Origin of the sequence: Pseudomonas sp. NPDC079367, assembly GCF_044542195.1 — a bacterium.
GTDB lineage: Bacteria > Pseudomonadota > Gammaproteobacteria > Pseudomonadales > Pseudomonadaceae > Aquipseudomonas.
Genome location: NZ_JBITTW010000027.1, coordinates 1 through 57,671 on the forward strand (window position 1 = coordinate 1; position 57,671 = coordinate 57,671).

General features: G+C 60.1%; 52 protein-coding genes and 1 pseudogene (1 of these 53 running past the window's edge). 50 read left to right on the forward strand and 3 right to left on the reverse strand.

Annotated features, from left to right (window positions below; all coding sequences use genetic code 11):
• The 36 genes and pseudogenes from flgG to flhB all read left to right on the forward strand — a co-directional run.
• Positions 1-576, forward strand: a 576-nt coding sequence (gene flgG / locus ACIGDJ_RS19220; protein ID WP_397504594.1) for a flagellar basal-body rod protein FlgG, incomplete at its 5' end; no start/stop codon positions are given.
• Between the two features lie 51 nt (positions 577-627).
• The gene (flgH, locus tag ACIGDJ_RS19225; protein WP_042558188.1) at positions 628-1,323 is read left to right on the forward strand and encodes a flagellar basal body L-ring protein FlgH; all 696 of its coding nucleotides are present in this window, start codon (positions 628-630) and stop codon (positions 1,321-1,323) included.
• 27 nt (positions 1,324-1,350) lie between these two features.
• Positions 1,351-2,439 (forward strand): flagellar basal body P-ring protein FlgI, encoded by a 1,089-nt coding sequence (locus ACIGDJ_RS19230; protein ID WP_256589804.1) that lies wholly within the window; start codon positions 1,351-1,353, stop codon positions 2,437-2,439.
• Positions 2,440-2,450: 11 nt separating this feature from the next.
• Positions 2,451-3,767, forward strand: coding sequence for a flagellar assembly peptidoglycan hydrolase FlgJ (gene flgJ, locus ACIGDJ_RS19235; protein WP_312996726.1), 1,317 nt, complete (start codon positions 2,451-2,453; stop codon positions 3,765-3,767).
• Positions 3,768-3,791: 24 nt separating this feature from the next.
• On the forward strand, positions 3,792-5,852 hold the full coding sequence (flgK, locus tag ACIGDJ_RS19240; protein WP_101158623.1) for a flagellar hook-associated protein FlgK: 2,061 nt from the start codon (positions 3,792-3,794) through the stop codon (positions 5,850-5,852).
• 13 nt (positions 5,853-5,865) lie between these two features.
• Positions 5,866-7,413, forward strand: coding sequence for a flagellar hook-associated protein 3 (locus ACIGDJ_RS19245; RefSeq protein WP_101158624.1), 1,548 nt, complete (start codon positions 5,866-5,868; stop codon positions 7,411-7,413).
• 69 nt (positions 7,414-7,482) lie between these two features.
• The gene (locus ACIGDJ_RS19250; RefSeq protein ID WP_397480033.1) at positions 7,483-11,043 is read left to right on the forward strand and encodes a glycosyltransferase; all 3,561 of its coding nucleotides are present in this window, start codon (positions 7,483-7,485) and stop codon (positions 11,041-11,043) included.
• A 55-nt stretch (positions 11,044-11,098) separates the two neighbouring features.
• Entirely contained in the window at positions 11,099-13,828 is a 2,730-nt protein-coding gene (locus ACIGDJ_RS19255) for a glycosyltransferase (protein ID WP_397480032.1), read from the forward strand.
• Between the two features lie 142 nt (positions 13,829-13,970).
• Positions 13,971-15,353, forward strand: a complete 1,383-nt coding sequence (locus ACIGDJ_RS19260) for a bifunctional 2-polyprenyl-6-hydroxyphenol methylase/3-demethylubiquinol 3-O-methyltransferase UbiG (protein WP_157830881.1) — start codon at positions 13,971-13,973, stop codon at positions 15,351-15,353.
• Between the two features lie 47 nt (positions 15,354-15,400).
• Positions 15,401-16,162: a class I SAM-dependent methyltransferase gene (locus ACIGDJ_RS19265; RefSeq protein ID WP_101158627.1), complete on the forward strand. Its 762-nt coding sequence runs from the start codon at positions 15,401-15,403 to the stop codon at positions 16,160-16,162.
• A gap of 352 nt (positions 16,163-16,514) precedes the next feature.
• Complete coding sequence (locus ACIGDJ_RS19270) at positions 16,515-17,447, forward strand: ketoacyl-ACP synthase III (protein WP_101158629.1); 933 nt, start codon at positions 16,515-16,517, stop codon at positions 17,445-17,447.
• 349 nt (positions 17,448-17,796) lie between these two features.
• On the forward strand, positions 17,797-18,648 hold the full coding sequence (locus ACIGDJ_RS19275) for a flagellin domain-containing protein (protein WP_101158630.1): 852 nt from the start codon (positions 17,797-17,799) through the stop codon (positions 18,646-18,648).
• 72 nt (positions 18,649-18,720) lie between these two features.
• Positions 18,721-19,086: a flagellar protein FlaG gene (locus ACIGDJ_RS19280; protein ID WP_101158631.1), complete on the forward strand. Its 366-nt coding sequence runs from the start codon at positions 18,721-18,723 to the stop codon at positions 19,084-19,086.
• Positions 19,087-19,159: 73 nt separating this feature from the next.
• Positions 19,160-20,566 (forward strand): flagellar filament capping protein FliD, encoded by a 1,407-nt coding sequence (fliD, locus tag ACIGDJ_RS19285; protein ID WP_101158632.1) that lies wholly within the window; start codon positions 19,160-19,162, stop codon positions 20,564-20,566.
• 128 nt (positions 20,567-20,694) lie between these two features.
• Entirely contained in the window at positions 20,695-21,090 is a 396-nt protein-coding gene (fliS, locus tag ACIGDJ_RS19290; RefSeq protein ID WP_101158633.1) for a flagellar export chaperone FliS, read from the forward strand.
• 9 nt (positions 21,091-21,099) lie between these two features.
• The gene (locus ACIGDJ_RS19295) at positions 21,100-21,396 is read left to right on the forward strand and encodes a flagellar protein FliT (RefSeq protein WP_101158634.1); all 297 of its coding nucleotides are present in this window, start codon (positions 21,100-21,102) and stop codon (positions 21,394-21,396) included.
• A 170-nt stretch (positions 21,397-21,566) separates the two neighbouring features.
• Complete coding sequence (locus ACIGDJ_RS19300) at positions 21,567-23,042, forward strand: sigma-54 dependent transcriptional regulator (RefSeq protein ID WP_041479014.1); 1,476 nt, start codon at positions 21,567-21,569, stop codon at positions 23,040-23,042.
• 110 nt (positions 23,043-23,152) lie between these two features.
• On the forward strand, positions 23,153-24,364 hold the full coding sequence (locus ACIGDJ_RS19305) for a sensor histidine kinase (protein WP_397480031.1): 1,212 nt from the start codon (positions 23,153-23,155) through the stop codon (positions 24,362-24,364).
• A 5-nt stretch (positions 24,365-24,369) separates the two neighbouring features.
• A complete protein-coding gene (locus ACIGDJ_RS19310; protein WP_312996757.1) occupies positions 24,370-25,752 on the forward strand; it encodes a sigma-54 dependent transcriptional regulator in 1,383 nt (460 codons plus the stop codon).
• A gap of 128 nt (positions 25,753-25,880) precedes the next feature.
• Complete coding sequence (fliE, locus tag ACIGDJ_RS19315; RefSeq protein ID WP_016771081.1) at positions 25,881-26,210, forward strand: flagellar hook-basal body complex protein FliE; 330 nt, start codon at positions 25,881-25,883, stop codon at positions 26,208-26,210.
• A gap of 14 nt (positions 26,211-26,224) precedes the next feature.
• Positions 26,225-28,012, forward strand: coding sequence for a flagellar basal-body MS-ring/collar protein FliF (fliF, locus tag ACIGDJ_RS19320; protein ID WP_101158637.1), 1,788 nt, complete (start codon positions 26,225-26,227; stop codon positions 28,010-28,012).
• Positions 28,005-29,024 carry a flagellar motor switch protein FliG gene (gene fliG, locus ACIGDJ_RS19325; RefSeq protein ID WP_016771079.1) on the forward strand — a complete coding sequence of 340 codons (1,020 nt, stop codon included), beginning with the start codon at positions 28,005-28,007 and terminating at the stop codon, positions 29,022-29,024. The genes fliF and fliG overlap by 8 nt, the downstream gene beginning before the upstream one ends.
• A gap of 4 nt (positions 29,025-29,028) precedes the next feature.
• Positions 29,029-29,835: a flagellar assembly protein FliH gene (fliH, locus tag ACIGDJ_RS19330; RefSeq protein ID WP_397480030.1), complete on the forward strand. Its 807-nt coding sequence runs from the start codon at positions 29,029-29,031 to the stop codon at positions 29,833-29,835.
• Positions 29,825-31,183 carry a flagellar protein export ATPase FliI gene (fliI, locus tag ACIGDJ_RS19335; RefSeq protein ID WP_016771077.1) on the forward strand — a complete coding sequence of 453 codons (1,359 nt, stop codon included), beginning with the start codon at positions 29,825-29,827 and terminating at the stop codon, positions 31,181-31,183. The genes fliH and fliI overlap by 11 nt, the downstream gene beginning before the upstream one ends.
• Positions 31,184-31,189: 6 nt before the next feature.
• Positions 31,190-31,639: a flagellar export protein FliJ gene (gene fliJ / locus ACIGDJ_RS19340; protein WP_101158639.1), complete on the forward strand. Its 450-nt coding sequence runs from the start codon at positions 31,190-31,192 to the stop codon at positions 31,637-31,639.
• Between the two features lie 189 nt (positions 31,640-31,828).
• Positions 31,829-32,134, forward strand: a complete 306-nt coding sequence (locus ACIGDJ_RS19345) for an STAS domain-containing protein (protein WP_101158640.1) — start codon at positions 31,829-31,831, stop codon at positions 32,132-32,134.
• A 5-nt stretch (positions 32,135-32,139) separates the two neighbouring features.
• A complete protein-coding gene (locus ACIGDJ_RS19350) occupies positions 32,140-33,843 on the forward strand; it encodes a SpoIIE family protein phosphatase (RefSeq protein ID WP_397480029.1) in 1,704 nt (567 codons plus the stop codon).
• Positions 33,844-33,873: 30 nt separating this feature from the next.
• Positions 33,874-34,221 (forward strand): Hpt domain-containing protein, encoded by a 348-nt coding sequence (locus ACIGDJ_RS19355; protein WP_101158642.1) that lies wholly within the window; start codon positions 33,874-33,876, stop codon positions 34,219-34,221.
• 105 nt (positions 34,222-34,326) lie between these two features.
• Positions 34,327-35,691, forward strand: coding sequence for a flagellar hook-length control protein FliK (locus tag ACIGDJ_RS19360; protein ID WP_101158643.1), 1,365 nt, complete (start codon positions 34,327-34,329; stop codon positions 35,689-35,691).
• A 315-nt stretch (positions 35,692-36,006) separates the two neighbouring features.
• Positions 36,007-36,738, forward strand: a pseudogene (gene fliM, locus ACIGDJ_RS19365) (flagellar motor switch protein FliM); the annotation flags it as partial.
• A 55-nt stretch (positions 36,739-36,793) separates the two neighbouring features.
• Positions 36,794-37,252 (forward strand): flagellar motor switch protein FliN, encoded by a 459-nt coding sequence (fliN, locus tag ACIGDJ_RS19370; RefSeq protein ID WP_016771070.1) that lies wholly within the window; start codon positions 36,794-36,796, stop codon positions 37,250-37,252.
• Positions 37,253-37,705, forward strand: a complete 453-nt coding sequence (gene fliO, locus ACIGDJ_RS19375) for a flagellar biosynthetic protein FliO (RefSeq protein ID WP_397479996.1) — start codon at positions 37,253-37,255, stop codon at positions 37,703-37,705.
• Positions 37,705-38,463 carry a flagellar type III secretion system pore protein FliP gene (fliP, locus tag ACIGDJ_RS19380; RefSeq protein WP_101158646.1) on the forward strand — a complete coding sequence of 253 codons (759 nt, stop codon included), beginning with the start codon at positions 37,705-37,707 and terminating at the stop codon, positions 38,461-38,463. Before fliO ends, fliP begins: the two co-directional genes overlap by 1 nt.
• Positions 38,460-38,729 carry a flagellar biosynthesis protein FliQ gene (gene fliQ / locus ACIGDJ_RS19385; protein WP_101158647.1) on the forward strand — a complete coding sequence of 90 codons (270 nt, stop codon included), beginning with the start codon at positions 38,460-38,462 and terminating at the stop codon, positions 38,727-38,729. Before fliP ends, fliQ begins: the two co-directional genes overlap by 4 nt.
• 3 nt (positions 38,730-38,732) lie before the next feature.
• Positions 38,733-39,518, forward strand: a complete 786-nt coding sequence (gene fliR / locus ACIGDJ_RS19390; RefSeq protein ID WP_101158648.1) for a flagellar biosynthetic protein FliR — start codon at positions 38,733-38,735, stop codon at positions 39,516-39,518.
• Positions 39,519-39,521: 3 nt separating this feature from the next.
• Positions 39,522-40,661, forward strand: coding sequence for a flagellar biosynthesis protein FlhB (gene flhB / locus ACIGDJ_RS19395; RefSeq protein ID WP_101158649.1), 1,140 nt, complete (start codon positions 39,522-39,524; stop codon positions 40,659-40,661).
• Positions 40,662-40,764: 103 nt separating this feature from the next.
• Here the strand turns inward: flhB and ACIGDJ_RS19400 are convergent, their stop codons facing one another.
• On the reverse strand, positions 40,765-41,124 hold the full coding sequence (locus ACIGDJ_RS19400; protein ID WP_101158650.1) for a DUF6124 family protein: 360 nt from the start codon (positions 41,122-41,124) through the stop codon (positions 40,765-40,767).
• Between the two features lie 542 nt (positions 41,125-41,666).
• On the opposite strand from ACIGDJ_RS19400, the gene flhA reads away from it, so the two are divergent.
• The 14 genes from flhA (at position 41,667) to ACIGDJ_RS19470 (ending at position 56,195) form a co-directional block, all read left to right on the forward strand.
• On the forward strand, positions 41,667-43,796 hold the full coding sequence (gene flhA / locus ACIGDJ_RS19405) for a flagellar biosynthesis protein FlhA (RefSeq protein WP_397504596.1): 2,130 nt from the start codon (positions 41,667-41,669) through the stop codon (positions 43,794-43,796).
• Positions 43,797-43,807: 11 nt separating this feature from the next.
• Complete coding sequence (gene flhF / locus ACIGDJ_RS19410; RefSeq protein WP_101158652.1) at positions 43,808-45,148, forward strand: flagellar biosynthesis protein FlhF; 1,341 nt, start codon at positions 43,808-43,810, stop codon at positions 45,146-45,148.
• Between the two features lie 116 nt (positions 45,149-45,264).
• Positions 45,265-46,095, forward strand: coding sequence for a flagellar synthesis regulator FleN (fleN, locus tag ACIGDJ_RS19415; RefSeq protein ID WP_016771060.1), 831 nt, complete (start codon positions 45,265-45,267; stop codon positions 46,093-46,095).
• The gene (gene fliA, locus ACIGDJ_RS19420) at positions 46,092-46,832 is read left to right on the forward strand and encodes an RNA polymerase sigma factor FliA (protein WP_016771059.1); all 741 of its coding nucleotides are present in this window, start codon (positions 46,092-46,094) and stop codon (positions 46,830-46,832) included. Before fleN ends, fliA begins: the two co-directional genes overlap by 4 nt.
• Before the next feature lie 167 nt (positions 46,833-46,999).
• Complete coding sequence (locus tag ACIGDJ_RS19425) at positions 47,000-47,371, forward strand: chemotaxis response regulator CheY (protein WP_024012118.1); 372 nt, start codon at positions 47,000-47,002, stop codon at positions 47,369-47,371.
• An 18-nt stretch (positions 47,372-47,389) separates the two neighbouring features.
• Complete coding sequence (locus tag ACIGDJ_RS19430; RefSeq protein WP_016771058.1) at positions 47,390-48,178, forward strand: protein phosphatase CheZ; 789 nt, start codon at positions 47,390-47,392, stop codon at positions 48,176-48,178.
• Between the two features lie 37 nt (positions 48,179-48,215).
• On the forward strand, positions 48,216-50,486 hold the full coding sequence (locus ACIGDJ_RS19435) for a chemotaxis protein CheA (RefSeq protein ID WP_312996814.1): 2,271 nt from the start codon (positions 48,216-48,218) through the stop codon (positions 50,484-50,486).
• A 49-nt stretch (positions 50,487-50,535) separates the two neighbouring features.
• On the forward strand, positions 50,536-51,672 hold the full coding sequence (locus ACIGDJ_RS19440; protein WP_397479992.1) for a chemotaxis response regulator protein-glutamate methylesterase: 1,137 nt from the start codon (positions 50,536-50,538) through the stop codon (positions 51,670-51,672).
• The gene (locus ACIGDJ_RS19445) at positions 51,672-52,412 is read left to right on the forward strand and encodes a flagellar motor protein (protein ID WP_397479991.1); all 741 of its coding nucleotides are present in this window, start codon (positions 51,672-51,674) and stop codon (positions 52,410-52,412) included. Before ACIGDJ_RS19440 ends, ACIGDJ_RS19445 begins: the two co-directional genes overlap by 1 nt.
• A gap of 15 nt (positions 52,413-52,427) precedes the next feature.
• Complete coding sequence (gene motD, locus ACIGDJ_RS19450) at positions 52,428-53,318, forward strand: flagellar motor protein MotD (protein WP_101158655.1); 891 nt, start codon at positions 52,428-52,430, stop codon at positions 53,316-53,318.
• A gap of 43 nt (positions 53,319-53,361) precedes the next feature.
• On the forward strand, positions 53,362-54,150 hold the full coding sequence (locus ACIGDJ_RS19455) for a ParA family protein (protein WP_312996822.1): 789 nt from the start codon (positions 53,362-53,364) through the stop codon (positions 54,148-54,150).
• 118 nt (positions 54,151-54,268) lie between these two features.
• Positions 54,269-55,222 (forward strand): CheW domain-containing protein, encoded by a 954-nt coding sequence (locus ACIGDJ_RS19460; protein ID WP_397479990.1) that lies wholly within the window; start codon positions 54,269-54,271, stop codon positions 55,220-55,222.
• Positions 55,223-55,312: 90 nt separating this feature from the next.
• A complete protein-coding gene (locus ACIGDJ_RS19465) occupies positions 55,313-55,798 on the forward strand; it encodes a chemotaxis protein CheW (RefSeq protein WP_016771050.1) in 486 nt (161 codons plus the stop codon).
• A gap of 1 nt (position 55,799) precedes the next feature.
• Positions 55,800-56,195, forward strand: coding sequence for a DUF2802 domain-containing protein (locus ACIGDJ_RS19470; protein WP_397479989.1), 396 nt, complete (start codon positions 55,800-55,802; stop codon positions 56,193-56,195).
• Positions 56,196-56,301: 106 nt separating this feature from the next.
• Here the strand turns inward: ACIGDJ_RS19470 and ACIGDJ_RS19475 are convergent, their stop codons facing one another.
• Both ACIGDJ_RS19475 and ACIGDJ_RS19480 read right to left on the reverse strand, forming a co-directional pair.
• Positions 56,302-56,631, reverse strand: a complete 330-nt coding sequence (locus ACIGDJ_RS19475; protein WP_101158659.1) for an EscU/YscU/HrcU family type III secretion system export apparatus switch protein — start codon at positions 56,629-56,631, stop codon at positions 56,302-56,304.
• Positions 56,628-57,671 carry the 3' portion of a flagellar hook-length control protein FliK gene (locus ACIGDJ_RS19480; RefSeq protein WP_397479988.1) on the reverse strand. It continues 531 nt past the right edge of the window, so the window shows 1,044 of its 1,575 coding nt (coding positions 532-1,575); its start codon lies off the right edge, out of view; the stop codon is at positions 56,628-56,630. The genes ACIGDJ_RS19475 and ACIGDJ_RS19480 overlap by 4 nt, the downstream gene beginning before the upstream one ends.

Here is a 57,671-nt window from a genome sequence, read left to right on the forward strand (position 1 = left end):
GGTGTGCGCATTGTCGGCACGCAGAAAAACGTCACCGCCGGCAGCCTGCAAACCACCGAGCAGCCGCTGGACATGGCAATCGACGGTCGCGGTTTCTTCCAGATCCTGCAGCCGGACGGCACCACGTCCTACACTCGTGACGGTACTTTCCACCTCGACTCCAATGGCCAGATCGTCAACGCCAGCGGTTTCGCGCTGGAACCGGCGATCATCATTCCGAACGATGCGCAGACCTTCACCGTTGGCCGTGACGGCACCGTGTCGATCACCATCGCCGGCAACCCGGCCTCGCAAGTGATCGGCAACCTGCAGACCGCCGACTTCATCAACCCGGCCGGCCTGCAAGCCGTGGGCAACAACCTGTTCCTGGAAACCGCGGCTTCCGGCGCGCCACAGATCGGCACTCCGGGCCTGAACGGTTTTGGTACCACGCTGCAGAACACCCTGGAAACGTCCAACGTCAGCACCGTTGAAGAGATGGTCAACATGATCACCACTCAGCGCGCCTACGAGATGAACTCCAAGGTGATCTCCACCGCCGACCAGATGCTCTCGTTCGTAACGCAGAATCTGTAATCCAGTCTTTGGGGCGGCCTGAGGTCGCCAGCAACACCGTGAGGTAGGGTCATGAATCGCTTTGTATCTGTTCTGGCATTGAGTGGGGTCGTCTCGCTCGCGGGCTGCGTCGCTCCGACGCCCAAGCCCAATGACCCGTATTACGCCCCGGTGTTGCCGCGCACACCGTTGCCGGCTGCCGCCAACAACGGCTCGATCTATCAGGCCGGTTTCGAGCAGAACCTGTACAGCGACCGCAAGGCGTTCCGGGTCGGTGACATCATCACCATCACCCTCAACGAGCGCACCCAGGCGAGCAAGAATGCCAACTCCCAGATGGACAAGAACAGCGACAACAGCATCGGTCTGACCTCGTTGTTCGGCTCCAGCCTGACCACCAACAACCCGATCGGTGGCGGCGACCTGAGCCTGAACGCCGGCTACAGCGCCGACCGTTCGACCAAGGGTGACGCCAAGTCCGGGCAGAGCAACAGCCTGACCGGTTCGATCACCGTGACCGTGGCCGACGTGCTGCCCAACGGCATTATTGCGGTGCGTGGCGAGAAGTGGCTGACGCTCAACACCGGTGACGAACTGGTGCGCATCGCCGGCATGGTCCGCGCCGATGACATCGCGACCGACAACACCGTGTCGTCGACCCGTGTCGCCGATGCGCGCATCACCTACTCGGGTACCGGCGCGTTTGCCGATACGAGTCAGCCAGGCTGGTTCGACCGTTTCTTCCTCAGCCCGCTGTTCCCTTTCTAGGTGGCTACGTTGAATCTGAAAAGCCTTATGGTGGCCGCGTTGTTGATGTCTGCGGCGTTCACCGCACACGCCGAGCGGCTGAAAGACATCGCCAGCATTTCCGGTGTGCGTTCCAACCAGTTGATCGGTTACGGCCTGGTGGTCGGGCTTAACGGCACCGGTGACCAGACGACGCAGACGCCGTTCACCTTGCAGACCTTCAACAACATGCTCTCGCAGTTCGGCATCAAGGTGCCGCCGGGATCGGGCAACGTGCAATTGAAAAACGTCGCGGCGGTGTCGGTGAGTGCCGATCTGCCGGCGTTTGCCAAACCGGGTCAGCAGGTCGACATCACTGTGTCCTCGATCGGTAACTCCAAGAGCCTGCGCGGCGGCACCTTGCTGTTGACGCCGCTCAAAGGTATCGACGGCAACGTCTATGCAATCGCTCAGGGCAACCTGGTGGTCGGCGGTTTCGATGCCGAAGGCCGTGACGGTTCGAAGATCACCGTCAACGTTCCGTCGGCCGGTCGCATCCCTGGCGGTGCATCGGTGGAGCGTTCGGTGCCGAGCGGTTTCAACCAGGGCAACAGCCTGACGCTGAACCTCAACCGCTCCGACTTCACCACCGCCAAGCGCATCGTCGACAAGATCAACGACATGCTCGGCCCTGGCGTTGCGCAAGCCATCGACGGCGGCTCGATCCGTGTCACTGCGCCGCTGGATCCGAGCCAGCGCGTTGATTACCTGTCGATCCTGGAAAACCTCGAAGTCGATCCGGGTCAGGCGGTGGCGAAAGTCATCATCAACTCGCGCACCGGCACCATCGTCATCGGCCAGAACGTGAAAGTGTCGCCGGCCGCCGTGACCCACGGCAGCCTGACCGTGACCATCACCGAAGACCCGATCGTCAGCCAGCCGGGTCCGCTGTCCAACGGCCAGACCGCCGTCGTGCCGCGCTCGCGGGTGAATGCCGAGCAGGAAGCCAAACCGATGTTCAAGTTCGGCCCGGGCACCACCCTCGACGAGATCGTCCGTGCGGTGAACCAGGTCGGCGCAGCGCCGGGTGACCTGATGGCGATTCTCGAAGCTCTGAAGCAGGCCGGCGCGTTGCAAGCCGACCTGATCGTGATCTGAGGCCGGCCACCATGGATATGCGCAAAAGTGGTCTGGTCAGCAGCAGCGATTCGGGTTCGTACTCCGACCTCAATCGTCTGAACCAGCTCAAGGTCGGCGACAAGAACAGCGACGAAAACATGCGCAAGGTTGCGCAGGAATTCGAATCGCTGTTCCTTGGCGAGATGCTCAAGTCGATGCGTTCGGCCACCGAAGCGCTCGGCCAGGACAACCCGCTGAACACGCCGGCGGCCAAGCAGTATCAGGAAATGTACGACCAGCAGTTGGCGGTTTCCATGTCCCGGGAGGGCGGTGGTATCGGCCTGGCCGACGTGCTGATCCGGCAGATGTCGAAGAACAAACCGATGGCCCCGGGCGAGGCTGCCGCCGCGTCCGCCGCCAAGCAGCAGGAAGCGCTGGCCAAGGCCGCCGCCGTGCCGACGCCGATTGCCGCCGGCACCGTTGCCACCCACGGTCCGCTGTCTCGCGTGAACGGCGAGCGGCCGTTGTGGGCGTCGCGTTCGGTGAATGCGCCGAACACCGATATTTCTCACCGCAACGACATGCAATTGATCAATCAGCGTCGCCTGGCTCTGCCGCCAAAACTGGCTGATCGCTTGCTCGCCGGTCTGGTGCCGTCGGCACCGAGTGCTGCCACTGCCAACACGTCGGCAGCTGCGACCAGCGCCTTGCCGCAACGGGCTGCGACTACCGCCGTCACAGGCTCCGGCGCTTTGTACAACGGCGACTGGCTGGCCCGTGCCGAAGAGCAGAAAGCCGCTGGCGGGCAGATGCAGGTTTACGGCCGCGCCATGGCGCAGATTCCGCTGGCGCCGGCGAAGAAGGCCTTCAGTTCCGCTGACGAATTCGTCAACACCATGCTGCCGATGGCCAAGGAAGCCGCCGACCGCATCGGCGTCGACCCGCGTTATCTGGTGGCGCAAGCGGCACTGGAAACCGGCTGGGGCAAATCGGTCATGCGCGCCCAGGATGGCAGCAGCAGCCACAACCTGTTCGGCATCAAGGCGAGCAGCAACTGGAAGGGCGATTCGGCCCGGGCGATCACCAGCGAGTTCCGCAATGGCGCGATGGTCAAGGAGACGGCCGAGTTCCGTTCCTACGCCTCGTACAAGGACAGCTTCCACGATCTGGTGACGTTGCTGCAGAGCAACAATCGCTATCAAGAAGTGCTGAAGTCAGCCGATAACCCAGAACAGTTTGTACGCGAGTTGCAGAAGGCCGGTTACGCCACCGACCCGAACTACGCGACGAAGATTTCGCAAATTGCCAAGCAGATGAACAGTTTTGAAAACTACGCTGCGGCGGGTGTCTCCACCACGCCTTTATAAGGCACAGGTAATAAGGTCTGAACCATGAGTTTGCTCAATATCGGGATGTCGGGTTTATCCGCTAGCCAATCTTCTTTGGTGGTAACCGGTAACAACATTGCCAACGTCGATACCGCCGGCTATTCCCGTCAGCAAACCGTGCAAAACACCAAGGGCTCAAACCAGTACGGCAACGTCTGGATCGGTAGCGGCACCACCCTGGCGGATGTGCGTCGGGTCTACAACAGCTATATCGATGCGCAGTTGCAGACCAGCACTTCGCTCAACAGCGACGCGGCCGCCTACCAGGCCCAGGTCACACCGCTCGACAAGCTGCTGTCCGACAGCGGTACCGGCCTCAATGGCGCGCTGACCAAGTTTTTCGCCTCGGTGCAGAACGTCAATGCCAAGCCGGGCGATGATGCTTCCCGGCAATTGCTGCTCAGCGATGCGCAAGCCCTGAGTGCTCGTTTCAACTCGGTTTCCAGCCAGTTGAACGCACAGAACTCTGACATTAACGGCAACCTGACGAGCATGGCCGATCAGGTCAACAAGCTGGCGGCTACCGTCGCTCAGTTGAACCAGAAGATTTCCCAGATTTCCAGCAGCGGCGGCCAGCCGAACGAGCTGCTCGATGCGCGTAACGAGACCATCCGCCAGCTGTCCACTTTCACGGGCGCGCAGGTGGTCGAGCGTGACGGCAACATGGATCTTTACCTGGGCAACGGTCAGCCGCTGGTAATAGGTGGAACCTCCAGCAAACTGGAAATGACCCCTAGCAAAACCGATCCTTCCCGCTTGGGCGTTGTCTTGAACTACGGCTCCAGTGTCATTGACATGACGGCGAACATCACCGGCGGCGAGATCGGCGGCCTGCTGCGCTATCGCAGCACCGTGCTCGATCCGGCGATGAACGAGCTGGGTCGCGTAGCGCTTGTCGTTGCCGATCAGATGAACACGATCCAGGCGCAGGGCATCGACAAGAACGGTGACTTTGGCGGAAGCCTGTTCAACAGCATCAACAGCGCCGCCAACATCGCCCAGCGCAGCATTGCCACCGATGGCAACAGCGTGGGTTCGGGCAATTTCGAAGTCACGATCAAAGACAGCGGCAAGCTGACCATCAACGATTACAGAGTGACTTTCACCAGCGCCACGGATTACACCGTACAGCGTCTGCCGGAAGGCACCGCCATTGGCGCATTCAGCACCACCACCAACCCGCCACCGGTGATCGACGGTTTTTCGTTGAAACTCACCAACGGCACGGCAGCGGCGGGTGACACGTTCAAAATCACCCCGACGCGCAATGCAGCGACCAATATCAAGACCGAAATGACTGACTCCAAACGTCTGGCCATTGCGGCGCCGCTGGGTGCAGCCATTGCTTCGGGTGCCAGCGGCACGTTGACCATCCCGGCCAGCGGTCAGCCGACCCTGACGACCAAATTCGACATCTACGACGCAACGACGGCCACTGCAATGCAGAACGGCTTGAAGTATTCGACACCGGTCAAGGTAGTGTTTGGCGATCCGTCGGCCGATGGCACCAGCCAGGGATATCAATTGCTGGACGCCAAGGGTGGCGTGCTGAGCAGCGGCACCATCAAGCCGGGTCAGAGCAACACGCTGAACCTGACCATCGCGCTCAAGGATTCGACCGGCGCACCGATTCCGCCGGCGCCGGCTACGCAATACACCGCCAGTTTCGACATGACCGTGGCCGGCGCGCCTGGCAAGGGTACGGCGATCAACATCAGCCTCAGTGAGCCGGGCACGCTGGACAACCGCAACGGCAGCATCCTGGCCGGTTTGCAGACCAGGCAAACCGTGGATACCGGCTCGGCGAGCAAAGGTATTTCCCTGACGGACGCCTACGGCAAGCTGGTTGAAGGAGTCGGCGCCAAAGCGGCGCAGGGCAAACTCGACAGCGCTGCCACCGATGCCATTCTGGCCAATGCCAAAGGCGCCCGTGATTCGCTCTCGGGTGTCGATCTGGACGAAGAGACCGGCAACCTGGTCAAGTTTCAGCAGTACTACACCGCGTCATCGCAGATCATCAAGGCTGCGCAAGAAACTTTCGCCACACTGATCAGCAGTCTTTAAGGAGTCGTAGCCCATGCGCATTTCCACCGGCCAGTTTTACGCCTCCTCGGCAGCCAACTATCAGAAAAACTTCGCCAATGTGGTCAAGAGCAGCGAAGAGGCGAGCAGCCTCGTTCGCGTCAACACCGCGGCCGATGATCCGGTTGGCGCTTCGCGTTTGCTGCAGTTGGGCCAGCAAGCCTCGATGCTTGCCCAGTACAAGATCAACTCCAACACCATCAAGGCCACCCTGGGTCAGGCCGAGTCCGTGATGACCAGCATCACCAACGTCCTGCAACGGGCCAAGGAACTGGCCATTGGTGCCAATAACGCCGGTTTTACCGATGCCGACCGTCAGGCCAATGCCTCGGAACTGGGAAAGATCGAAGACCAGCTGCTGAGCTTGATGAACAGCCAGGACGAAAACGGCAAATACATTTTCGCCGGCTCCAAGGGCGACACCGTCCCGTTCACTCGCAACTCTGATGGGACCTACAGCTACAACGGCGACCAGGTAACCCTGAATCTGCCCGTTGGCGACAGCATGTCGATGGCCACCAACAGTACCGGTTGGGAAGTGTTCCAGCAGGCGATCAATACCAGTCGCACCCAGGTCACTGGCTCGATCAATGACGGTCTCGTGACCTTGTCCGACGGTCAGGTCAGCTCGAACGTGACGTACAACGGCAAATTTCGCGGCGGGGAGCCGTATACCGTGGAGTTTGTCAGCGGTACGCAGTTGAAGATCACTGACGGCCTGGGCAACGACGTCACCAATGAGGCCTCTCAGGGCGGCGTGATCAGCAACGCCAAGGGGCAGAGCATCAGTTTTCGCGGCGTCGATCTGGCCCTGAACATCAATGACCCTGCCGCCCCGCTGACGGGTCGCACGTTCACGCTTGAAGGCAAGCCGGACACCTTCAACGTATCCCGTGGCCCCGGTAACCCAAGTGCGGTGCAGGCGACTGGCACCCGTATCACCGATCAGGCCGCTTACAACGCCAGCTTCCCGAGTGGCTCGGCGGTGCTGAAGTTCACCAGCGCCACGACGTTCGATCTGTACGCGGCGCCGGTTACTGCCGACAGTCAACCGGTCTCCAGCGGCACGATGGTAGGCAATACCGCTACCGCATCCGGGGTGGAGTTCACTTTGAACGACACCGTAGCCAACCCTTTGCAGAACGGTGATCAGTTCAATATTGCGGTCAATACCCACGAAACCCAGAACATTCTGGACACCGTGAGCCAGTTGAAAACCGCACTCAATACGCCGAGCAGTGGTGATGCTGTCGCTACCCAAAAGCAGCAAGCGGCGATGACCGCCGGCATGGCCAACCTCGCCAGCGGTCTCGATCAGGTCTCTGTCAGTATCAGCTCGATCGGCGGTCGCGGTGCGGCGCTGGACAATCAAATCGAATCCAACGAAGCGCTGGTGCTGGCAAATTCACAGACGCAATCGACCATTCGTGACTCTGACCCTGCAGAAGTCATGACGCGGCTGACCCTGCAGCAAAACATGCTGCAAGCCTCTCAATTGGCATTCAGCAAAATCGCTTCGCTCGGCCTGTTCAACCGGCTCTGATAGACCCTCCACGCTGCACGCACCCAGGTGACGGCCATCGTCACCTGGCGTTCTTTCCAGGTTACCCAAATGAACGATCGGCTCCTTGTCAGCATTGCTATTCCTGCCTTCAATCCTGAATTTTTTCGCGGCGCGCTCCTCAGTGCGATCAATCAGGATTATCCGCATCTGGAAATCGTCATATGCGATGACAGCTCCGGTCCGGAAATCGAGGCAATCTGCGAAGAGTTAGCCAAGACATCGTCAGCGAGCCTGCGTTATGTGCGTAATCACCAGCGTTTGGGTTTTGCCCGCAACCTGCTGGCCTGCTTGAATCACGCATCGGGCGAAATGATCAAGTTCCTCTGCGACGATGACTCCCTGGTCCACCATTGCATCAGTCGCCAGGCCACCGTGCTGCAAGAAAACGAGGAACTGAGCATAGTGATCGGTCAGCGATTGCTTTGCGATGCTGACGACATATTGCTTCCTTCTCGTTTGCTCAACTGCCTGATCTCGCCCACAAGCGCCGTGCTCCACGGTACCGACCTGCTGGCGTGTGTCGCCGATAATACGGTCAACCTGTTCGGCGGCATCAGCCATGCCCTGTTCCGTCGCGCTCAAGTCGAGGAATACCTTGGCTCGCTGGTGCAGGATGGAAAGGGTTTTGTCGCACGCCTGGACATGGCTCTTTATATTTGTTTGCTGCGTCGCGGACATCTCGCCAGCCTGGATCAACTCTTGAGTTTTGAGCGCATGCATCCGGGCCGGCTCAGCCATCAGGTGGCAATGACGGAAGTGTTTGCCTGCGAGAGTGAGTGGCTGCTGCAGATGCTGGCTGCGCGCACCAGTGAGAAGGCTCCTGCCGAAGGCTACGTGCGCTATCTGCCGCTGGTTTCGTATCACGGTGCTGACCCGGTGTGGGAAGAACTGGATCTCCGAAATTTCCTCACCAAACAGATCGCGACTTTCAACCAGCAGGTGGGTACGAGCAGCCTTGATTTCGCTGCGTTGTATGCCGAATGGCTGGAGTGTCGCAGTTTGTCTGAGGGACAGCAGCGTCTGCTGCCCAAGCGCATCGAACAGTGGCCCTGTCAGCCGCGCATCATGCCTGTGGTGTTCTGTCATGAAGATGACGAGCTTGCGCTGCGCGCGACGTTGGACAGTCTGACGGCGCAGTCTTACGTTGCCAGCCGTATTCTGTTGCTGGGGCCTGCCGGTTCAACGTCACCGGCCGTTGCCGGGGTGGAATATCAGGTTCTGCGGGATGACGGATTTGGCCAGATCAATACCTTGCTGGCCAATGACGCTCAGGCGGACTGGATACTTCTGCTGCAGGCAGGTGATCGTCTACACCCTCATGCGCTGGTCATAATGGCCGAACGCATGGCCTTGCGAACGGACATGCTATGCCTGTACAGCGATGAAGGGACGCACGATGGGCGAGGGCCCTCGATGCCGATTTTCAAGCCCGATTTCAATCTCGATCTGATGCGCAGCTTGCCTTACGTGGGACGGCAGTTGGCGTTCAAGTGTGAGGCGTTATCGTCGATCGGCGGGTTTGACGAACAGTACGCGGAACTGGCGTCACACGATGTGCTCTGGCGTCTGGTCGAAACTCACGGTTTGCAGGTGGTTGAGCACATCCCTGAAGTGCTCGTGCAGAGTCAGTACAGTTACGCCGACTGGATGCGTGATCCCGCCATTCAGGCCCAGGCCGCACCGGTAGTGCGCGCGCATCTGCAACGTCTGGGCGTCTTGGCCCAGGTCGACAGTACGCCCGATAGCGTAACAACCCGGGTGCGCTATCAGCACCCACAGTCGGCCAGTGTGTCGATCCTGATTCCGGTCTGCGCAGACTTGCTGACCTTGCGCCGTTGTGTCGAATCTTTGTTCGAGCACACCCGTTATGGCGCGTATGAAGTACTGCTGATCGCCAACGGTGATGAATCAGCCGAGGTGCAAGACTGGTTAAAGGCGATGGAAGGGCTGGGCGGCGATCAGTTGCGGGTCGTTGGCGTGCAATCGCGATCTCGAGCAGAGAGCTTGAATCAAGCCAGCGAGCAGGCGCGGGGTGATTACCTTTTATTGCTGGATGCGCAGTGTGCACTGTTCGATGGGCAGTGGCTTGATGAACTCATGCTACAAGCCCAGCGTCCTGAAGTGGGCGTCGTCGGGCCCAAGCTGTTCGGCCGTGATGGCACGGTCGCTGCGGGTGCTCTGGTATTGGGCCTGCGGGGGCTGGCAGGTAATCCGTTTGTGGGTTGTGTCGATAGCAGTTATCTCGATCGTTTGAATGTGGTGCAGAACTGGAGCGCCCTGAGTCTGAATTGCCTGATGGTTCGACGGACGCTGTTCCGTGAGCTGCAAGGGTTGGACACTGATTCGTTGCGACAGAGTTGGCTCGATGCGGACTTGTGTCTGCGGGCACACGAGCTTGGCTACCTGGTCGTTTGGACGCCTTTTTCCAAAGTGGCGCGATTGGGTATGGCAAGCGCTGCCTCGGCCATCGATCAGGAGGCCGACCAGCAAGCCTTCTATCAGCGGTGGCTGCCCAAGGTCGCTTGTGACCCCAATTACAATCGAAACCTGAGCCTGACCCAGGGAAGCTTCAACCTTGAACCCGGTCTGCGCACTGGCTGGGATCCTTTCATCGACCGCGCGATGCCTTCAGTGCTGGCTTTGCCGTTCAATGCGTCCGGTGTCGGTCACTACCGCGTCATTCAGCCATTCAGTGAGCTGGAGCGCGCTGGCTGGATTCAGGGGCGTCTGAGCTACAGCATGCCGAAACCTGTCGAGGCAGAACGTGAAAAGCCGGATGTCATTATCATCCAGCTTCGCTATGCGAACGAAAGCAGCAAGGAGATCGCACGGCTCAAGCAATTCTCCAACGCCCGCCGAATCTTCGAGATCGATGACTACATCATCGATCCGCCGAAAAAGAACGACCATGTCCGAAACTGGCCGGCTGACACCGCGCAAAAACTCAGTCAGGCCATAGGTCTGTGTGATCGGCTCGTCGTTTCTACCGAGCCATTGGCCGATGCGCTGTCACACATGCATCAGGATATTCGTGTGGTACCCAACATGCTCGCAGCCTCGCTGTGGGCCGGGCTGACCAGCGAGCGCCAGACGAGTATCAAGCCGAGGGTCGGATGGGCGGGGGGAACCAGTCACCGTGGTGACCTTGAGTTGATGCTGGATGTCGTCAAATGCCTGGCCGATGAAGTCGACTGGGTCTTCTTCGGCATGTGCCCCGACATTCTTCGTCCCTACGTAAAAGAGTTCCACAGAGGCGTACCGCTGGCTCAGTACCCGCAGAAGCTGGCCAGCCTCAACCTCGACCTGGCCCTGGCTCCGCTCGAGCAGAATCTGTTCAACGACTGCAAGAGCAACCTGCGCCTGCTGGAATATGGCGTGTGCGGCTTTCCTGTGATTTGCACCGACACAAGGGCCTATGCGGGGTACTTGCCATGCACGCGGGTGCGCGAAAACTCGACTGAGCAGTGGTTGGAGGCGATTCGCATGCACTTGTCGGATCCCCAGGCCAGCTACCGTCAAGGCGATGCCCTGCGTGAAGTGGTGTTACGAGACTATTTGCTTACACCGCGTCATCTGCAGCACTGGGCGAATGCCTGGCTGGCGGACTGAACCCTGACGCTCGGCCAAGCCGGGCGCTGAACCCATTATTTGAAACAGGTACGCTATGAACGCAATCGCAACCGGGTCGCGCAGTGATGTTACGGTCGTTCTGCTCGGGCATGAACAGGCGGGCTATCGAGCACGGACACAGCACTTCTACGATCAGAACGAAGTCTCCTTTCTGTCATTGGAGTCGTTGCAGGCCGGCAGCGGGACTTTGTGCAGCCAGCGGCTGGCCCACGCGCTGGATAACGTGACGACACCATTGGTGGTCCTCGCGCTGGACTGCGACTTCATCTTGCCCGCAGCTCTGGACGCTGCCGCTGTTCGTTTGCAGGCAGCCTCGCACGCCATAGGGGCTCAGGGTTACGCACTGGCTTATGCGCTAGGCAATGGGCAAGCGGCTTATCACAAAGTCGGCTCTGTCCGCGCACCCATATCCGAAGTCAGCGCCACTGCTCGTTTGCGCCAGTACGCCGAGGCGGCCCAGCCTGCCTGGCGAGCGGTACTGCGAGTCGAGGCCTTGCAGAGCGCACTGGCGCAAGTGCCGGGTCACCTGGATTTCTCCGGCTGGCGCGTAGCACTGTCCTATGCACTGCTGGCGCAGGGCGGGATCGAATCCATTGAGCAGACCGATGTGATTTGTGAGTACGCGCCTTGCACGCTGCCCGTTGCCGCTCAGGAAGAGCGCTTCACCCAGGCCGTTCGCGCACTGCTTGAGTGGGATGCGGCCGGGTTTGGCCTGTGCACGGGTGAGGCAGGTTTTGCACTGCTCAACCGTTTTGTCCGCAACACCTTTGCCGCGCTGGAGCAGCCGCTGCTGTTCACTTCGTCCTGGACGAGTGTCAAAGAGGATCCGGAGCGGGTGTTCGAGCCGCGTCAGTTCGTCGAGCTTCCGTACTACAGCGGGTCAGTGTTCCAATACCTGACCTCGCTGGAGTTTCTCTGTCATGCCTGGCCGGCGGGCGGGCAGCAGTTCCAGGCCTTGGAGGGTAGTTGGGTTCGCCAGCGCGAACTCTTGCTGACTCACCCCAACGATACCCGCGGAAGTCTCCAGCATCGTTACTGGCAGGCGCTGGAGTTGGGCCGGTTCAATCGCGAGGTCTGCCAACGGCTGGTCTCGTCCTTGACCAGCGAAGACGACGAAGCTATTGCCAGTGAGCTCAATGCCTGGCTCCAGCGGCTGGCGCAGATCCCGTCTTATGATGCGCAGCAGAGCCTGGCCGCTACCCCTTCGGGCCAAGTGCTGGCGACGCTGGCGGCAGCGACGCCGGATGAGCTCGCGCGTGAACGTGTGTCCGCGCATCTGGCGCGCTCGCCCGGTGAGCAAATTGCATTCGTTGTGCTCGATCTCGCCGACGATGACGACGCCTTGCAAGCCACCTTCGACAGCCTGCTTGCCAGTGGCGTACGCAATTTCAAGCTGCTGGTTCTCAAGGCCGGTAAGCCGCCGGTGATCACCACTGCGCGTGACACCCTGCACTTCATTCAGGTTACGGAGGGCAACTGGGTCGCCCACCTGAATCAGGCCGTGCGCCAATTGCAGAGTGAATGGATGCTGCTGCTGAAGGCCGGTGAGCAGTTGCTCGCTGGCGGATTGCTGCACTTGTCGCTGGAGCTGAGTCATGCAGCAACCTGCCAGGCGATCTGCGCCAACGAAGTGCAACGCGATAGCCACGGGCGCTTGAAGAGCGTCGTGCGACCAGGTGCCGATCTCGATCTGCTGCGCGGTCAACCTGCCCTGATGTCTCGCCACTGGCTGATACGACGTCAGGCCGTGCTCGACCTGGGAGGCTTCGGCGATGCCCAGCCTCAGGCCGTCGAGCTTGACCTGCTGCTGCGTCTGGTGGAATCGCAGGGCGTGGCCTGCCTTGCTCATCTGGATGACTACCTGGTGCTCGGCGAAGAGTCATCGCAGGCATTGATGACCCAGGCCCAGGTAGTGCTGGAACGTCACCTCAGGCTACTGGGCTATCGTGGTCATGTCAGTGACGACGGCACTTGCGTGTTGCAGATCGATTTTCGTCATGCCGCCACGCCATTGGTCAGCATCCTGCTGGCCAGCGAGGAGGGTGCAGCGCCGTTGCAGGCGTGCCTGGCCAGCGTGCTGCAACGTACGCGCTATCCACGTTATGAAGTGATCGTGGCGTGCTCGGGTGAAAGTGGCGCTGACGAAGTGGGCGAGCACCGTGGAGTGGGCAACCGTGTGCGGGTGTTGAACGCAGAGTCCGGTGCTTCGCGTAACGACTTGCTCAATTTGGCGGCGAGCCAGGCCAAGGGCGAATATCTGGTAATGCTGTCGGCCACCGCAGAGGTCATCAGCCCTGCCTGGCTTGAAGGCTTGCTCAACGAGGCACAACGCCCTGAAGTCGGCGTTGTCGGGGGCGCGCTGTATGGCGCTGATTCAACCCTGGCGCATGCCGGTTATGGTTTATTGAGCGGCCCACAAATTGACTCGCCTTGGCTGGGCACCGCTGATCAATGGCCATTGTCAGTGCGTGGTTGCATGGCTGTTTCCGGGGATTGCCTGATGATGCACAAGTCACTGTTCGAGCAGTGCGGCGGTATGCAGGCGCTGCCAGGTGCGGATATCGAGTTGTGCCTGCTGGCAAAGGACGCAGGCCTTACGGTGGTATGGACGCCGCAGGCTCAGATCAGCGTTGCAGATTTCTCGGCACCTGACGCCGGTGTGGCGCAGGCGCTGGCCGAGCGTTGGCCACAGGCTTTCACCGGGGCGGCATCTGACAAGACGCCTGACACCGTTGGCGAGTTGGCCTGGATGGCGATGTTGTAAGCGCCTTGGCGTGATTACCGGTTAAGTGCGGCTGCTCCCTGGTCAGGGGGGCGGCTTCACGTTGTGACTCACGGGGGTACCCAAGGCGCGAGATACCGCGACGTCGTGTGTCCTTGTCCAAATTCAATAACGAAGTGCCCGCATGAAACCTATTCGAATCGTATGTGGAACGCGCGTGTCTGAGCAGGAGTTCTCCACCGAGACTGCTCTTGGCCGCTCCTTGTTGATCCACCAGTCGGCCAATCCCGTTGAAATCAGGCTTTTTGCCGAGAATACGCAGGGGCTTTCGACTATTTACAACCGCGTCATTGATGAAGCCCGGGACAATCCTGCCATTCTGGTGTTCGTTCATGACGATGTGCACCTGTGTGACTTCTTGTGGAGCGAGCGGATACGCGAAGGCGTTGCAGCGTTCGATATTGTCGGGCTTGCAGGCAACACTCGGCGTGTTGAGGGGCAACCCGCGTGGGCCTTCATTGATGACCGGTTCACTTGGGATCAGGCGTGCTTCCTGAGTGGTATGGTCGGGCACGGCAATAGTTTCCCCTGTGTCGTCTCCAATTTCGGGCCTGTGCCACAACCTTGCAAACTGCTCGACGGGCTGCTGCTTGCGGCGGACAGCGAGCGCCTGGAACAGGCCGGAGTGCGCTTTGACGAGCAATTCGAGTTTCATTTCTATGACATGGATTTTTGTCGTTCGGCTGAATTGAACGGTATGAGCATGGGCACGTGGCCGTTGAGCGTTGTCCATGAAAGCGCAGGTGCGTTCGGTACGCCTGCGTGGCGCGAGAGCTTTCGCCGTTATCAGGAAAAGTATGCCGTTACAGACACCCGAAAGCCTCAGGAGGCTACTGTGCAGAAACAAACGCCGGTCCATCAGTTCCATAACCCGGATTTACTCAAGCTGATGCCTGCCAATGCCAAGCGTGTCGTGGAGATCGGCTGCAGCTCGGGTGCGCTGGCGCGCGAATACAGAAAACTGAACCCCGATGTTCATTACACCGGGATCGAGATCGATGCAGGCTATGCGCAACTGGCACGCGAGCACTGTGATCGTGTGCTTGACATGAATATCGAAACGGCCAGCGATGATTTGCTTGCCGGCGATCTGGCCGCTGACTGCTGGGTCTTCGGGGATGTGCTTGAACATCTTTACGACCCATGGCAGCTCTTGCAGAGAATCCGTGAGGCGAGTGCCCCCGGCAGCTGTGTCGTCGCGTGCATTCCAAATGCTCAGCACTGGAGTGTTCAGGCGCGGCTCAGTGTGGGTGATTTCCGCTATGAAGACTCCGGTCTGTTCGACAGAACACATATTCGTTGGTTTACGCTGACCACCATGCTCGAAATGTTCAACCAGGCCGGTTTGACTGTCGAAGCGGGCGTGCCACGCGTTTTTGAAGAGCCTCAGCGCGAGAGATTTCTGCCAGTGATCCATGCGATGGCTGCGGCGGCGGGGAGGGATCCGGAGATGGCTGTCCAGGATGCGTTACCGTTGCAGTACGTGTTCAGGGCTGTAGCAGGTTGATGTTCTGCGTCGACACCTTATCTTCATTCCGATTGGAAATTTGAAATATGCACCCCACCGCAATGCAAAATGGACAATTGTTTTTCGATACCTATCTGGGTGAAGACTCAACTTGCGTGGTTGTCGAGATTGGCGCACAAAACGTGAACGGGTCACTTCGGGAAGTCGCGCCGTCCAGCGTGCACTACATTGGGGTTGACTTCGTCGTCGGAAAAGGGGTCGACGTCGTCTTGACCGACCCGTACAGCCTTCCGTTCGAGAGTGAGTCTGTCGATGTGATCGTCAGCTCCTCCTGCCTTGAGCACTCAGAAATGTTCTGGCTGTCGTTCACGGAGTGCTTGAGGGTTCTGAAGCCGGATGGCCTTATGTTCATCAACGTGCCCTCTAACGGCGCCTTTCACCGTTATCCGGTCGACTGCTGGCGTTTCTACCCTGACGCAGGGAGTGCCTTGGTCACCTGGGCCAAGCGTCAAGGTATGAACCCCGCGTTGCTGGAGTCCTTCATCACCCCTCAGCATGAGGATGTATGGAGCGACTTCCTCGCCGTTTTCGTCAAAGACGAAGCCTGCATACGCCAGCATCCGAACCGAATGATCAAAGCGATCTCAAAGTTTGAGAATGGCAAGGTTTCCGGAAGTGAGCAGATTTTCAGCTATTTTGAGTTTCCCGAAGACATTCGTCGATTGAACGAAGCTGTTCAACGACTGAGCGCGATGGAAGGTCGTGAGGCCATCGTCAATGATGTCCTGGAAAAGCTTCACGAATTCACCAAAGGCCAGGGCCCTGCAGCCCTGGCCGATCTTGCTTGAAGGCCTGAAGGTCTTCGGCCCGGGAAACAGGAAAACCTCCAGCCAGAAGTTTTCACCAGCCGCCATTCGTGGCGGTTTTCAGTCATGGCGGGTGAAACTGCCTTTGCAAAACCCACCCCAATCAGTGAGCAGGGCGCCCCGGGCTTTGGATGCGCCTTGCGCCGTTTTTGGCCCTGTCGGCAACCGATTCGATAAAAGCGCGTGACTCGGAAGTCACGGCGGGCATCTTCACTGTTATCATTCCCGCAACCGGGACAGCTAAGCCGGCGAACGGTGTTGTCAGGCGTTTGTTGCCTGGCGCGCATTCGTGGTGCCTGGTGGGCATTTTGCTTTTTCTGAATTGGGAAGCCATATGATTGGCATTAAAAGTATCGCCAGTTACGTGCCGGCTGAAGGGCTGGACAATTACGCGCAAGGCGCGAAATTCGGTAAGGATCAGGAATTCATCTTCGGCAAGATCGGTTCGACGTTCTTGCCCCGCAAAAGCGCCGGACAGGAAACCTCCGACCTGTGTGTCGAGGCCGTCAATGCCCTGTTTTCCGGCAACCCTGAGTTGGACCCGGCCTCAATCGACGTTGTGATCGTTGTCACTCAGAACGGCGATGCTGAAGGCTTACCGCACACTGCCGCGATCGTTCAGCACAAGCTCGGTCTGCCGACCCATATCGCCGCCTTCGACATCTCTCTGGGATGCTCCGGCTACGTGTACGGTTTGTATGCCATGAAGGGTTTCATGGAGGCTGCCGGGCTGAAAAACGGTCTGTTGATCACGGCCGATCCTTATTCAAAGATTGTCGATCCTGAAGATCGCAACACCACCATGCTGTTCGGTGATGCCGCAACGGTGACCTGGATGGGCGAAGGTGCGCACTGGCAGTTGGGCAAGTCGCTTTTCGGCACCGATGGCGCAGGCGCGGAATTTTTGCGTACCACCGATGGCAAGTTCTTCATGAATGGTCGTCAGGTCTACAATTTTGCCTTGGTCAAAGTGCCGGCTCACTTGCAGCAATTGCTTGATGCAAGCCAATTGCAAGCCACGGACATCGACCTTTACTGCTTGCACCAGGGAAGCGCGGCGATTGTTGATGCGGTATCCCAGCGTTTCGAGGGCGGTGACCCCAAGCGTTTTGTCAAGGATATGACCGAGACAGGCAATACCGTATCGTCCAGTATTCCGCTGCTGCTTGAAAAGCACGTGATGGGTTCACAGCATAAGCGCGTCGCCCTGAGCGGCTTTGGTGTCGGCCTGTCGTGGGGCTCGGCGATCATTGAGCGCGTTGACTGACAGCCGGTTGCATTAAAGAACGCCGCCTTACCCTGGCGGCGTTTTTGTGTGTGGATTTTCACCATCCATATCTTGCGCTCCGTTCGAGCGACGAGAGCTGCCATGCGCAGGATTCTGTGCGCTGGGGTGTAAATCTGCTGAAACACCCTGAGTCATGTTTGATGATGTGCTGATTTCTGGCGTCAAATCCCCGCGTTTGCTGGGCTGGCGGGATGCCACCAATTATTTTTAAAAAATCAGCTAAAGCAACGTGCCATGACGACGATAACTATTACGAAGGTTCTCTGTGCCACACCCGGCGAATTGCCAAGGCCGGAAGCCGTAGTACCCAACCAACGAGGAATTCGTCATGGCTTTGACTGTTAACACCAACACCACCTCCCTGGGCGTTCAGAAAAACCTGAACCGTGCTTCCGACGCTCTCAGCACTTCGATGTCCCGTCTGTCGTCCGGCCTGAAAATCAACAGCGCCAAAGACGATGCTGCTGGCCTGCAGATCGCTAACCGTATGACTTCGCAAATCCGCGGTCAGACCATGGCAATCAAAAACGCCAACGATGCAATCTCCATCGCGCAGACCGCTGAAGGCGCGATGCAAGAGCAGACCAACATCCTGCAGCGTATGCGTGAACTGGCTCTCCAGGCACGAAACGACTCCAACACTACCGATGACCGTGATGCACTGGACAAAGAATTCCAGTCGATGACCAAAGAGCTGGATCGTATCGCTGCCAGCACCCAGCTGAACAACAAGAACCTGCTCGACGGTAGCACTACCACCGCGATGGTTTTCCAGGTGGGCTCCAACACCGGTTCCGACAACCAGATCAGCATCACCCTGACTGACGCAATGAACACTGCCGGTGCTCTGAGCGCACTGGACGGCAAGGCTATCACTGGTGCTGCTTCCGATATCGAAGCAAACTTCAGTGGCGCGATGACCGCCATCGACGAAGCACTGAAAAACATCAACACCACCCGTGCTGACCTCGGCGCCGTTCAGAACCGTCTGACCAGCACCATCGCCAACCTGCAGAACATCAACGAAAACGCCGAAGCTGCACGTGGTCGTGTACAAGACACCGACTTCGCCGCTGAAACTGCCCAGCTGACCAAGCAGCAGACTCTGCAACAAGCGTCGACTTCGGTTCTGGCCCAGGCCAACCAACTGCCATCGGCCGTACTGAAACTGCTTCAGTAATCGCCTGATGATTGTCGGCGGGGGAGCGCACCTGTGGTGCTCCTCCGCTTTTTACATTGAGAGGTGGTTGGTATGGATATGAGCGTCAAGCTGAACCTGTCTTACCAGGCCACGAAGCCGGTCGAGCAGGCCGCCGAATCACCTGTGGTCAAGCCCTCTCGGGCTGTTGAGCCCATCAAGCCAGCACAGGACGAGGCCGACACCGGTCTTACCGAAGCTGAGAAAGTCAAAAGGGCGCTCAAGGATATCGAGACATTTCTCGCTACCTCGCGTCGTAACCTCGAATTTTCCACGGACGAAGAGTCCGGCAGAATTGTAGTTAAAGTCATCGCCAGTGAGACTGGAGAGCTGATCCGCCAACTTCCTTCGGAAGAGGCGTTGAGAATTGCTCACAGTCTGAGCGATGTAAACAGCCTGTTGTTCGACGCCAAGGTCTGACGGTGGCGGGCGAGCGGCAAGTTCGCTAGTCTTTTACCGACTAGGGGCGGCATGCACTCAAGAGGGAATAGCAATGGCGAGTACGATTTTACCAGGCACGGGTCTGGGTTCCGGCGTTGATATCAACGCCATTGTGAAAACACTGGTTGCGGCCGAGACCGATCCCAAGTCCAACCAGATCAAACGCCAGACCGCCAATAACACCGCCATGCTTTCAGGTGTGGCGTCGCTCAAGAGTGCGCTGTCCGTGTATCAGGCGGCGATGAAAAAACTCAACGACACCGCAGCCCCTTCGTTTAGCGCATACACGGCAACGTCCAGCAGTGACACTACGGTCAAAGCCACGTCGGATAACACGGCGGTGCCGGGTAGCTACATGGTTCGTGTCGAAAATCTCGCCACTTCGTCGAAAGTCGCCACCAAGAACTTCGAAGCGGGGCCCAGTACCCCGATCGCTGAGGGTGACTTGCTGATTACGCAGGACGGCGTGACCCACACTGTCAAGGTTGGCGCCGGTGCGACCTTGCAGTCGGTGCGTGATTCCATCAATACATCGCTCGCCGAGAAAGGCATCAGCGCCAACATCGTAACCGGTGCGGACGGTTCGCGCCTGGTATTCAGTTCCACGATGACCGGTAAAGAAACCGATATATCGGTTGGAGGCATTGCCGATCTAGAAATCCCTGCTGGACAGGAAATGGTCGGTGACGGTGCTGGCTATGTCGGCGAGAAGGCCGAGGATGCGCTGATCTATGTGGACGGTATCAAGGTCTCAAGCAAGACCAACACCGTCACTGGCGCGATCAGTGGTATCAGTCTTGATCTGCTTCAGGAGACCGGAACTGACCCGGGCAAGGCGATCAAGGTCACCGTGGGTGAAAACACCGAGGGTTTGAAAACATCGATTCAGGCCTATGTCGATGCGTACAACACACTGGTCAAGACCGCCAACAACCTGACGGCTACCTCGAAGGACGAAGAAGGCAATCTGGTGCTGGGGTCGCTGACCAACGACCCGACTACGCGAGCACTGCTTTCGGATCTGCGCAAGCAGCTTGCCACGGAGAGCAACGGTGATCGACTCACTAGCCTTAGCCAGTTGGGCATCAATACACAGAAGGACGGTACGCTTGAATTCAACGGTGTCAAATATGACACTGCTATGAAAGAGAAAAAGCTGGGCGCCGATGTGCAGCAGCTTTTCAGCGGCACCAATGGTGTCTTCGAGCGCATGAACAAGGCGATCGAACCCTATCTGCAAACCGGCGGTATTCTCGATACGCGCAAGAACGGTCTGGACAAGCTGCAAACCGACCTTACTAACCAGCAGCTGGCGCTGGGTCGTCGTATCGACGCGCTGACCGAGACGCTGACCAAGCGCTACGTGGCCATGGACACCCTGGTCGGCAAGCTTGAGGCGCAACGCAAGAACATCGTTTCGATGTTCAACTCCATCGAGGCGCAGCAGAAGAATTCCTGACCGCGTGACAGGTTGTAAGCCCGGCTAGCCATCACAGGCGCTCCGGGCTTTCGCGTTTGTGCGCTAAAGTTTTTTGCTGCGCAGACGATAAAGGCAATATGAACATTTTCGTTGTAATGAGGTAGAACATGAATCCTATGTTGGCCCTTCGGCAATACCAGAAAGTCAACGGCGTGGCTCAAACCTCCGAGGCGAGCCCGCACCGCCTGGTACAGATGCTGATGCAGGGTGGCCTGGATCGTATCGCGCAGGCCAAGGGCGCCATTGCGCGTAATGATGCCGCCCAGAAAGGTATCCTGATCGGCAAGGCCATCGGTATCGTTGGCGGCCTGCGTGAAGGGCTCGATCTGGAAAATCAGGCCGAAGCCCTGGCGGACATCGATTCACTCTACGCCTACATGAGCAAACGCCTTGTCGAAGCCAACATTAAAAATGACCCCGAGATCCTCAATGAGGTAGCGCGCCTGCTGATTACCTTGAAAGAGGGGTGGGATGCAATTGGTGATCAGGTTCCCGACGCCTAGGAGAACACCATGAGTGCTGTGCTCGAACGTATCGAACAAACCCGTTACGCACTGCTCGGGGCGCTGGAGAGTCGTGATTGGGGAACCATCACCGAACTTGATCTGAGCTGCCGCGTTTGCGTCGAGGATGTGCTTGCGCAAACGTTGGACAATGAGCAGAGTGTGCGCAGCAGTCTGCAAGATCTGCTCGACGTGTACCGCCAGCTGATTGATGTGGCGTGTGAAGAGCGTCAAACAATAGTCGATGAAATGGCAAAGATTCGCCAAGCGAAAAACGCCGCAAACATCTACCATTTGTTCACGTAAAGCGGGCCGATTAGTAAAACCACTGCGCCATAAATTTGACTGTGCACGGTTTTTTGACTTAACTAGTGGCTATTATCAGGTTTAGGGCGTCTACAGGCACATGGTGTCCTGCAAGCGTCTCGCTTGCCTTATTTTTCGGGCATTGAGTTGACTAGGGAAGTTGCTATTGCATGTGGCGTGAAACCAAAATTCTGCTGATCGATGACGATAGCGTCCGCCGCCGCGACCTGGCGGTGATTCTGAATTTTCTTGGCGAAGAAAATTTACCCTGCGGCAGCCATGACTGGCAGCAGGCTGTCGGCTCTTTGTCGTCTAGTCGTGAAGTCATTTGCGTACTGATCGGGACGGTTAATGCTCCTGGCGCGCTTTTGGGCTTGCTAAAGACACTCGCAACCTGGGATGAGTTCCTTCCGGTTTTGTTAATGGGCGATAATTCTTCCGTTGACCTGCCTGAAGACCAGCGTCGCCGGGTTCTGTCGACCCTGGAGATGCCGCCCAGCTACAGCAAATTGCTCGATTCGCTGCACCGCGCCCAGGTCTATCGCGAAATGTACGACCAGGCCCGCGAACGCGGCCGTCATCGCGAACCCAACCTTTTCCGCAGCCTCGTCGGCACCAGTCGTGCCATTCAGCACGTCCGTCAGATGATGCAGCAAGTGGCGGACACCGACGCGAGCGTGTTGATCCTCGGCGAGTCCGGCACCGGCAAGGAAGTGGTCGCGCGCAACCTGCATTACCACTCCAAGCGCCGCGACGCGCCGTTCGTGCCGGTCAACTGCGGGGCGATCCCGGCAGAGCTGCTGGAAAGCGAACTGTTCGGCCACGAGAAGGGCGCCTTCACCGGCGCGATCACCAGCCGTGCCGGGCGTTTCGAACTGGCTAACGGCGGCACGCTGTTCCTTGATGAAATCGGCGACATGCCGCTGCCAATGCAGGTCAAGCTGCTGCGCGTGCTGCAGGAGCGTACCTTCGAGCGCGTGGGCAGCAACAAGACCCAAAGTGTCGACGTGCGTATCATTGCCGCGACCCACAAGAATCTCGAAAGCATGATCGAGATCGGTTCGTTTCGCGAAGACCTCTACTATCGCCTGAACGTGTTCCCGATCGAGATGGCGCCGCTGCGTGAGCGCGTCGAAGATATCCCGCTGTTGATGAACGAACTGATCTCGCGCATGGAGCACGAGAAGCGCGGTTCGATCCGTTTCAACTCCGCTGCGATCATGTCGCTGTGCCGCCACGGCTGGCCGGGCAACGTCCGCGAGCTGGCCAACCTCGTCGAGCGCATGGCGATCATGCACCCGTACGGGGTGATCGGCGTGGTCGAGTTGCCAAAGAAATTCCGCTACGTCGACGACGAAGATGAGCAGATGGTTGACAGCCTGCGCAGCGATCTCGAAGAGCGCGTGGCCATCAACGGCCATACGCCTGACTTCAGCGCCAATGCGCTGTTGCCGCCGGAAGGTCTGGATCTCAAGGATTATCTCGGCGGTCTTGAGCAGGGCCTGATCCAGCAGGCGCTGGACGATGCCAATGGCATTGTTGCCCGTGCCGCTGAGCGTCTGCGCATTCGTCGCACCACGCTTGTCGAGAAGATGCGCAAGTACGGAATGAGCCGGGCCGGAGGCGATGAACAGGCGGATGATTGACGCCTGTTTTCCAACCGTTTCATTTATAAGCTGTTTTTTTTAGGCACGGGTATTGCTATAGCCCTCGCAACGTTCCGTTTCACTGACGGTCAGCCAAGCGAGAGAGCCCAATGCCCCAAGCCGCCCAGATCTCTTCTGCCTCCAATATCGTGGGGCATCCCTCGTCCGTAGAGCAGGCAAGTCGCCAGGGTCTTGAGCAGGCCTTCCAGCTGTTCAACCAGATGTCGAGCCAGTTGACCGACTCCTACAGCCTGCTCGAAGCGCGGGTCACCGAACTCAAGGGTGAGCTGGCCGTCGTCAGCGCCCAGCGCATGCAGGAGCTGGCGGAAAAAGAACGCTTGGCCAATCGCCTGCAAAACCTCCTCGACTTGCTACCTGGCGGCGTCATCGTCATTGATGGCCACGGTCTGGTGCGCGAAGCCAATCCGGCCGCCATCGACTTGCTCGGCTCGCCACTCGAAGGCGAGCTCTGGCGCCATGTCATCGCACGCTGCTTCGCCCCGCGTGAAGACGACGGTCACGAAATTTCCCTGAGAAACGGTCGACGCCTGTCGATTTCCACCCGCTCGCTGGACGCCGAGCCGGGGCAGTTGGTGCTGCTCAACGACTTGACCCAAACCCGGCATCTTCAGGATCAACTGGCGCGCCATGAACGTTTGTCTTCGCTGGGGCGCATGGTCGCGTCCTTGGCGCATCAGATTCGCACGCCGCTGTCCGCCGCTTTGCTCTACGCCAGTCATTTGACTGAGCAGCAATTGCCGCTGGAAACCCAGCAGCGTTTTGCCGGGCGGCTCAAGGAGCGCCTGCACGAACTGGAACATCAAGTGCGCGACATGCTGGTGTTCGCCCGTGGCGAGCTGCCGCTGACCGATCGCGTAACGCCCAATGCCTTGATGCAATCGCTGCAGGCAGCGGCGCTGACCCATGTTCAGGACCTGCCAATCCGCTGGCAGTGCGACAGCCATGCCGGTGAGCTGCTGTGCAACCGCGACACACTGGTCGGGGCATTACTGAATCTGATTGAAAACGCCATTCAGGCCAGCGCCGGCGAAGCGCGCCTGAAAGTGCATTGCTACACCAGAGGCAACACCCTGCGCTTGTGTGTCAGCGACAGCGGCAGCGGCATTGAGCCGACAGTTTTGGCGCGCCTCGGCGAGCCTTTTTTTACCACCAAAGTCACCGGCACCGGCCTTGGCCTGACCGTGGTCAAAGCGGTGGCCCGCGCACATCAGGGAGAATTGACCCTGCGTTCGCGAGTCGGGCGCGGCACTTGCGCGCAGGTCAGCCTGCCACTGTTTTCCGCTGCACAGGGAGTTGAATAATCGTCATGGGCATCAAGGTGTTGCTGGTCGAGGATGATCGTTCGTTGCGCGAAGCGCTGGCCGATACGCTGCTGCTCGCCGGCCACGACTATCACGCCGTCGGCAGCGCCGAAGAGGCGCTGACGGCGGTCGCGCAGCATGCCTTCAGCCTGGTGGTCAGCGACGTCAACATGCCGGGCATGGACGGGCATCAATTGCTCGCCTTGCTGCGCGCGCGTCAACCGCAATTGCCGGTGCTGCTGATGACCGCCCATGGCGCGGTCGAGCGTGCGGTCGATGCGATGCGCCAGGGCGCGGCGGATTATCTGGTCAAGCCGTTCGAACCCAAAGCGCTGCTTGATCTGGTCGCGCGGCATGCGCTGGGCAGCATCGACGCAGGCGAAGGGGACGGCCCTGTCGCCGTTGAGCCGGCCAGTGCGCAGTTGCTTGAGTTGGCGGCACGGGTGGCGCGCAGTGACTCCACCGTGTTGATCTCCGGCGAATCCGGTACCGGTAAAGAAGTGCTGGCGCGCTACATTCACCAGCAATCGCCGCGAGCCAGTCAGCCATTCATTGCAATCAATTGCGCGGCGATCCCGGACAACATGCTCGAAGCGACACTGTTCGGTCATGAGAAGGGCTCGTTCACTGGCGCCATCGCCTCGCAGGCCGGCAAGTTCGAACAGGCGGACGGCGGCACCATTCTGCTTGATGAAATTTCCGAAATGCCGATGGGCTTGCAGGCCAAACTGTTACGCGTACTGCAGGAGCGTGAGGTCGAGCGCGTGGGTGCGCGCAAGCCGATCAGCCTGGATATCCGCGTGGTCGCCACAACCAACCGCGATCTTGCTGGCGAGGTTGCAGCGGGGCGCTTCCGTGAGGATCTGTTTTACCGCTTGTCGGTTTTTCCTCTGGCTTGGCGTCCACTTCGCGAGCGCACTGCCGATATCCTGCCGCTGGCGGAAAAGTTGCTGGCCAAACACGTCAATAAAATGAAGCACGCAGCAGCGAAGCTGTCCCCCGAAGCGCAAGCCTGCCTGACCGCGTATCCGTGGCCAGGCAATGTACGTGAACTGGACAACGCCATTCAGCGCGCGCTGATCCTGCAGCAGGGCGGCTTGATCCAGCCGCAGGATTTCTGCCTGACCGGTGCGGTGGCTTTTGCCCCATTGCCCGTCGCGGCGCCAATAATCCGCGACGTGGAAATCGAGGCAGATTCCTCCGGCGCTCTGGGCGAGGACCTGCGCCGCCGGGAGTTTCAGATGATCATCGACACCCTGCGCGCCGAGCGTGGCCGGCGCAAGGAAGCCGCCGAAAAGCTCGGCATCAGCCCGCGCACTTTGCGCTACAAGCTGGCGCAAATGCGCGATGCCGGGATGGACGTCGAAGGCTATCTGTTCGCCACCTGACTGATCGCGAGAACAATCAAACTGCTTTTCTCAAAGGGGTGCCCATTAGCTGGCACCCTTGTTGCTAATACCTGTGTACCCGCCGAGTGAAGTGTCAAAAAATTGCGGGCCGCCCAAGAGAGTAGACCATGAGCCAAGGTATTGAATTTAATCGGTTGATGATGGACATGCAGGCCATGAAAGTGGATGCCATGTCTGCGCGTAAATCGACTGCCGCTGTCCCTGAAATTGCCGGCAGCAGCTTTTCCGACATGCTCGGTCAGGCGATCAATAAAGTCAGCGATACCCAACAGGCGTCGACTCAACTGGCCAATGCTTTCGAGATCGGCAAGAGCGGTGTCGACCTGACCGACGTGATGATCGCGTCGCAGAAAGCCAGCGTGTCGTTCCAGGCTCTGACCCAGGTGCGCAACAAGCTGGTCCAGGCTTACCAAGACATCATGCAGATGCCGGTTTAAGGGCGAATTAAGTCATGGCAGAAGCAGTCGCTGATAACGTTCCGGCCAAGGCCACCCCGATCGACGGCAAACCGCCGCTGTTCGGCCTGTCCTTTCTGGATAATCTTTCCCAGATGACCGTGCTGCGTCAGGTCGGCCTGTTGGTCGGTCTGGCTGCAAGCGTGGCGATTGGCTTTGCCGTGGTGCTGTGGTCGCAGCAGCCGGATTACCGTCCACTGTACGGCAGCCTTGCCGGCATGGACGCCAAACAGGTCATGGAAACCCTGGCCGCCGCTGACATTCCTTACAACGTAGAACCCAATTCCGGCGCCTTGCTGGTCAAGGCCGACGACCTGTCCCGTGCGCGGATGAAACTCGCTGCCGCTGGTGTCACTCCCAGCGATGGCAATATCGGTTTCGAAATCCTCGACAAGGAACAAGGTCTGGGCACCAGCCAGTTCATGGAAGCGACCCGTTATCGTCGCGGCCTCGAAGGCGAACTCGCGCGGACCATCTCCAGCCTGAACAACGTCAAGGGTGCTCGCGTGCACCTGGCGATTCCGAAGAGTTCGGTCTTCGTCCGTGACGAGCGCAAGCCAAGCGCTTCGGTACTGGTCGAGCTTTACAGCGGGCGTTCGTTGGAGCCGGGGCAGGTGGTGGCGATCATCAATCTGGTGGCGACCTCCGTTCCGGAATTGAGCAAATCGCAGATCACCGTCGTCGATCAGAAGGGCAACCTGCTTTCCGATCAGGCGGAGAACTCCGAGATGACCATGGCCGGCAAGCAGTTCGATTACAGCCGCCGCATGGAAAGCATGCTCACCCAGCGCGTGCACAACATTCTGCAACCGGTACTGGGCAACGATCGCTACAAGGCTGAAGTTTCGGCCGACGTCGATTTCAGTGCCGTCGAATCGACCGCCGAGCAGTTCAACCCCGATCAGCCGGCGTTGCGCAGCGAACAATCGGTCAATGAACAGCGCACCGCCAGCAATGGCCCGCAAGGTGTGCCGGGTGCCCTGAGCAACCAGCCACCGTCGCCGGCCTCGGCGCCGCAGACCACCGGCGGCACCGCTGCAGCGGCCGGCATGATCCAGCCGGGTCAGCCACTGGTTGACGCCAACGGTCAGCAGATCATGGACCCTGCCACCGGCCAGCCAATGCTCGCGCCGTATCCGGCCGACAAGCGTCAACAATCGACCAAGAACTTTGAGCTCGACCGTTCGATCAGCCACACCAAACAGCAGCAGGGCCGTCTCAATCGCCTGTCGGTGTCGGTGGTGGTCGATGATCAGGTCAAGATCAACCCGGCCAACGGTGAAACCAGCCGCGCGCCGTGGAGCGCCGACGAATTGGCGCGCTTCACGCGACTGGTGCAGGACGCCGTCGGTTTCGACGCCAGCCGTGGCGACAGCGTCAGCGTGATCAACATGCCGTTCTCCGCCGAGCGCGGCGAAGTGATTGCCGATATTCCGTTCTACTCCCAGCCATGGTTCTGGGACATCGTCAAACAAGTGCTGGGTGTGCTGTTCATCCTCGTGCTGGTGTTTGGTGTGCTGCGTCCGGTGCTCAACAACATCACCGGCGGTGGCAAAGGCAAGGAGCTGGCCGGTCTGGGCAGCGACGTGGAACTCGGTGGCATGGGCGGCCTGGACGGCGAACTGGCCAACGACCGCGTGAGCCTCGGTGGTCCGCAGAGCATTCTGTTGCCGAGCCCGAGCGAGGGTTATGACGCGCAGCTGAATGCAATCAAGAGTCTGGTAGCTGAAGACCCGGGTCGCGTGGCTCAGGTCGTGAAAGAGTGGATTAACGCAGATGAGTGATAACCGAGCCGCCACCGTCAAACTGACCAAGGTCGACAAAGCCGCGATTCTGCTGCTGTCCCTGGGTTCGACCGATGCTGCGCAAGTGCTGCGCCACATGGGCCCCAAAGAGGTTCAGCGCGTCGGCGTGGCCATGGCGCAGATGGGCAACGTACATCGCGAACAGGTCGAGCAGGTGATGAGTGAGTTCGTCGACATCGTCGGCGATCAGACCAGCCTCGGCGTCGGTTCCGACGACTACGTGCGCAAGATGCTCACCCAGGCCCTGGGCGAAGACAAGGCCAACGGCCTGATCGACCGCATCCTGCTCGGTGGCAACACCAGCGGCCTCGACAGCCTGAAATGGATGGAGCCGCGCGCAGTCGCCGACGTGATCCGTTACGAACACCCGCAGATCCAGGCGATCGTGGTCGCGTACCTCGATCCGGATCAGGCCGGTGAAGTGCTAGGCAACTTCGACCATAAAGTGCGTCTGGACATCATCCTGCGCGTTTCGTCGCTGAACACCGTGCAACCGGCTGCCTTGAAAGAACTCAACCAGATTCTCGAGAAACAGTTCTCCGGCAACTCGAACGCCTCGCGCACCACACTCGGTGGTATCAAGCGTGCGGCCGACATCATGAACTTCCTCGACAGCTCGATCGAAGGCCAGCTCATGGACTCGATCCGCGAAGTCGACGAAGACCTGTCCGGTCAGATCGAAGACCTCATGTTCGTGTTCAACAACCTGGCGGACGTCGACGACCGCGGGATTCAGGCGCTGCTGCGCGAAGTCTCGTCCGACGTGCTGGTGCTGGCCCTCAAGGGGTCGGACGAAGGCGTCAAGGAAAAGATCTTCAAGAACATGTCCAAGCGTGCGGCCGAACTGTTGCGCGACGACCTCGAGGCGAAAGGCCCGGTGCGCGTCAGCGACGTCGAGACCGCGCAGAAGGAAATCCTCACCATTGCCCGTCGTATGGCCGAAGCCGGCGAGATCGTGCTCGGTGGCAAGGGCGGCGAGGAAATGATCTAAGCCCATGGACAAGCCTGACGAGTCTGTGACGGATCTGATCCGCGCCCGCGATGTTCGTGGTTTCGAATCCTGGGCGCTGCCCAGCTTCGACCCGCCCAAGCCTGAGCCTGAGCCGGAACCGGAGCCCGAGCCGCCGGAAATGGAAGAAGTGCCGCTGGAAGAAGTCCAGCCACTGACTCTGGAAGAACTCGAAAGCATCCGTCAGGAGGCTTACAACGAGGGCTTCGCCATTGGCGAAAAGGAAGGGTTTCACAGCACCACGCTGAAGGTGCGTCAGGAAGCTGAAACAGCACTGGCGGCGAAAGTCGCCAGCCTTGAGCTGTTGATGGCCAACCTCTTCGAACCGATCGCCGAGCAAGACACACAGATTGAAAAGTCGCTGGTCGACCTCGTGCAACACATTGCCAAACAGGTGATCAAGCGCGAACTGGCCATCGATTCGAGCCAGATCGAACACGTCATGCGCGACGCCCTCAAGCTGTTGCCGCTGGGTGTGGAAAACGTGCGCCTGTACGTCAATCCGCAGGATTTCGCCCAGGTCAAAGCCCTGCGCGAGCGCCACGAAGAAACCTGGCGCATCGTCGAAGACGAGTCGCTGTTGCCGGGCGGCTGCCGGGTTGAAACCGAGCACAGCCGCATCGACGCCAGTGTGGAGTCGCGGGTGACCCAGGTCATGGCCAAGCTGTTCGACCAGCTGCATGAGCAGGCCCTGCACCCGGCAGCGCCGGACTTGAGTCTGGAGATCCCCGAAGACACCCCAGCGGTTGTCGACTCTGACGAGCCGCGCGCGGACGCCAGCGATGCGCCTTGAACGCACCAGCTTCGCCAAGCGCCTGAGCACCTACGCCGAGGCCACCGAGATTGCCGGCGCGCCGATCCTTGAAGGTCGGCTGCTGCGCATGGTCGGCCTGACCCTCGAAGCCGAAGGCCTGCGCGCCGCCATGGGCACCCGTTGCATGGTGATCAACGACGACAGCTATCACCCGTCTCAGGTGGAAGCAGAAGTCATGGGCTTTTCCGGCAGCAAAGTCTTTCTGATGCCGGTCGGCAGTGTCGCCGGCATTGCCCCGGGCGCCCGCGTAGTGCCCCTGGCCGATACCGGTCGTTTACCGATGGGCATGAGCATGCTCGGCCGTGTCCTCGACGGCGCCGGTCGCGCGCTGGACGGCAAGGGCGGGATGAAAGCCGAAGACTGGGTGCCGATGGACGGCCCGACAATCAACCCGCTCAACCGTGATCCGATCAGCGTGCCGCTGGATGTCGGCATCCGTTGCATCAACGGTTTGCTGACGGTCGGCCGTGGCCAGCGTCTGGGTCTGTTCGCCGGTACCGGTGTCGGTAAATCGGTGCTGTTGGGCATGATGACCCGCTTCACCGAGGCCGACATTATCGTCGTTGGTCTGATCGGTGAGCGTGGTCGCGAAGTTAAGGAATTCATCGAGCACATCCTCGGTGAAGAGGGCCTCAAGCGCTCGGTGGTGGTTGCCTCGCCGGCGGACGATGCACCGCTGATGCGTATGCGCGCGGCGATGTATTGCACGCGCATCGCCGAGTATTTCCGCGACAAGGGCAAGAACGTTCTGTTGCTGATGGATTCGCTGACTCGTTTCGCCCAGGCCCAGCGGGAAATCGCTTTGGCCATCGGCGAGCCGCCAGCAACCAAGGGCTATCCGCCCTCGGTGTTCGCCAAACTGCCGAAACTGGTTGAGCGTGCGGGTAACGCGGAGAAGGGCGGTGGTTCGATCACGGCGTTCTACACCGTACTGTCCGAAGGCGATGACCAGCAGGATCCGATCGCCGACTCGGCGCGCGGTGTACTCGATGGCCACATCGTCCTGTCGCGGCGCCTGGCCGAGGAAGGCCACTATCCGGCGATCGACATCGAAGCGTCGATCAGCCGGGTGATGCCGGCGGTGGTTTCGCCAGATCACATGCAGCGTGCGCAGTATTTCAAGCAGCTTTGGTCGCGCTATCAGCAGAGCCGCGATCTGATCAGCGTCGGCGCCTACGTCGCCGGCGGCGATCGCGAGACCGACCTGGCGATTTCCCTGCAGCCGCAGTTGGTCAGGTATCAGCGCCAGGGCCTCAACGACAAAATCAATCTGGGTGAGAGCCAGGCCTATCTGGAAACCCTGTTCGCCCCTGCGGCGGGCGGGTAACCGGCCATGGCCGTCAGTCGCGCCGCGCGCCTTGCACCGGTGGTGGAAATGGCCGAACAGGCCGAGAAAGCCGCCGTGCAGCGGCTTGGTTATTTCCAAGGTCAGGTAAAAGTCGCGGAAAGCAAACTGGCCGACCTCAATGCCTTTCGTCTGGATTACTCGCAGCAATGGATCGTGCGCGGCAGCACCGGCGTCACCGGGCAATGGCTGCTGGGCTTTCAGGGCTTTCTGGCGCAACTCGACACCGCCGTCGACCAGCAACGGCAAAGCCTGGTCTGGCACCAGAACAAGCTCGACAAGGCGCGTGAGGAGTGGCAACAGGCGTTTGCCCGCGTCGAGGGTTTGCGCAAACTGGTGCAGCGCTATCGCGACGAGGCGCAGCGCCTTGAGGACAAGCGCGAGCAGAAGCTGCTGGATGAGTTGTCGCAGCGCTTGCCGCGACGTGATGCCTTCTAAACCTCAGCGCTAATCCCTGTGGGAGCGGGCTTGCTCGCGAATGCATTCGACCAGTTGATGCAATATTGACTGACACGCCGCATTCGCGAGCAAGCCCGCTCCCACACTTGTTCCACCGTTGCGCCTTGCCCCAACCCTATCCAGCTGCTAAACCTTGTACAGGTTCGTCAATGACAAGGAAGCCAGTCAATGTCAGTCGTTACAGAAGTTTCACCGGATGGTCACAAGCTGACCATCGCGGTCAAAGGCCGGTTCGATTTCGGCCGCCATCAAGAATTCCGTGAGTCGTATGAGCGGCTCCCGCGCAAACCCGAATCCATCGTGGTCGATCTCAAAGAGGCCACTTACCTCGACAGCTCGGCGCTGGGCATGCTGCTCTTGCTGCGTGACCATGCCGGCGGCGACGAGTCGGATATCCGCGTCGTCAACAGCAGTTCCGATGTGAAGAAAATCCTCGCGATTTCCAACTTCGACAAACTCTTCGACATCAGTTGACGCCCATGCAGGCGCAAGAGCCGCTCACCGTTCTTATTGCCGAAGACAGCGCCGCCGACCGGCTGCTGCTGTCGACCATCGTCCGTCGTCAGGGCCATCAGGTTCTGACGGTGGCCAACGGTGCCGAAGCGGTCGATACCTTCAAAAAACAGCAACTCGATCTGGTGCTGATGGATGCGTTGATGCCGGTGATGGACGGCTTTGAGGCGGCGCGGCAGATCAAGGCGCTGGCAGGTGAAGCGCTGGTGCCGATCATCTTCCTCACCTCGCTGACCGAAAGCGAAGCGCTGGCCCGTTGTCTGGAGGCCGGTGGCGACGATTTTCTGGCGAAGCCTTACAACCAGGTGATCCTCGCCGCCAAAATCAAGGCGATGGATCGTTTGCGGCGTCTGCAGGCGACGGTACTGCAACAGCGCGACCTGATCGCCAGGCATCACGACTATCTGCTCAACGAACAACGCGTGGCCAAAGCGGTGTTCGACAAGGTTGCGCATTCGGGCTGCCTGAGTGCGCCGAATATCCGTTACCTGCAATCGCCGTACGCACTGTTCAACGGCGACTTGTTGCTCGCGGCGTACACGCCGGCCGGTGACATGCACGTCATGCTCGGCGATTTCACCGGCCACGGTTTGCCAGCGGCGGTGGGTGCCATGCCGCTGGCCGAAGTGTTCTACGGCATGACCGCCAAAGGTTACGGGTTGGCGGAAACCCTGCGCGAGATGAACGCCAAGCTCAAGCGCATCCTGCCGGTGGACATGTTCTGCTGCGCCACGTTGCTCTGTTTGAGTTTCCAGAGCCGCTCGGTAGAAGTGTGGAACGGCGGCATGCCCGACGGATACTTGCACCGCATGGCCAGCGGCGAGCGGGTGCCTTTGCCGGCGCGACATCTGCCGCTGGGGATTCTCGGTGCGCAGGCCTTCGATGACCGTACGGATGTGTACCCGATGGCTGTTGATGATCGGGTGTTTCTGCTGTCCGACGGGGTCATCGATACCTGCGATGCCAATGACCAATTGTTCGGCGTCGAGCGCCTGCAGCAGGTCTTTGCGGCGAACCGGGAGCCGGATCGGCTGTTCGAGGATATCGAGCAGGCGTTGCGCGATTTTCGCGGACAGGCCCGGGATGACGTGAGCATGGTCGAGGTCAGCCTGCTGGAGTCGGCGCAGGCGCACGGCGCGGCGCCGGTGTACTCCGACAGCGGCCAGTCGTGCCCGCTGGACTGGTCGGCCAGTTTTGAGTTTCGCGGTGCCACGCTCAGGCGATTCAATCCGATGCCGTTCCTGTTGCAGTTGCTGCTTGAGGTACACGGCCTGCGCGCGCAAAGCGGGGCGCTTTATAGCGTGCTCGCCGAGTTGTATTCCAACGCGCTGGAGCATGGCGTACTCGGGCTGGATTCCAGCCTCAAGCGCGATGCCACTGGGTTTGCCCGTTATTATGAAATGCGCGCGGCGCGGCTGGAGGCGCTGCAGGACGGCTTCGTGCGCGTGCATCTACAGGTGAAACCGCAAAGTGAGGGTGGACGCCTGGTGATCCGGGTCGAGGACAGTGGCGAGGGCTTCGATGTCGCGCGGGTCATGGAGCGGCCCGTGGATAACGTCCGCTTGTCGGGCCGTGGCATCAGTCTGGTCCGGCAGTTAGGGCGCAATGCCAGTTGGTCGGACCAAGGTCGTAGTGCCAGCGTGGAGTTTTTCTGGGAGATTGGGGCATAATCCGCCCATTCTTGATCAAGGAGTGAGCAAGTGACTGACCCACATGTAGATCGCGATGTCCTCGACACCTTGCGCGAGGTGATGGAGGACGGCTATCCGGAATTGCTGGAGACTTTTCTGGCAGATTCGGAAAGCCGCCTGCACGAATTGCAGGACAGCACCAGCGCCAAAGCGTTGTCTGATGTCGCCCACAGCTTCAAGGGCAGCGCCAGCAACATGGGCGCCATCCGGCTGGCAGCGTTGTGCCAGGATCTGGAGTCGAACGCTAAGGACAAAAGTCCGGAAGCGCTCGCGCAACTGGTTGCCGACATCCATTCTGAATTCGTCGACGTACGCCCGGTGTACGAAAACGAAAAGCACCACGTCCACACCCACTGAATCCGTCGTCCGGCGCTTTTCGCAGGTGTCTGGCCAAACTGGCCCGGCACTTGCAGTCATTTTGCTCAACTGTACCTACGATCCCAGTGCAGCGGAGACCGTGTCATGCCTGCGACCCCCAACATTCTTCTTCAGACCGCCGCTCAGGCCAAGGCGCAAGCAGCCTCTGCCAAATCGTCGGCAATGGCCGCAGATGCCGGGGACAAGGCTTCCAGCTTCGCCAAAGTGTTCGCCGATCAGGCGCCGGCCAAGCCTGCCGTGAGTGCTGACAATTCAGTCAAACCGGCACGCGACAAGGTCGCAGACGGCAGCAACAAAAAGGACGTCGGCAAAGATCAGTCTGCCGCGCCTGAGCCAGCGGTTGCCGATAGCGGCAAAGCGTTGCCTGCCGAAAAACCGGCGGCGAGCGAAGACGCGAATGCCGCAGACGATGACGCCACTGAAACAGTACAAACCCCTGTGGCCGATGCCGCGCCGGCAGACCCGACGCTCGATCCGGCCTTGGCGCAAATCGTCCAGCCACTGGTGGCAGCGCCTGTTGTGCCAGCCCCCGTAGTCGCAACGCCAGCCCAGCCGGAAACCGAAACACCTGCCTTGGCCGCGGTGCCGGGCATGGTCAAGGATCCGGCGGCAACCGACAGCGATTTCGATCCTTCGGCTGACCCGCTTGACTCGCTGCCAGCCGTTCGCATGGCGATGGAGCAGGGCGGGCATATTTCCGCCGCCAGCCAGGCTCAGCCCAAGGCTACTCCCGCGCAAGCTCAGGCCGACGGCGAACTCACCGCGGCGCAGAACTTCGCTGCCGGCATGGCCAGCATGCTGGACGTGCAGGCAGACAAGGACAGCACCAGCCAGGGCGGCGAAAAGGCCTTTAGCGGGCTGATCGATGATGGCCTGAAGGATCTGAAATCGGCTACCAGCGACACCCGCGTCGACGACTTCGCCAACCGACTGGCAGCACTGACCCAAGCCGCCACGCCAAAAACCGCCAATGCGCTGCCGGTGAATCAGCCGATCGCCATGCATCAGAGCGGCTGGACCGAAGAAGTGGTCAACCGCGTCATGTACCTGTCCAGCGCCAACCTGAAAGCCGCCGACATTCAGTTGCAACCGGCGGAGCTTGGGCGCCTGGATATCCGCGTGAACATGGTCCCTGATCAGCAAACCCAGGTGACCTTCATGAGCGCGCACCCGAGCGTGCGTGAAGCGCTCGACAGCCAGATGCATCGCCTGCGCGACATGTTCAACCAGCAGGGCATGGGCCAGGTCGACGTCAACGTCGCCGACCAGAACCGTGGCTGGCAGGGGCAAGGGCAGGAGCAGGCGCAGCAGGGCCAGAGCGGTCGCACCAGCGCCGCGGGCGGGCGTCTGGATGCGGCGGATGAAGAATTGGCACCCGCTGCTATTGCCGACGTCGCCGCTCAAACAACAAGCGTGATCGGCACCAGCGCAGTCGACTATTACGCCTGATGTAACGCAGAACCCAGTGTGGGAGCGGGCTTGCTCGCGAACGCGGCGTCACATTCAACATTGAGGTTGTCTGTCACACGGCATTCGCGAGCAAGCCCGCTCCCACAGTTGTTTTGCGGTGCCATCCAATATCCTCCGGACACTTCTGGCATAACACTTGCTCTTGCCTTGCCGTGCGACTGTGAAACCCCCGATTAGTGACGGATTATTGGCATGGCGAAGAGCGAAGCTGCAGCAGTAAAAGACCCCGCAACCAAAGGCAAACTCAAGCTGATCATCGTGATCGTGCTGGCGTTGCTGGTGGCCATTGGTGCATCCGTCGGTGGCGTGCAGGTGATGAAGTTTGGCGAATACGTGCACTCGCTGTACGTGCCGACCAGCCTCAACCTGGTCAAGATCAAGCCGTTGCGCGGCACCGCGCTGTTCATCCTCGACGCCAAACTGGTGTTCAAACTGGTGGACAACTTTTTCGGCGGCGACGGCCGTCACGCGAAGATCGAAGGGCGTGAATTCACCCCGACCGAACTGCGCGTGGTGCGCATGGTGCTCGAGCAGGCCTTCGTCGATCTGAAGGAAGCCTGGCAGGCGATCATGGAAGTCAACTTCGAGTACATCAACTCGGAAGTGAACCCGGCCATGGCCAACATCGTCGGCCCGAGCGAAGCGATCGTGGTCTCCACCTTCCACATCGAACTCGATGGCGGTGGCGGCGATCTGCACGTGACCATGCCGTACTCGATGATCGAGCCGGTGCGCGAGATGCTCGACGCCGGTTTCCAGTCCGACCTCGACGATCAGGACGAGCGCTGGGTCAACGCCCTGCGCCAGGACGTGCTCGATGTCGACGTGCCGATCGGTGCCACCGTGGCCCGTCGCCAGTTGAAGCTGCGCGACATCCTGCACATGCAACCGGGCGATGTGATCCCGGTCGAGATGCCGGAAGACATGATCATGCGCGCCAACGGCGTGCCGGCCTTCAAGGTCAAGATGGGCTCGCACAAAGGCAACCTCGCGTTGCAAGTGATCGAGCCGATCGAGCGTCGCTGAGGCGATGCTTTCCACCCCCGCATTTAACTGAATTGTTGCCCGCCGAGGACACATGATGAACGACGATATGAACGCGCAGGACGACCAGGCACTGGCTGATGAATGGGCTGCGGCCCTGGAAGAAACCGGTGACGCCGGCCAGGCTGACATCGATGCACTGCTGGCTGCCGACGCTGGTACTTCCAGCTCCAACCGTCTGCCAATGGAAGAGTTTGGCAGCGTGCCGAAGAACAACGACCCAGTGACCCTCGACGGTCCGAACCTGGACGTGATCCTCGATATTCCGGTGTCGATTTCCATGGAAGTCGGCAGCACCGACATCAACATTCGCAACCTGCTGCAACTCAACCAGGGTTCGGTGATCGAGCTTGATCGTCTGGCCGGCGAACCGCTGGACGTGCTGGTCAACGGCACCCTGATCGCCCACGGCGAAGTAGTGGTGGTCAACGAGAAGTTCGGCATCCGCCTGACCGACGTGATCAGCCCAAGCGAACGCATCAAGAAGCTGCGCTGAGTGAAAAGGTTTCTCTGGGCTCTGCTGGTACTGCCGCTGAGCGTCCTCGCCGCCGAGCCGAACGCGACCACCGCTGCGCCTGCTGCCACCGCGCCGATGGTCAGCAGCGGCGTGGCCGGTCAGTTGACCCAACTGGTGTTCGGTTTGCTGTTGGTGCTGGGCCTGATCTTCTTGCTCGCCTGGCTGTTGCGCCGCGTGCAGCAGGCGGGGCCGGCGGGCAAGGGGCAGGTGATCGAGTTGATCGGTTCGCGTGCGCTCGGCCCGCGTGATCGGTTGATGCTGGTGCAGGTCGGCAACGAGCAGATTCTCCTCGGCCTCAGCCCTGGCACCATCACTGCGCTGCATGTGCTCAAAGAGCCGGTCGAAGTCCCCACGGCCAGCGAAAAAGCGACGCCGGAATTTGCCCAGCATCTGCTGAAAATTCTCGGCAAGGACCAAAAGGATACGAAGTAATGGGTGCGCTCCGCATCGTCTTGACGCTGGTCCTGTTGCTGGCCGCGCCGCTGGCGTTCGCCGCCGATCCGTTGTCGATTCCGGCAATCACGCTGGGCACCAATGCCGACGGCGCGCAGGAATATTCGGTCAGTCTGCAGATCCTGCTGATCATGACTGCGCTGAGTTTTATTCCGGCGGCGGTCATTCTGATGACCAGTTTCACGCGGATCATCATCGTCTTCTCGATCCTGCGTCAGGCCCTCGGCCTGCAACAGACGCCGTCGAACCAGATCCTCACCGGCATGGCGCTGTTCCTGACGCTGTTCATCATGGCGCCGGTGTTCGACCGGGTGAACAACGACGCGCTGCAACCGTATCTGGCTGAAACCCTGACCGCGCAGCAAGCGGTGGAAAAAGCGCAGGTGCCGATCAAGGACTTCATGCTCGCCCAGACCCGGACCAGCGATCTTGAGTTGTTCATGCGCCTGTCCAAGCGCACCGACATCGCCACCCCGGATCAAGCACCGCTGACCATTCTGGTCCCGGCGTTCGTTACCTCGGAACTTAAAACCGCCTTCCAGATCGGCTTCATGATCTTCATTCCGTTCCTGATCATCGACCTTGTCGTCGCGAGCGTGCTGATGGCCATGGGTATGATGATGCTCTCGCCGCTGATCATTTCGCTGCCGTTCAAGATCATGCTGTTCGTGCTGGTCGATGGCTGGGCGCTGATCATCGGCACCCTCGCCAGCAGTTTTGGAGGTGTCTCGCCATGACGCCGGAAGTCGCGGTCGATATCTTTCGTGAAGCCCTTTGGCTGACCACCGTGATGGTCGCCATTCTGGTGGTGCCGAGCCTGCTGGTCGGCCTGCTGGTGTCGATGTTCCAGGCCGCCACGCAGATCAACGAACAGACGCTGAGCTTCCTGCCGCGTCTTCTGGTGATGCTGGTAACCCTGATCATCGGCGGTCCGTGGATCGTGCAGACGTTCATGGAATACATCATCCAGCTGTACAAAAACATTCCGATGGTCATCGGCTAAGCCATGCAATCGCTGCTTCAGCTGACCGACACCCAGATCAGTACCTGGGTGGCATCGTTCATGTTGCCGCTGTTTCGCGTAGCGTCGATGCTGATGGTCATGCCGATTTTCGGCACCACTCTGATCCCGCGTCGCGTGCGCCTGTATTTCGCTGTGGCGATCACCGTGGTCATCACCCCGGCGCTGCCGCCGATGCCTGCCGTCAGTCCCCTCGACCTCAGTGGCCTGCTGATGATTGGCGAGCAGATTCTGGTCGGCGCGGTGCTCGGCTTTTCCCTGCAACTGTTCTTCCAGGCCTTTGCTGTCGCCGGGCAGATCGTCGCGGTGCAGATGGGCATGGGCTTCGCCTCGATGGTCGACCCTACCAACGGCGTTTCGGTGGCGGTGATCGGTCAGTTCTTCACCATGCTGGTGACCCTGCTGTTCCTCTCCATGAATGGCCACCTGGTGGTGTTCGAAGTCCTGACCGAAAGCTTCACCACGTTGCCGGTCGGCGGCGGCCTGATGGTTGAGCATTACTGGGAGCTGGCCGGCAAGCTCGGCTGGGTGCTCGGCGCGGCGTTGCTGCTGGTCTTGCCGGCGATCACCGCATTGCTGGTGGTCAACATCGCCTTCGGTGTGATGACCCGCGCCGCACCGCAACTGAATATCTTCTCGATCGGTTTTCCGCTGACCCTGGTGCTCGGCCTGTTCATCATCTGGGTGGGGCTGGCGGACATTCTCAACCAGTATCAACCGCTGGCCAGCGAGGCCTTGCAGTTGCTACGCGAACTGGCACGGGCGCGCTGAGTCATGGCAGAAAGCGAGAGCGGTCAGGACAAAACAGAAGACCCCACGGAGAAACGCAAAAAGGACTCCCGTGAGAAGGGTGAAATCGCCCGTTCGAAAGAGCTCAATACTCTCGCCGTGATGATGGCCGGTGCCGCTGCGCTGCTGATTTTCGGTGGCATGCTCGCGCAGGAACTGCTGGACGTGATGCGCCTGAATTTCACCCTGTCCCGCGAAGTGGTGATGGATCAGGGCGCCATGGGCCGGTTTTTGCTGGAGTCGGGGCTGATCGCCTTGCTGGCGATTCAGCCGGTGATGATCACCCTGTTGCTTGCCGCGATCATCGGGCCGATCTCTCTGGGCGGCTGGCTGTTCGCGGCCGGCTCGCTGGCGCCCAAGTTCAGCCGGATGAATCCAGCGGCCGGCCTGAAACGGATGTTCTCGTTCAAGGCCGTGGTCGAACTGCTCAAGGCACTGGCCAAGTTCCTGATCACTCTCGGTGTGGCGCTGCTGGTGCTGTCGGCCGACGTCGATGACTTGTTGCGCATCGCTCATGAGCCGCTGGATCAGGCGATTATCCACAGCGTGCTGCTGGTCGGCTGGAGCACGCTGTGGCTGGCCTGCGGTCTGATCATCATCGCCGCCGTCGACGTGCCGGTGCAGCTGTGGGAAGCGCACAAGAAACTGCTGATGACCAAGCAGGAAGTGCGCGACGAACACAAGGATCAGGAAGGCCGACCGGAGGTCAAGCAGCGCATCCGTCAGACCCAGCGTGAAATGTCGCAGCGGCGCATGATGGCGGCGATTCCTGAAGCCGACGTGGTCATCACCAACCCGACCCACTACGCCGTCGCGCTCAAATACGACTCGGAGAAGGGCGGCGCACCGGTGCTGCTGGCCAAGGGTAGCGACTTCATCGCCCTGAAAATCCGCGAGATCGCCGTGGCCAACAACGTCATGCTGCTGGAATCCCCGGCGCTGGCGCGCTCGATTTATTACTCCACCGAGCTTGAGCAGGAAATCCCCGGCGGCCTGTATCTGGCGGTGGCCCAGGTGTTGGCTTACGTCTATCAGATCCGCCAACACCAGGCAGGCAAGGGCAAGCGTCCGGATCCGTTGAAGGATGATTTGCCGATTCCACCGGATTTGCGTCGGGATACCTGACCTTCCCGTGTGACACAAAAACCGCCGTCCCGATTGAATGGGGTGGCGGTTTTTTTGTGATCATTCCCACGCAGAGCGCGGGAATGATCAGCGTTAGGCCGGCCTACTGCGGCAACTCCAGATTATCCAGCACCCGATTCACCGCCAATTCCCCAAGCATGATCAGCTGCGCAATCCCCATCAGGGTTCGGCGCTGGGATGGTTTCACCAGTCCGGCAAATTCCTGGGCGATGGTTTTAGCTGAGGCGAGGGTTTCGCAGGCGTTGGCCAGCAGGTCTTCGTTTTTGGTGTCGGCGGTGACGGCGTACATGGCGCGGGGGCTGTAGGGCGGTGGGGTCGAGCCGGGCGGGCAGAGGTAGTGGTCGAGGGCGCGGTCGGCGGCTTGGTGGAGTTTTTTTGAATCGAGGGATTCGTAGGGAGAGGTGGGGTCGGTTTCGGGTGGGTTGGGTGTTGGTTTGATCATGGTGAAGCTCCTGAGGTTATGGAGCCACTCTTTTTCCTGTCGCTAAACAGGTGAAGGTGGCAGCTGTACGCAGGTTAGCGAACCGGTCTCAGGCACCCCGGTAGACCCTAAGGTCTCCCGCATACAGCCGCCATAACGTTATTGCGGGCGAAAAATCCCGCAACGAAGCCACGATCGCTGATGCACTGAGTTGGTCCGGGTCGCTAAACCCGATCGCTGATTCGTCAGCGACCGGACCACAATAGAATCCGACCCCAAAGCGCACAAGCCGGCGGATTCTGGCTTGGCTGTAGGCATTGGCGCAAGGTTTTGTAGTCTTGAGACCGTGTCTGCAGGTGTCTTTTAAACTCGTCGTTTAAAACAAGATCGCAGCCTTCGGCAGCTCCTACAGGAGACGTAAATCCATGTAGGAGCTGCCGAAGGCTCGGGCCGCGATCGGACGATCTTTTCTGCTTGGGCAAAAGTTGGAAAGCTTCTTGCAATAGCCGCCCTGCGCCCGCTCGGGGCGTCAAAAGTTTGCTTTAAAGGAACGGGGAAAACCGGTGGATCGCTCTCAGTTACTCAACACTGCTCGCACAAACGTTGCCGACCTCAGTCGAGGCAATCTGGGCGTGCCGTTGTTGCTGCTGGTCATGCTGGCGATGATGATGTTGCCGGTGCCGCCGTTCCTGCTCGACGTCTTTTTTACGTTCAACATTGCCCTGTCCATCGTCGTCCTGCTGGTCTGCGTGTATGCGCTGCGGCCGCTGGATTTTGCCGTGTTCCCGACCATTCTGCTGGTGGCGACGCTCCTGCGCCTGGCCTTGAACGTGGCCTCCACACGGGTGGTAATGCTCAATGGTCAGGACGGCCACGAAGCCGCCGGCAAGGTGATCCAGGCCTTCGGTGAGGTGGTGATCGGCGGTAACTACGTGGTCGGTATCGTGGTGTTCGCGATTCTGATGATCATCAACTTCGTCGTAGTGACCAAGGGTGCCGGGCGGATTTCCGAGGTGAGCGCGCGCTTCACCCTCGATGCCATGCCCGGCAAACAAATGGCCATCGACGCCGACCTCAACGCCGGCCTGATCGACCAGAACCAGGCCAAGTCGCGCCGTCAGGAAGTTGCCCAGGAGGCGGAGTTCTACGGTTCGATGGACGGTGCCAGCAAGTTCGTCCGTGGTGACGCCATCGCTGGCCTGCTGATTCTGTTCATCAACCTCATCGGCGGCATGGCCGTGGGTATCTTCCAGCACGGCATGAGCTTCGGCGATGCTGGCAGGGTTTACGCCTTGTTGACCATCGGTGACGGTTTGGTGGCGCAATTGCCATCACTGTTGTTATCGACAGCGGCGGCGATCATGGTGACCCGTGCTTCCGGTTCGGAAGACATGGGCAAGCAGATCAACCGCCAGATGTTTGCCTCGCCCAAAGCGCTGGCCGTAGCCGCTGGTTTGATGGCGGTGATGGGCCTGGTGCCGGGCATGCCGCACTTCTCCTTCCTGAGCATGGCGGCGCTGGCTGCGGGCGGCGCGTACCTGTTCTGGAAGAAGCAGAACGTCGCCAAGGTCGTGGCGCTGGAAGAGGTCAAGCGTCAGCAGGAACTGCTGCCGTCACCGGCTCGCGCCATGGAAACCAAAGAACTGGGCTGGGACGACGTGACCCCGATTGACATGATCGGCCTGGAAGTCGGCTATCGCCTGATTCCGCTGGTGGATCGCAATCAGGGCGGGCAATTGCTGGCGCGGATCAAGGGCGTGCGCAAGAAGCTCTCGCAGGATCTGGGCTTCCTGATGCCGACTGTGCACATCCGCGACAACCTCGATCTGGCGCCGAGCGCTTATCGCCTGACGCTGATGGGCGTGATTCTGGCAGAGGCCGAGATCTATCCGGACCGCGAACTGGCGATCAACCCCGGTCAGGTCTACGGCTCGCTCAACGGTATCAACGCCAAAGATCCGGCTTTCGGCCTGGAGGCGGTGTGGATCGAAATCAGCCAGCGTGCCCAGGCGCAATCGCTGGGCTACACCGTGGTTGACGCCAGCACCGTGGTCGCCACGCACTTGAACCAGATTCTGTACAAGCACTCCAGTGAGCTGATCGGCCACGAGGAAGTGCAGCAACTCATGCAATTGCTGGCCAAGAGCTCGCCGAAACTGGCCGAAGAGCTGGTGCCGGGCGTGGTTTCGCTGTCGCAGTTGCTCAAGGTTCTGCAAGCGCTGCTCGCCGAACACGTGCCGGTGCGCGACATTCGCAGCATCGCCGAAGCGATCGCGAACAACGCTGCCAAGAGTCAAGATACCGCCGCTCTGGTCGCTGCTGTGCGGGTCGGCGTATCGCGCGCCATCGTCCAAAGCATTGTAGGCACTGAGTCCGAGCTGCCTGTAATCACATTGGAACCAAGGTTGGAACAGATATTGCTCAATAGTCTGCAGAAGGCAGGACAAGGCTCGGAAGAAGGCGTTCTGCTGGAGCCGAGCATGGCCGAGAAGCTGCAACGTTCGTTGATCGAAGCGGCCCAGCGTCAGGAAATGCAAGGCCAACCGGTGATCCTGCTGGTCGCAGGCCCGATTCGCGCGATGCTCTCGCGCTTTGGTCGCCTCGCAGTCCCAGGGCTGCATGTGCTGGCCTACCAGGAAGTACCGGACAACAAGCAAGTGACCATCGTTGCGACAGTAGGGCCCAACGGCTGAGGTAGTGGTTTATGCAAGTTAAGCGTTTTTTCGCCGCCGATATGCGTCAGGCCATGAAGCTGGTTCGCGATGAGCTGGGCGCTGATGCCGCCATCATCGGCAACCGCCGCATCGCCGGCGGCGTCGAGTTGACGGCGGCACTGGATTACAAATTGTCGGCGCTGGCGCCACGGGTTCCGAACATGGAGCTCGAAGACGAGCTGCGCAAGACCCAGTCGCGCATCGTCACTGCCCAGGCCGAGCTGAGCCTGCGTGGCGAAGCCGACGGCAACACCAATCAGCAGTTGTTCGCCGGGCTGCCATTGACCGCAGGCCTGCCGCTGACCGCTGCCGAGCCGTTGAGCGAGCCGACCCACGCGGCGCCGGCGCGTCCGGCCGCAGCCCCTGCACAAGCCTCCGCCGGTGTCGATCCGCGTGCGCTGGACTCGATGCGTTTTGAATTGAACAGCCTGCGCGAGCTGATGGAAGTGCAGCTCGGCACGCTGGCCTGGAATCAGTTGCAAGGCAGCCGCCCAGCCCAGGCCAATCTCTATCGCCGTCTGCAGCGCATCGGCCTGTCCGGCCCGCTGTCGCGCGATCTGTTGGCACTGGTTACCGATATCGAAGAGCCGCGTCAGGCCTGGCGCATGCTGCTCGCTCACCTGGCGCGGATGATTGCCGTGCCGGAAGTCGAGCCGCTGGAAGAGGGCGGTGTGATTGCCATGGTCGGCCCGGCCGGCATGGGCAAGACCACGACGCTGGCCAAGCTTGCCGCGCGTTACGTGCTCAAGTACGGCGCGCAGAACGTCGCGCTGGTGAGCATGGACAGCTTCCGCATTGGCGCGCAGGAACAACTGAAAACCCTCGGTCGCATCCTCAACGTGCCAGTCACGCACGTCGATCCGGGTCAGTCGCTGGTACAGGCATTGGATCCACTGCTACGCAAGCGCGTGGTTTTGATCGATACTGCCGGGCTGCAGGCCAGTGATCCGGCGTTGCGCATGCAGCTTGAGAGCCTGGCCGGGCGTGGCATCCGCTCGAAAAATTATCTGGTCCTGGCAACCACCAGCCAGAAACAGGTTCTAACCGCCGCTTATCATAGTTACAAGCGTTGCGGGCTAGCCGGCTGCATCCTGACTAAACTGGATGAGACGGCCAGTCTCGGCGAAGTGTTGAGCCTGGCGATCAGTCATGAATTGCCGGTCGCGTACCTGACCGATGGCCCACGGATTCCGGATGATCTGCATCTGCCGCGCCGTCATCAACTGGTCAGCCGCGCCGTCAGCGTGCAAATGCAGGAAGAACCCAGCGAAGAAGCCATGGCTGACATGTTCGCTGATATCTATCACAGCCCGACCAAGCAGGTTGGCTGAGGTATTCATGAACAGTTTTTGTACCTACATCGATGGTCTGCCACGCATTGTTCCCATCGGGAACGCGCAGCCAGTAATGTGGCCTCCGTCTATGCAAGACAAGGTAAAGAAATAACATGGGCAGCATGCATCCCGTACAGGTGATCGCGGTGACCGGCGGCAAAGGTGGCGTCGGCAAGACTAACGTGTCAGTGAACTTGTCGCTGGCGCTGGCAGAGCTTGGCCGTCGGGTCATGCTGCTGGACGCCGACCTCGGTCTGGCGAACGTCGACGTTCTGCTGGGGCTGACCCCCAAACGCACGCTGGCCGACGTGATCGAAGGCCGCTGCGAACTGCGCGACGTGCTGTTGCAGGGCCCGGGCGGGATTCGCATCGTGCCGGCGGCCTCCGGCACGCAGAGCATGGTGCACCTGAGCCCGGCGCAACACGCCGGCCTGATCCAGGCGTTCAGTGACATCGGCGACAATCTCGACGTGCTGGTGATCGACACCGCTGCGGGTATTGGTGACTCGGTAGTCAGTTTCGTGCGCGCAGCGCAAGAGGTGTTGCTGGTGGTCTGCGACGAGCCAACTTCGATCACCGACGCTTACGCGCTGATCAAGTTGCTCAACCGCGACTACGGCATGAACCGCTTCCGCGTGCTGGCCAACATGGCACAGAGCCCGCAGGAAGGGCGCAACCTGTTCGCCAAGTTGACCAAGGTCACGGATCGTTTTCTCGACGTCGCTCTACAATACGTCGGCGCCGTGCCATACGACGAAAGCGTGCGCAAAGCGGTGCAGAAGCAGCGCGCCGTCTACGAAGCCTTTCCCCGTTCCAAGTGCGCGCTGGCCTTCAAGGCTATCGCCCAGAAGGTCGACACCTGGCCGCTGCCGGCGAACCCGCGCGGTCATCTGGAATTTTTCGTCGAGCGTCTCGTGCAGCAAACCGCAGGGCCTGTGATATGACCGCCAGTGGCATGAATCTTTACAAAAAGTCGGCGCGTGACGCGCAATACGAATTGATCGAGCGTTACGCGCCACTGGTCAAGCGCATTGCCTATCACTTGCTGGCACGCCTGCCGGCCAGTGTGCAGGTCGAGGACCTGATCCAGGCTGGGATGATCGGTCTGCTCGAAGTCTCGACCAAATACGACGCCAGCAAAGGCGCCAGTTTCGAAACGTACGCGGGCATTCGAATCCGCGGCGCGATGCTCGACGAAGTGCGCAAAGGGGACTGGGCGCCACGCTCGGTTCACCGTAATACCAGGATGGTCAGCGACGCGATTCGCTCGATTGAAGCTAAAACCGGTCGTGACGCTAAAGATCACGAGGTTGCGGCCGAACTCCAATTGAGTCTCGACGATTACTACGGGATTCTGAATGACACCCTGGGCAGTCGCTTGTTCAGTTTCGACGACCTGTTGCAGGACGGCGAACACGAAGGGCTGCACGAGGATGGCGCCAGTGCTCATATGGAGCCGTCACGCGATCTGGAAGATGAACGCTTCCAGGCGGCGCTGGCGGACGCGATTGCCAATTTGCCGGAGCGTGAGCGACTGGTGTTGGCGCTGTACTACGACGAAGAGCTGAACCTCAAGGAAATCGGTGAAGTCCTTGGCGTCAGTGAATCGCGGGTCAGCCAGTTACACAGCCAGTGCGCGGCCCGTTTGCGGGGGCGTTTGGGGGAGTGGCGAGCGCGCTGAAGGCAGTGTGGGGACACTGCGAAACGAGGCTGGTGCGGTGATGAACGGCGCCGGTCTCGATCCGTTGTGCTCCAGACAAACTTCGAGTGCTATGCCGATTGATTGAAGTGGCGTGTCCAGGTGCTGGGCGCGTTTAAGACTGCTTGGAGGTCGAATTGAACAAAGACATGAAAATCCTCATCGTTGATGACTTCTCAACGATGCGGCGGATCATCAAGAACCTGCTGCGCGATCTTGGGTTCACCAACACCGTCGAGGCCGACGATGGCACCACTGCCATTCCGGTGCTCAACAGCGGCAGCATCGACTTTCTGGTAACGGACTGGAACATGCCGGGCATGACCGGTATCGACCTGCTGCGTCACGTGCGCGCCGATGAAAAACTCAAGCACCTCCCGGTGTTGATGGTGACTGCTGAAGCCAAGCGCGAGCAGATCATCGAGGCCGCTCAGGCCGGTGTGAACGGTTACGTAGTCAAACCTTTCACGGCTCAAGCGTTGAAAGACAAAATCGAGAAGATTTTCGAACGCATCGGCTGATGAATGCGCGGGGGAGCTATGGAGCATAACGAATCATCACAGGGCGATTTCGAATCGACCCTGAAAAAACACGCGGTCGAACTGGTCGAGAGCCTTGAAAAAGGCAAGTTCGGCGACGCGGTGCAACTGATCCATGAGCTCAATCAGACCCGTGACCGCGGCCTGTATCAGGAAGTGGGCAAGCTCACACGTGAACTGCACAGTGCGATCGTCAATTTCCAGATCGATCCGCACATGCCGCAGGCCGAGGAAGTGTCGCAAATCACCGACGCCACCGAACGCCTGGGCTATGTGGTCAAGCTGACGGAAGCCGCGGCCAACCGCACCATGGATCTGGTGGAAAGCGCCACGCCGGTGGTCAACAGTCTGGCTGATGAAGCGCAGACCTTGAGCGCCGATTGGGGCCGCTTCATGCGTCGCGAGGTCGGGGCTGAAGAGTTCCGCGAACTGGCGCGCCGGGTCGACGGTTTTCTGTCACGCAGCAGCACGGACAACCGTGCGGTGTCGAGCAACCTCAACGACATCCTGCTGGCTCAGGATTATCAGGACCTCACAGGTCAAGTGATCAAGCGCGTGACCCAACTGGTCACCGAAGTCGAAAGCAATCTGCTCAAACTCGTGCTCATGGCCAGTCAGGTCGACCGCTTTGCGGGCATCGAACATGACCGCGCCGCAATGCTTGCTGAAAAAGATCCACAAAAACATCTCTCGCAGGGTGAAGGTCCGCAGATTCATGCCGATAAACGAGAAGACGTTGTGTCCGGTCAGGACGATGTGGACGATTTGCTATCCAGCCTTGGATTTTGAAGTTTAGGTTTTTAGACCTGTTAGGAGCACCCCATTAATGAGCTTCGGCGCCGATGAAGAGATCCTTCAGGATTTCCTGGTTGAGGCCGGCGAGATTCTTGAGCAACTGTCCGAACAACTGGTCGAGCTGGAAAGCCGCCCGGATGATGCAGATCTGCTCAATGCAATTTTTCGCGGTTTCCACACTGTAAAAGGGGGCGCCGGCTTCCTTCAGCTCAATGAGCTGGTGGAGTGCTGTCACATCGCCGAAAACGTGTTCGACATCCTGCGCAAGGGTGAGCGTCGCGTTGATGCAGAACTGATGGACGTTGTGCTCGAAGCGCTGGACGCGGTGAACAGCATGTTCAGCGAAGTCCGCGAACGTGCACCGATCACTGCCGCCACGCCGGAGCTGCTGGCCGCGCTGGCGCGTCTGGCCGAGCCGCAATCGGCTGACGAGGCCGTGGCCGCACCGGTGGAAGTGGTCGAAGAGCCGGTCGCCGAAAGCGCGTCGGAGGACATCACCGATAACGAATTCGAACAACTGCTGGACTCGCTCAATGCCGTCAAGGCCCAGGCCGAGGCTCCGGCCGCTGCTGTGGCGCCCGCGCCGGTTGCCGACACGGCGGCCAGCGATGAAATTACCGACGCCGAATTTGAATCGCTGCTCGATCAACTGCACGGCAAGGGCCAGTTTGCGGTGGATGCGGTCGCTGCGGCGGCACCAGCAGCGCCGGCCGCGCCTGCTGCAGGCGACAGCTCGGACATCACCGACGACGAATTCGAAGCCTTGCTCGATCAACTGCACGGCAAGGGCAACTTCGCCGTTGACGCGCTGGAGTCGGCCATCGCTTCGGCACCGGCAGCACCTGCTGCACCAGCAGCCGCTGCCGCCGGTAGCGACCTGATCAGCGATCACGAATTCGAATCGCTGCTCGACGAATTGCACGGCAAAGGCAAGTTTGACGCCAGCGCTGCGACTGCCGGCTCTGCGTCGAGCGTCGCCACGCCAGCGGCAAAAGCTCCGGCGGCCGCTGCTGCGCCGAAACCTGCGGCCAAGCCTGAGCCGAAAGCCGAGACGCCGAAACCGGCCGCCGCTGCTGCGCCGGCGCCGGCCCGTGCGCCAGCTTCTGCCCCGGCAGAAAAACCGGCCAGCGAAGCTGAAACCACCGTACGTGTCGACACCGCGCGGCTCGACGAGATCATGAACATGGTCGGCGAGCTGGTGCTGGTGCGTAACCGTCTGGTGCGCCTGGGCCTCAACAGCGGCGACGAAGCCATGTCCAAAGCCGTGTCGAACCTCGACGTGGTCACCGCTGACTTGCAGACCGCCGTGATGAAAACGCGGATGCAGCCGATCAAGAAGGTCTTCGGGCGCTTCCCGCGTCTGGTTCGCGACCTCGCGCGGCAGCTCAAGAAAGAGATCAACCTGGAACTGGTGGGTGAAGAAACCGACCTCGACAAAAACCTTGTCGAGGCCCTGGCCGACCCGCTGGTCCACTTGGTGCGCAACGCCGTCGACCACGGCATCGAATCGCCGGAAGAACGCGAGGCGTCGGGCAAGGCCCGTGGCGGTCGCGTGGTGCTGGCGGCCGAGCAGGAAGGTGACCATATCCTGCTGTCGATCTCCGATGACGGCAAAGGTATGGACCCGAATGTCCTGCGTTCGATCGCGGTAAAACGCGGTGTGATGGACAAGGACGCGGCCGATCGCCTGAGCGATACCGAGTGCTACAACCTGATTTTCGCTCCGGGTTTCTCGACCAAGACCGAGATTTCCGACGTGTCCGGCCGTGGTGTCGGCATGGACGTGGTGAAGACCAAGATTTCCCAGCTCAACGGTTCGATCAACATCTACTCGACCAAGGGCCAGGGCTCGAAGATTGTCATCAAGGTGCCGTTGACGCTGGCGATCATGCCGACGCTGATGGTCATGCTCGGCAATCAGGCGTTCGCATTCCCGCTGGTCAACGTCAACGAAATCTTCCACCTCGACCTGTCGACCACCAATGTCGTCGACGGTCAGGAAGTGGTGATCGTGCGCGACAAGGCGCTGCCATTGTTCTACCTCAAGCGCTGGCTGGTCAGCTCCGCCGCTCACGAAGAGCAGCGCGAAGGCCATGTGGTGATTCTTTCGGTGGGCACTCAGCGGATCGGCTTTGTCGTCGATCAACTGGTGGGCCAGGAAGAAGTGGTCATCAAGCCATTGGGCAAAATGCTCCAGGGCACTCCGGGCATGTCCGGCGCCACCATCACCGGTGACGGCCGCATTGCGCTGATTCTCGATGTTCCAAGCATGCTCAAGCGTTACGCCACAAAGCGTATTTGAATCCGGGACGGCGGCGCGATGACGCGCCGCTGCACCTAATGGAGTGTTTATGGCAGTCAAAGTCCTGGTGGTGGACGATTCGGGTTTTTTCCGCCGCCGCGTCTCGGAAATTCTTTCGGCGGATCCGAGCATCCAGGTGGTCGGCACGGCCACCAACGGTAAAGAGGCGATCGATCAGGCCATGGCCCTCAAGCCTGACGTGATCACCATGGACTACGAGATGCCAATGATGGACGGCATCACGGCAGTGCGGCACATCATGCAGCGCTGCCCGACCCCGGTGTTGATGTTCTCCTCGCTGACGCACGAAGGCGCGCGGGTGACCCTCGATGCGCTGGACGCCGGCGCGGTGGATTTCCTGCCGAAGAATTTCGAAGACATCTCGCGCAACCCCGAGAAGGTCAAGCAACTGCTGTGCGAGAAAGTCCACAGCATCTCGCGCAGCAATCGTCGTTTCAGCGCCTACAGCGCGCCGGCTCCTGCCGCCGCGCCAGCACCGACGCCTGCCCCGGTAGCGTCGAGCTACGGTAGCCAAAGCAGCTCTGTCCCGGCGCGTCCGGCGCCTGCGCCAGCACCTGCTCGCGCATCGGCTGCCAGCGCTTCGTCGTCAGCCCCGAAACGCAAAGCCTACAAACTGGTTGCCATCGGTACATCGACGGGCGGCCCGGTTGCGCTGCAGCGTGTACTGACCCAATTGCCGGCGAACTTCCCGGCGCCGATCGTGCTCATTCAGCACATGCCGGCGGCGTTCACCAAAGCGTTTGCCGAGCGCCTCGACAAGCTCTGCCGCATCAGCGTCAAGGAAGCCGAGGATGGCGACATCCTGCGTCCAGGCCTGGCGCTGCTGGCGCCGGGTGGCAAGCAGATGATGATCGACGGCCGTGGCGCGGTGAAGATTTTGCCGGGTGACGAGCGTCTGAATTACAAGCCGTGCGTTGACATCACGTTTGGCTCGGCGGCGAAATCCTACGGCGACAAAGTGCTGGCAGTGGTTCTCACCGGCATGGGCGCCGACGGTCGCGAAGGTGCGCGTCTGCTCAAGCAGGGCGGCAGTTCGGTGTGGGCGCAGGACGAGGCCAGTTGCGTGATCTACGGTATGCCGATGGCCATCGTCAAAGCCGATCTGGCTGACGCGGTGTACGGTCTGGACGATATCGGCAAGCATATCGTCGAGGCGTGTATCTGATGGATGTTCTCAGCCTTATCGGACTCATCATGGCGTTCGTCGCCATCATCGGCGGCAACTACCTTGAAGGCGGTCACCTCGGCGCACTGGTCAACGGCCCGGCGGCGTTGATCGTGCTGGGCGGCACGGTCGGTGCTGCGCTGCTGCAATCGCCGATGAGCGCGTTCAAGCGCGCCATGCAGATTCTGGCGTGGATCTTCTTCCCGCCGCGTGTCGACCTCGCCGGCGGCATCGACCGCGTGGTCAATTGGAGCCTGACGGCACGCAAGGAAGGCCTGCTCGGTCTTGAAGGCGTGGCCGACGCCGAACCCGACAGCTACTCGCGCAAGGGCCTGCAACTGCTGGTCGACGGCGCCGAGCCGGAAGCGATTCGCAGCATTCTCGAAGTGGATTTCTACACTCAGGAATCCCGTGATATCGAAGCGGCCAAAGTTTTTGAAAGCATGGGCGGGTACGCGCCAACCATCGGCATCATCGGTGCAGTGATGGGCCTGATTCACGTGATGGGCAACCTCGCCGATCCGTCGCAACTGGGTAACGGCATCGCTGTGGCGTTCGTTGCGACCATCTACGGCGTGGCCAGTGCCAACCTGATCCTCTTGCCGGTCGCGGCCAAGCTCAAGTCCATCGCGTTGCGGCAGTCGCGTTATCGCGAAATGTTGCTGGAAGGAATCCTGTCGATCGCCGAAGGTGAAAACCCGCGCTCTATCGAGCTGAAGCTTCAGGGCTTCATGGATTGATGGGGGAAATGGACCATGGCTCGTCGCAGGCACCAGGAAGAACACGTTAACCACGAGCGCTGGCTCGTGTCGTACGCCGACTTCATCACATTGCTGTTCGCGTTCTTCGTGGTGATGTACTCGATCTCGTCGATCAACGAAGGCAAGTACAAAGAAATTTCCGAAGCGCTGGTCGGCGTCTTCAAAGACTCCGACCGCGCGCTCAAACCGATCCAGATCGGCGACGAGCGGCCGAAAACCGTGACCCCGGCCAAGCCGCTGGTCAAGGATGCCGAGCAGGTCGACGCCGGTATCGCAGGCGCCAGTGATCCGCTGAAAAGCATCGCCGATGACATCAGCGCCGCGTTCGGTGACTTGATCAGCTCCAATCAGATGACCGTGCGCGGCAACGAACTGTGGGTGGAGATCGAACTCAATTCCAGCCTGTTGTTCGGCAGCGGCGACGCGATGCCGAGCGACATCGCGTTCAACATCATCGACAAGGTCGCGGCGATCCTGAAACCGTTCGACAACCCGATCCACGTCGAAGGCTTCACCGACGATCAACCGATCCGCACCGCGCAGTACCCGACCAACTGGGAGCTGTCCTCGGCGCGTTCGGCGAGCATCGTGCGCATGCTTGCCATGCAGGGCGTAAACCCTGGCCGACTGGCGTCGGTGGGCTATGGCGAGTTCCAGCCTGTGGCCAACAATGCCACGGTCGAAGGCCGGGCGAAGAACCGTCGCGTGGTGCTGGTGGTCTCGCGCAATCTTGATGTGCGCCGCAGCCTCACCGGCACCGGTACCGCCAATGCGCAACCGGATGCGGCGTTGAAGCGCGCTGGCACACAAACTGCACCGACCCCGGTCAAGACGCCGGGACGCGAGAGTGCCGTCAATTCTCCGTCGCCCGCATTAACACGCTGAAGCATGTCTCGGCCAGCCAATCTGGCCGGGAGGAACGAACTGAATGAGAGTCTGGGCAGTCGCCAATCAAAAGGGTGGTGTCGGTAAAACCACATCCTCCATCGCTCTAGCCGGGTTGCTGGCCGAGGCGGGCAAGCGCGTGGTTGTGGTCGATCTTGACCCGCACGGCTCGATGACCAGCTATTTCGGCTACGATCCCGACAGTCTGGAACACAGCAACTACGACCTGTTTCTGCACAAGGGCAGCGTGCCGCAAGGCTTGCCGGGGCAATTGCTGTTGTCGACCAGCGACGAACGCATTTCGCTGTTGCCGTCGAGCACCGCACTGGCCACCCTCGAGCGCCAGTCGCCGGGGCAAAGTGGTCTGGGCCTGGTGATCGCCAAGAGTCTGGCGCAGCTGTGGCAGGACTTCGATTACGCCATCATCGACAGCCCGCCGTTGCTCGGCGTGCTGATGGTCAACGCCCTCGCGGCGAGCCAGCAACTGGTGATCCCGGTGCAGACCGAGCACCTGGCCGTGAAAGGTCTGGAGCGCATGGTCAACACGCTGGCGATGATCAACCGCTCGCGCAAACAGCCACTGCCATTCAGCATCGTGCCGACGCTGTTCGACCGCCGCACGCAAGCCTCGATGCACACTTTGCGTGTGCTGCGCGACAAATTCCCCGACGATATCTGGCACGGCTATATCCCGGTCGACACCCGTCTGCGCGACGCCAGCCGAGCCGGCGTCACGCCTTCGCAGTTCGACGGCAAGAGCCGTGGCGTGCTGGCCTATCGAGCGCTGCTCAAGCACCTGCTCGCGCAGCAACTTGTTCCGCAGGTGGCTTGAGCATGATCCTTATTCGTGTAGGAGCTGCCGAAGGCTGCGATCTTTTGATCTGGCCTGTCAGTGCTCCTGAAAAGATCAAAAGATCGCAGCCTTCGGCAGCTCCTTCAGGGAGTCGCGCATGAACCGCCCAGTGAAACTCACGTCACGTCCGCAACAGGCCTTGCAGTCCTATCTGGAAGACCTGCTGCTCGACCTGCCCGAGGACTTGCCTGCGCCGGTCGAAGCGCTGCCGCCAGTCGCGGAGCAGGCGCAGCCTGAAGCGGTGCAAAGCACCGAAGCCATGGACGAATTCCAGGCCGCCGTGCTCGAAGAGCAGGCCCGTGACGCGCAGAAATCCCTCACTCCGATTGCCGCGCCCGCTGCTGCGTCAGTGGCCAAAGCACCGGTCGCGCTGATCGATGAACCGCGCGCGCCGCTGTCGACGCTGGCGCCGCTGCTGCAAACGCAATTATTGACCGTGCCGGAACCCGAGCCGGAGCCAGAACCCGAGCCGCCAGTTGCGCAGCCGCAGGTGCTTATCCCGCCGCTGGTCGAGGTGCATCTGCCACCCAACAACCCGCCGCCACCGATCGAACCCGATGGGCGTCCGGCCTGGGCCGCCGAAGCCTTCGAATGCTTGCTGTTCGATGTGGCCGGGCTGACGCTCGCTGTGCCGCTGGTGTGCCTGGGCTCGATTTATTCGCTGGCCGGGCACGAGCTGACGCCGCTGTTTGGTCAGCCGGAGTGGTTCCTCGGGATTCTGCCGAGTCAGGCCGGCAATTTGAAAGTTTTGGACACCGCCCGCTGGGTCATGCCGGATCGCTACCGCGATGACTTCCGTCAGGGCCTGCAATACGTGATTTCGGTACAAGGTTACGAGTGGGGGCTGGCGGTGCATCAGGTCAGCCGCTCGTTGCGTCTGGACCCGAATGAAATCAAATGGAGAAGTCATCGGGGTCAGCGGCCATGGCTTGCCGGCACCGTGATCGAGCACATGTGTGCATTGCTTGATGTATCCGCGCTGGCCGAGTTGATCGCCAGCGGCGGGGCGAAGCACATGAGCGGCAACAAGCCGCTACATAAACCGACTTAGCAGCCGACATAACTATCAGGCGATGGCATTGTTCAATGCCACCACACAGAACACACACCGCCCAGGGCGGTTTTTTCGAGGGGTCAGGGTATGAGTAGTCAGGCGTCGAATGCAAAAGGTTCTGAAGATCCGATCCTGCAATGGGTGACCTTCAAACTGGATAACGAAACCTACGGCATCAACGTGATGCGCGTACAGGAAGTGCTGCGCTACACCGAGATCGCGCCGGTGCCGGGTGCGCCGAGCTACGTGCTGGGTATCATCAACCTGCGCGGCAACGTGGTCACCGTGATCGACACCCGTCAGCGCTTCGGCCTGCACAGCGGCGAGATCAGCGACAACACCCGTATCGTCATCATCGAAGCCGACAAGCAAGTCGTTGGCATCATGGTCGACAGCGTCGCTGAAGTGGTTTACCTGCGTCAGTCGGAAATCGAAACTGCACCGAACGTTGGTAACGAAGAATCGGCCAAGTTCATTCAAGGCGTGTGCAACAAGAACAACGAGCTGCTGATTCTGGTCGAGCTGGACAAGATGATGAGCGAAGAAGAATGGTCGGAACTGGAGAGCATCTGATTTGATTCTCGAGGTTGCGGTAATTGTTCTGTTCCTGTTCTGGGCCGGCACGCTGGCGATGTTCGTCTCATACATCAAGGCGCAGCGGGTAATCGCTGCGCAGCAGGCCCAGGGCGATGCGCTGCGTGATCAGCGCATCAAGGACCTGGCCAAACGTGTCGACGATTACCAGAGCGGCAACGTGCGCATGGGCGAAGCCCTGCACGAGTTGCGCGCGGTGGTGAGTCCGTTGCCGGACAAGATCGTTGCGCTGGAGCAGCGCGACCCGTCGAGCCTGTCATTCGCCCAGGCGGCGAAACTGGTGGGCATGGGCGCCAGCGTCGATGAGCTGACTCAGTCGTGCGGGTTGACCCAGGCTGAGGCGCAATTGATGCGCAAGTTGCACAAGGGCAGCTAGGAGCTTCAAGCAAGATCAAAAGATCGCAGCCTTCGGCAGCTCCTACATCGGGATTCGCGTTTCCCTGTAAGAGCTGCCGAAGGCTGCGATCTTTTGCTTTAAGGGTTCAATAATCATCCCCACGTGCGGTGATGTCCTTCTCGACCATCGGCGCGTCCGGGTCTTGTCCCTCAGGGAATTTGCCTTTCAGATTCCACGCAAACGCAATGATTTCGGCGATGGTGCGATAGAGCTCTTCCGGGATGCTGTCGCCCAGTTCCATTCGCGCGAGCAGGCGCACCAGTTCGGCGTTCTCGTAGATCGGCACTTCGTAATCGCGGGCGATGCGCAGGATTTCTTCGGCCAGTTCGTCGTCGCCCTTGGCGGTGAGGGTCGGGGCGTGGTTGCCGTCGTATTTGAGGGCAATGGCCTGGCGTGGGGCAGTGGAATCGTTCATGCGGTTTCGTCGACCCAGCGATGTTCGAGGCGGGTTTGGTTGCCTTGCGGCGGGGTGCCGTGGTGGCAGTCGAGGTCGCCGACGTTGAGCCCGGAATCGAGCAAGCGCTGGCGCAGGGCAAACAGATTGTTTTCGATCAGGTCGGCGGTCTGCGGCCGCTCGGCCCAGAGCTGACTGGAGAGGCTGCCGGCGATCAGTTGCGCTTGAATCTGCAGCGGCCCGAGCGGCTCCAGATCGAAGGCCAGATCGACGCGCCACAGTTGCTGTTTGGCTTCGCGCTCATCGCGACGTTCGTGCGGTTGCGGTTCGCGCTCCGGCGCCTCTTCACGCTGGAACTTGACCTGCAACGGCACGATGTCCTGCAGGTTGCGCATGGGTATTTCCAGCTGCCAAGTGCTCAGTAGGCGGCCATCGTCGGTGACGCCGGTCTGTTCCAGGCTCGACAGCTGATGGCTCTGCAGACGCGACACTGCTGCAGCAGCGAGGCGCAGCAGTTGTTCGAGATCACCTTCGCCTTCCAGTTTCGCCAGCAGCCGTTCGGGCAACGGAAAGCTGCTCGGCACCGGTCTGGCGCTGACCTGGCCGAGGGTGCCGAGAGCGTTCCGGACGAAACTCGGCAGCGCTTGCGCCAAGGTGTTGGCGGCGATGATCGCATTAAAATTGGTGTTGCTCGGCAGGCCCGGGGTCAGTTGCGCGATCAGTTTGAGCAGGTCGGCTTTCATATCCGGGGCGAGAGTCGGGTTTTGTCCACCGAGCAATTTCGCTTCGAGGAACGCGCCGCTGTTGGCCAAGGCCAGCGCCACGCCTTTGGCGGTACTCATTTGCTGCACGTCGGGCAGGCTGGCGAGCAACTTGTCGACCACCGCGCGCAGATCAGCCGAAGTCCGATCGCTGGAGGGCGGCAGGTTCTGCAACAGCTTCAGCAACCCGTCGAGCGAGCCCTGGCGACTTTGCTGACCGAGCAATTGCTGGCTGACCGCCAGTTGCTCCTGACGGCTGCTCAGCGGCACGAATCTGAGGGTCTGCGCATCCTGCACCTG

Excerpts from the sequence above, each read along its gene's own strand:
- ACIGDJ_RS19280 (WP_101158631.1), top strand. The coding sequence starts at position 18,721 with ATGGATATGAGCGTCAAGCTGAACCTGTCTTACCAGGCCACGAAGCCG.
- ACIGDJ_RS19275 (WP_101158630.1), top strand. The coding sequence starts at position 17,797 with ATGGCTTTGACTGTTAACACCAACACCACCTCCCTGGGCGTTCAGAAA.
- fliH (WP_397480030.1), top strand. The coding sequence starts at position 29,029 with ATGGACAAGCCTGACGAGTCTGTGACGGATCTGATCCGCGCCCGCGAT.
- ACIGDJ_RS19435 (WP_312996814.1), top strand. The coding sequence starts at position 48,216 with ATGAGCTTCGGCGCCGATGAAGAGATCCTTCAGGATTTCCTGGTTGAG.
- ACIGDJ_RS19265 (WP_101158627.1), top strand. The coding sequence starts at position 15,401 with ATGCACCCCACCGCAATGCAAAATGGACAATTGTTTTTCGATACCTAT.
- ACIGDJ_RS19400 (WP_101158650.1), bottom strand. The coding sequence starts at position 41,124 with ATGATCAAACCAACACCCAACCCACCCGAAACCGACCCCACCTCTCCC.
- ACIGDJ_RS19295 (WP_101158634.1), top strand. The coding sequence starts at position 21,100 with ATGAGTGCTGTGCTCGAACGTATCGAACAAACCCGTTACGCACTGCTC.
- ACIGDJ_RS19460 (WP_397479990.1), top strand. The coding sequence starts at position 54,269 with ATGAACCGCCCAGTGAAACTCACGTCACGTCCGCAACAGGCCTTGCAG.
- ACIGDJ_RS19300 (WP_041479014.1), top strand. The coding sequence starts at position 21,567 with ATGTGGCGTGAAACCAAAATTCTGCTGATCGATGACGATAGCGTCCGC.
- ACIGDJ_RS19230 (WP_256589804.1), top strand. The coding sequence starts at position 1,351 with ATGGTGGCCGCGTTGTTGATGTCTGCGGCGTTCACCGCACACGCCGAG.
- fliR (WP_101158648.1), top strand. The coding sequence starts at position 38,733 with ATGCAATCGCTGCTTCAGCTGACCGACACCCAGATCAGTACCTGGGTG.
- ACIGDJ_RS19455 (WP_312996822.1), top strand. The coding sequence starts at position 53,362 with ATGAGAGTCTGGGCAGTCGCCAATCAAAAGGGTGGTGTCGGTAAAACC.
- ACIGDJ_RS19255 (WP_397480032.1), top strand. The coding sequence starts at position 11,099 with ATGAACGCAATCGCAACCGGGTCGCGCAGTGATGTTACGGTCGTTCTG.
- ACIGDJ_RS19360 (WP_101158643.1), top strand. The coding sequence starts at position 34,327 with ATGCCTGCGACCCCCAACATTCTTCTTCAGACCGCCGCTCAGGCCAAG.
- flhF (WP_101158652.1), top strand. The coding sequence starts at position 43,808 with ATGCAAGTTAAGCGTTTTTTCGCCGCCGATATGCGTCAGGCCATGAAG.
- fliJ (WP_101158639.1), top strand. The coding sequence starts at position 31,190 with ATGGCCGTCAGTCGCGCCGCGCGCCTTGCACCGGTGGTGGAAATGGCC.
- fliP (WP_101158646.1), top strand. The coding sequence starts at position 37,705 with ATGGGTGCGCTCCGCATCGTCTTGACGCTGGTCCTGTTGCTGGCCGCG.
- fliI (WP_016771077.1), top strand. The coding sequence starts at position 29,825 with ATGCGCCTTGAACGCACCAGCTTCGCCAAGCGCCTGAGCACCTACGCC.
- ACIGDJ_RS19345 (WP_101158640.1), top strand. The coding sequence starts at position 31,829 with ATGTCAGTCGTTACAGAAGTTTCACCGGATGGTCACAAGCTGACCATC.
- fliG (WP_016771079.1), top strand. The coding sequence starts at position 28,005 with ATGAGTGATAACCGAGCCGCCACCGTCAAACTGACCAAGGTCGACAAA.
- ACIGDJ_RS19310 (WP_312996757.1), top strand. The coding sequence starts at position 24,370 with ATGGGCATCAAGGTGTTGCTGGTCGAGGATGATCGTTCGTTGCGCGAA.
- fliD (WP_101158632.1), top strand. The coding sequence starts at position 19,160 with ATGGCGAGTACGATTTTACCAGGCACGGGTCTGGGTTCCGGCGTTGAT.
- fliS (WP_101158633.1), top strand. The coding sequence starts at position 20,695 with ATGAATCCTATGTTGGCCCTTCGGCAATACCAGAAAGTCAACGGCGTG.
- fliQ (WP_101158647.1), top strand. The coding sequence starts at position 38,460 with ATGACGCCGGAAGTCGCGGTCGATATCTTTCGTGAAGCCCTTTGGCTG.
- ACIGDJ_RS19250 (WP_397480033.1), top strand. The coding sequence starts at position 7,483 with ATGAACGATCGGCTCCTTGTCAGCATTGCTATTCCTGCCTTCAATCCT.
- flgJ (WP_312996726.1), top strand. The coding sequence starts at position 2,451 with ATGGATATGCGCAAAAGTGGTCTGGTCAGCAGCAGCGATTCGGGTTCG.
- fliN (WP_016771070.1), top strand. The coding sequence starts at position 36,794 with ATGAACGACGATATGAACGCGCAGGACGACCAGGCACTGGCTGATGAA.
- ACIGDJ_RS19445 (WP_397479991.1), top strand. The coding sequence starts at position 51,672 with ATGGATGTTCTCAGCCTTATCGGACTCATCATGGCGTTCGTCGCCATC.
- ACIGDJ_RS19305 (WP_397480031.1), top strand. The coding sequence starts at position 23,153 with ATGCCCCAAGCCGCCCAGATCTCTTCTGCCTCCAATATCGTGGGGCAT.
- motD (WP_101158655.1), top strand. The coding sequence starts at position 52,428 with ATGGCTCGTCGCAGGCACCAGGAAGAACACGTTAACCACGAGCGCTGG.
- ACIGDJ_RS19465 (WP_016771050.1), top strand. The coding sequence starts at position 55,313 with ATGAGTAGTCAGGCGTCGAATGCAAAAGGTTCTGAAGATCCGATCCTG.
- flhB (WP_101158649.1), top strand. The coding sequence starts at position 39,522 with ATGGCAGAAAGCGAGAGCGGTCAGGACAAAACAGAAGACCCCACGGAG.
- fleN (WP_016771060.1), top strand. The coding sequence starts at position 45,265 with ATGGGCAGCATGCATCCCGTACAGGTGATCGCGGTGACCGGCGGCAAA.
- ACIGDJ_RS19425 (WP_024012118.1), top strand. The coding sequence starts at position 47,000 with ATGAAAATCCTCATCGTTGATGACTTCTCAACGATGCGGCGGATCATC.
- ACIGDJ_RS19350 (WP_397480029.1), top strand. The coding sequence starts at position 32,140 with ATGCAGGCGCAAGAGCCGCTCACCGTTCTTATTGCCGAAGACAGCGCC.
- flgK (WP_101158623.1), top strand. The coding sequence starts at position 3,792 with ATGAGTTTGCTCAATATCGGGATGTCGGGTTTATCCGCTAGCCAATCT.
- ACIGDJ_RS19270 (WP_101158629.1), top strand. The coding sequence starts at position 16,515 with ATGATTGGCATTAAAAGTATCGCCAGTTACGTGCCGGCTGAAGGGCTG.
- ACIGDJ_RS19440 (WP_397479992.1), top strand. The coding sequence starts at position 50,536 with ATGGCAGTCAAAGTCCTGGTGGTGGACGATTCGGGTTTTTTCCGCCGC.
- ACIGDJ_RS19430 (WP_016771058.1), top strand. The coding sequence starts at position 47,390 with ATGGAGCATAACGAATCATCACAGGGCGATTTCGAATCGACCCTGAAA.
- fliE (WP_016771081.1), top strand. The coding sequence starts at position 25,881 with ATGAGCCAAGGTATTGAATTTAATCGGTTGATGATGGACATGCAGGCC.
- fliA (WP_016771059.1), top strand. The coding sequence starts at position 46,092 with ATGACCGCCAGTGGCATGAATCTTTACAAAAAGTCGGCGCGTGACGCG.
- ACIGDJ_RS19475 (WP_101158659.1), bottom strand. The coding sequence starts at position 56,631 with ATGAACGATTCCACTGCCCCACGCCAGGCCATTGCCCTCAAATACGAC.
- ACIGDJ_RS19260 (WP_157830881.1), top strand. The coding sequence starts at position 13,971 with ATGAAACCTATTCGAATCGTATGTGGAACGCGCGTGTCTGAGCAGGAG.
- fliF (WP_101158637.1), top strand. The coding sequence starts at position 26,225 with ATGGCAGAAGCAGTCGCTGATAACGTTCCGGCCAAGGCCACCCCGATC.
- flgH (WP_042558188.1), top strand. The coding sequence starts at position 628 with ATGAATCGCTTTGTATCTGTTCTGGCATTGAGTGGGGTCGTCTCGCTC.
- ACIGDJ_RS19245 (WP_101158624.1), top strand. The coding sequence starts at position 5,866 with ATGCGCATTTCCACCGGCCAGTTTTACGCCTCCTCGGCAGCCAACTAT.